We start from the raw sequence: 42,111 nt of genomic DNA, 5'->3' as shown, positions 1-42,111 counted from the left end.
ATTCTGAGGCACCAACTCGTCAAGCGTGACCATCTCGAGTTCAAACTGTTGGGGAGAGGGATCTTTTAGCATGTGCCCATAAAAGCAAAGCGCTGGCAAAAGCGCCAGCGCTTTGTCAGCAACCTGAAACGGGGGGCTTATGCCTCCCGTTTTTATTTTAAGCAGAGACTAATTCTGCTAGTCTTGCCGCTGTTTTTATACTGTTAATCAATGCACCTCCTAAGCCCATTGATAGCGAAATGTGATCCTTGGTATGGATCACCACTGCGCTCAAGGAATATCTGAATGCCGATTGTCACACTACCCGACGGTAGCCAAAGAACATTTGAAGCGCCCCTATCCATCATGCAACTTGCTGAGTCCATTGGCCCTGGTTTGGCTAAGGCGTGTGTTGCTGGAAAGATAGATGGCGTTTTAGTCGATGCTGCAGACGTCATCGAGCACGATGCCAGCGTGGCAATTATTACTGCGCGAGATCCTGAAGGGGTGGAGATTATTCGCCACTCCTGTGCGCATTTGATCGGGCATGCGGTGAAGCAGCTTTATCCCGATGCCAAGATGGCGATTGGGCCCGTGATCGATAACGGCTTTTATTATGACATCGATTTTGGCCGTTCCATCACACCAGAAGATCTCGAGGCAATCGAAAAACGCATGCAAGCGCTCATTGAGCGTGAGTATGATGTGGTTCGTGAATATGTTGATCGCGACAAGGCGATGCTGACCTTCTTGCACCGTGATGAAACCTACAAGCAGGAAATTATTCGCGAGATACCGGAAGGGGCTGATATCCGCCTTTACCACCATGAAGAGTACACGGACATGTGCCGTGGCCCTCATGTGCCTAATACACGCCATCTCAAGGCATTCAAGCTAACCAAGCTAGCCGGTGCGTACTGGCGAGCCGATGCTTCGAACGCTATGTTGACCCGTATTTACGGTACAGCATGGGGCGACAAGAAGCAGCTCAAGGCTTACCTCAAGCGGCTAGAAGAGGCTGAAAAGCGCGATCACCGTAAGCTTGCCCGTCGCCTTGATCTCTTTCATATGCAGGAAGAAGCGCCTGGAATGGTCTTTTGGCACCCCAATGGATGGGCGCTATGGCAACAGGTTGAGCAGTACATGCGAGGCGTTTATAAAGAGGGCGGCTATCAGGAGATTCGTTGCCCGCAGATAATGGATGTATCGCTTTGGAAGAAGTCAGGGCACTGGGATAACTACGCCGACGGGATGTTCTTTACTGAATCTGAAAAGCGTGAATATGCCCTTAAGCCTATGAATTGCCCTGGCCATGTTCAGGTATTTAATTCCGGTTTACGCAGCTACCGCGAGCTGCCTGTTCGTTTTGGTGAGTTTGGTGGATGCCATCGTAACGAGCCATCAGGCGCTTTACACGGTATTATGCGTGTGCGTGCCTTTACCCAGGATGATGGCCACGTTTTCTGTACGGAAGCGCAGGTTGAACCCGAAGTCACCAGCTTTCATCGCCAGGCCTTGAAGGTATACAACGACTTCGGTTTTGAAGACATTGCTATTAAAATTGCCTTACGACCTGAAAAGCGGATTGGTAGCGATGATGTATGGGATCGCGCTGAGGATGCTCTGCGAGGTGCGCTGAAAGCGTGCGACGTTGAGTGGCAGGAACTTCCTGGCGAAGGTGCGTTCTATGGACCCAAGATTGAATATCATATGAAAGACTGCCTGGGCCGCGAGTGGCAGGTGGGTACCATGCAGGTCGATTTCATGATGCCTGAGCGTCTTGGCGCCCAATATGTGACCGAAGAGGGTGAACGTAAGCCACCCGTTATGCTACATCGTGCTATTGTAGGTTCCATGGAGCGCTTCATCGGCATCCTGATTGAACATTATGCGGGCGCTATGCCATTATGGCTTGCCCCACAGCAGGCGGTAGTCATGACAATTACCGATTCACAGCGTGAATATGCAGTTGAATTGGAGAAACGCCTGCAAAAAAGTGGCTTGCGTGTTAAAGCAGACTTGAGGAACGAGAAGATCGGCTTTAAAATCCGTGAGCATACGTTACAGAAAGTTCCCTATCTCCTTGTGGTGGGAGATAAGGAAGTCGAAGCTGACTCAGTGGCCGTGCGAACTCGCAGCGGCGAAAACCTCGGTACAATGACGATCGATGAATTTATTGAGCGCCATACTGCCGAGAGAGCAGCCCTGGCGACATCGTCAATTGCCTAAGGAGACGGAACGATCAAGAGAAGCAGCCAGCGAGGGCGTCCAGCAGACAAACGCCCACCAATGAACGAGCGAATTGTCGAAGAAGAAGTACGTCTTATTGGTAGCGACGGTGAACAATTGGGTGTTGTACCTACTACCGAAGCGCTAGAGCGTGCTGAATCTGAAAGCTTGGACCTCGTACAAATTTCGAATGCCGATCCCATCGTCTGTAAGATTATGGATTACGGCAAGTTCGTTTTTGAGACCAAGAAGCAGAAAGCGGCTCAAAAGAAGAAGCAGAAGCAAATCCAGGTTAAGGAAGTTAAATTCCGTCCTGGCACCGATGAAGGCGATTATCAGGTCAAACTTAAGAACCTGACGCGCTTTCTGGAAGGTGGTGACAAGGGCAAAGTCACACTGCGCTTCCGTGGTCGTGAAATGGCGCACCAGGACATTGGTCGTAAACTAATGGAAAGGATCGCGGCAGACCTGGAAGAGATCGGAGCAGTAGAGTCTTTCCCGAAAATGGAAGGGCGCCAGATGATCATGATTATTGCCCCGAAAAAGAAGTGATCCAACGGCGATGTCAACGGGCCACTGCGAGAGTGGTGGTCGGCCCTGGGTTTTCTAAAAAATATCGAGCGGAGTTTTCCTCATGCCGAAAATCAAAAGCAACAGTGGCGCTGCCAAGCGCTTCAAGAAGACTGCTAATGGCTTTAAGCACAAACAGTCTTTCCGTAGCCACATCTTGACTAAGAAATCGACCAAGCGTAAGCGTCAACTGCGTGGAATGAAGCAAATCCATGCGTCTGATAAAGCGCTCATCCAGCGTATGCTGCCGAATCTATAAGTCGGGTTTTCGTTTTTCTGAGCGCACAAATTTTTTGCCTCAGCCTTAAAGTCAGGAGTGTGTTATGACTCGAGTTAAACGTGGCGTAGTAGCGCGTCGTCGCCATAAAAAAGTATTGAAACTTGCTAAAGGTTACTACGGTGCCCGTTCGCGTGTTTTCCGCGTTGCCAAGCAAGCTGTTATCAAAGCAGGTCAGTATGCGTACCGTGACCGCCGCAACCGTAAGCGCCAGTTCCGCGCGCTGTGGATCCAGCGTATCAACGCCGGTGCACGCGTCAATGGTATGTCTTACAGCCGCTTTGTGGGCGGCCTCAAGAAAGCCGGTATCGAAATCGACCGTAAAGTATTGGCCGATTTGGCAGTACACGAGAAGGCTGCATTTGCTGCCATCGTGGAAAAAGCCAAGGCTGCCCAATAAGGTAGTTTGTGCTGGGCTTTGGCCTGTGCAACGTGCCTGAGGTCATCTAAGAGTGACCCATACAGGGGAAGAGCAGCCGCTCTTCCCCTGTTTTTTTGTCACCTTCAACGTGCTACGCCATCTTTAGGGATGGACACCGCTTAATTCGGAGTGAAACGGATGGATCACCTTCCTACTCTGGTATCTGAGGCTCGCGACGCCATTCAGGCTGCGCAGAGCGTCGCTGCACTAGACGAGTTACGAGTACGCTACTTAGGTAAGAAAGGTGAGGTCACCGCCTTGCTGAAAGGCCTGGGAAAACTGTCAGCAGAAGAGCGCCCCACAGCGGGAGAGCGTATTAATCAGGCCAAGCAAACCCTAGCCGATGAAATTGATGTCAAACGCCAGCAGCTTGAAAGTGCTGCGCTGAATGCCCGTTTGGCCGCTGAGAGTATCGATGTCACGTTGCCGGGGCGTGGCCAGGCCGAAGGCGGTCTTCATCCTGTGACGCGTACGCTTGAACGCATAGAGGGGCTATTTACGCGTATCGGTTACGATGTGGCAGTAGGGCCTGAAATTGAAGACGATTATCACAATTTTGAAGCGCTCAATATTCCTGCCCACCACCCCGCCCGTGGTATGGCAGATACCTTCTATTTTGATGCCACGCGCCTACTGCGGACGCACACTTCTCCGGTGCAAGTGCGCACCATGAAAAGCAGTGAGCCGCCTATCCGTATTGTTTGCCCAGGGCGCGTGTATCGCAGCGACTCAGACCTGACCCACACACCCATGTTTCATCAAGTGGAAGGGCTGCTGGTCGATGAGGGTGTCAGCTTTGCTGACCTTAAAGGCACCATCGAAGACTTTTTGCAGGCATTTTTCGAGCGCGACGATCTGTCGGTGCGTTTCCGTCCTTCCTACTTTCCATTCACTGAACCTTCCGCGGAAGTGGATATTCAGTGCGTGATGTGTAGTGGGGCAGGCTGTCGTGTCTGTTCCCATAGCGGTTGGCTGGAAGTGATGGGCTGCGGCATGGTGCACCCTGAAGTGTTCAGGCATTCAGGTATCGATACTGAGCGCTATACGGGGTTTGCCTTCGGAATGGGGGCAGAGCGTTTGGCAATGCTGCGCTACGGCGTAAATGATTTACGCCTGTTCTTTGAAAACGATCTGCGTTTTTTACGTCAATTCGCTTAAGACCGCCGCCGAATACAGGATCAACAATGAAATTTTCAGAACAGTGGTTGCGCGAGTGGGTATCGCCGCAGCTTGAAACGCAGGCAATGGCCGATCAAATCACTATGGCGGGCTTGGAAGTCGATGCCGTTGAAGCTGTAGCCGCCGAATTTAGCGGTGTCGTAGTGGCTGAGGTGCTGAGTAAAGAGAAGCATCCAGACGCAGATAAGCTCAATGTTTGCACCGTTAATGACGGTACTGGTGAGCCTGTTCAGGTCGTTTGCGGTGCGCCCAATGTCGATATCGGTCAGAAAGTGCCTTTTGCCCAGGTGGGTGGTGACCTGCCGGGCGATTTTAAAATCAAAAAGGCCAAGCTGCGTGGTGTCGAATCGCGCGGCATGATTTGTTCTGCATCCGAGCTGGGGCTTGAAGAAGAGACCTCGCCCGGCATTCTGGTGCTATCGTCAGCGGCGCCAGTGGGTATTGATTTCAGAGAGTTCATGCATCTTAACGACATGACGATCGAAGTCGATCTGACGCCCAACCGCGGTGACTGTCTTAGCATTAAGGGGTTGTCCCGTGAAGTGGGTGTGCTTAACCGAGTGCCTGTTAATGGGCCAATGATAGAACCGGTGGCTGCTGAGATTGAGGATAGCTTCACGGTTAGCATTGAAGCACCTGAGCAATGTCCTCGCTATATTGGTCGTGTTATCAAGGGCGTGAATGTTAAGGCTGAAACACCGCTCTGGATGGTAGAGCGGTTGCGTCGCAGTGGCGTACGTTCTATTGATCCAGTGGTGGATGTTACCAACTATGTCATGCTGGAACTTGGCCAACCGCTACATGCTTTTGATCGTGATAACCTGCAAGGCGGCATGGTTGTGCGCATGGCCAAGCCAGGCGAGAAGCTAACGCTGCTGGATGGTAACGATGTAGCGCTGCGCCCTGAAACACTGGTTATCGCCGATCACGCTGGGCCACTTGCCATGGCAGGGGTGATGGGGGGCGAAAACTCCGGCGTTAATGTAAATACCCAGACTATTTTTCTTGAATCAGCGTTCTTTACGCCGCTTGCCATTGCTGGGCAAGCGCGCTCTTACGGGTTGCATACCGATGCATCGCACCGTTTTGAACGCGGCGTCGATCCGCAGTTAACGCCCATTGCCGTCGAGCGGGCTACACAGCTTTTGATTGAGATTTGCGGCGGCCAAGCCGGGCCTGTTGTTGAGGCACAAAGTGCTGAGCATATGCCTGCTGAGCGTTCGATTCTGTTGCGTAGTGCGCGGTTAGAGACGGCGCTTTCCAAGGCGCTCGATAGCGATGATGTGACTGATATTTTGCAGCGCTTAGGGCTTGAGGTCAGCGTGCAGGATGCCGGTTGGGCGGTTATTGCGCCAAGCTGGCGTTTTGACCTAGCCATTGAAGAAGACCTCATTGAAGAGATCGCACGTATTCACGGCTACAATAATTTGCCGGTTCGCCGCCCGGCGGCACGTTTGGCGCTTCGTTCGGCGGACGAGGCAGCGCTTACCCAGGCACGACTACGGCGGCAGATGGTTGCCCGTGGCTTCCAGGAGGCGATCACCTACAGCTTTGTTGCGCCTGAGTTGCAAGCGGCGCTGTTGCCCGATGCCGTGACGCCTGTGCTTGCCAATCCTATCTCGGCTGATTTATCGGTAATGCGCGCAAGCTTATTTCCCGGCCTGATTCGCGCGATGGAGCATAACCTCAATCGGCAGCAAACCCGCGTGCGATTATTTGAAACCGGGCTAGTATTTAATGGCGAGTTGGATGCGTTATCGCAGGTACCGATGCTGGGTGCTTTAGTATGTGGCCCGCGTGAAGCAGAAGGATGGAGTGGCGCAAAAGACCGCGTCGACTTTTATGACCTTAAAGGTGATCTAGAAAGCGTGATCGCCTTGGGCGGCGAAGGCGATGCTTGGCGGTTCGAACCCGCAGAGCACCCCGCGCTTCATCCTGGGCAAAGTGCGCAGCTATTGCATAACGGTGAACCTGCCGGCTGGATTGGCACGCTGCACCCGCAAGTGCGAGCAACGCTGGGTTTGAAAATGGATGCTGTGTTGTTTGAAGTGCGCTTGGATATGTTAAGCCAAGGCAGTGTACCGGCCTTTGAACCGCTATCTCGCTTTCCCGAGGTGCGTCGTGATTTGGCGTTTATACTCAAGGAAGCCACCCCTGTTCAATCATTGCTGGATTGTGCCAGAGAGCAAGCGGGGGATTACCTGCAGGATATTAAGCTATTTGACGTTTATGTGGGTAAGGGAGTCGCTGAAGGCCATAAGAGTATTGCGTTGGGCTTGACCTGGCAGCATCCATCGCGCACGCTAAACGATGAAGAAATCAATCAGTTGGTTGATTCAATTGTGACACAAGTGCGTGTCAAGCTGGATGCGGAGCTGCGCGGCTAGTCAGTATCTAAATAAGTACTTAGGCCCCGCCACGATGCTTATCACGCTCTTGGCAATGCGTTTGCTACTGTACATTTGATGCAGTGCGTTTGCTGCTGTATTTGCTTCAAGGATAAGGAGAAGCCTTATGGGTGCATTGACCAAAGCAGAGCTTGCTGAGCATTTACATGCTGAGCTAGCGCTGTCTAAGCGGGAAGCAAAAGCCATGGTCGAAGCTTTTTTTGAAGAGATTCGAGCCTGTCTTCGCGAGAACGAACAGGTAAAGCTTTCGGGCTTTGGTAACTTTGATCTGCGTGATAAGCGCGAACGTCCAGGACGTAATCCTAAAACCGGTGAAGAAATCCCCATCTCAGCTCGCAGAGTGGTGACTTTTCGCCCTGGGCAGAAGCTCAAGCAGCAGGTTGAGCACTATGTAGGTGATGAGTAGATCCTGGCTTATTAATCTCGGTCTGCTTCATGGTAGCTCTCTACCCTCATTTATCTACAAGGAGTGCCTTCGGGCGCTCCTTTTCTCATGATAATGCGGGCGAATGGTCGGTAGGGCGGTTATGGGTGAGCTTCCACAAGCCGCTACATACCGCCTCCTTCTATCAGCCAGGTAATAACTACCTTTAAGACGTAACCCAGCATGCCGGCCCCTAGTACAACGAACAGCATAATGGTGCCAAATTTCCCAGCATTCGATTTTTTGGCTAAATCCCAGATAATAAAACACATAAATATAATTAAGCCGCCAATCATTAGCGGTGTGATCCAAGTCTCGAAGGTTTGCTGCATAATCTCTCCCGATTGCTGTGTCTGCATCGTCTGTTGGCGTAATGTGTTTCAATTTGCCGAGCCATGTTAATATTTGAGCAAATTAATCGGGTATTTGTCGACTTGACGGTTGGCACTGTGACACTTTGACAGGGGGAGTGACGATGCCAAAACTAAATATCTTAGTGGGCACAATGTATGGTGGCGCCCTAGATGTGGCGGAGCAGGTGAAACCCTTATTTGAACAAGCCGGTTACGCCGTTGCTATCCTTGAACAGCCTTCTGTAGATGATATTACTAGTGACGCCGCTGATCTTACGTTGTTCAGTGTATCGACCACGGGTAGCGGTGATTTCCCCGGTGGCTTTGTGCCCTTCGTACGTAATCTGCGCGATCAAAGCCCTTCTCTCACGTCGCTCCGCTACGGAATCATTGCATTGGGAGATAGCTCTTACGGCGATACCTTTTGTGGTGCCGGCAGGACACTCGATTCTCTGCTGGAAGAGCATGGCGCGACCCGTTTAGGTGAGCGTTTAGAAATTGATGCCATGGAGACGTTTATGGCCGATGATGCGGCCATACCATGGGTGGAAGAGTGGATCGTTGCTCAGCAGCTGGAGGTGGCTTAATCAATGCAACAAGCTGCTTCGTCGCCTGAGCGCGTTAGCGTTGCTTTAGGTTTATGTGTCGTTATGCTGGCAGCGCTGCCTCGCTATATAGCGGGTGGGTATGAAGCCCGCCAGACGCTCATTGTTATCGCCTTGGCGCTGGTTGCGTTTGTGGCTGCTGTGCAGTGGCGCTTGCTGACAGTGGACGCGCGGCAAAGGTTGCCCAAGTTGTTTAAACGGCTATTGGGAATGCTGTTGCTTGGTACGGTGTTAATGGGTCTCTGGCACGTACTGTTCACTGACTGGATCAGTTGGCAGGTTTTTATTTCTCATGGCGCAACCCTCGGTGTGCTCCTCCATGCGCTAAGCCTAGGGTGGACAGGTAAATGCCAGGGGTAATCACTTAGTTTGTAGCGTGCGTATACCTAGCTAGCGACCAAGCGACTCATCTGGCGCTAAGGTGCTCAGCAAACTGTCCTTGTGGTTGCGGTTTGGCGACAAGATATCCTTGGATAAAATCGATGGCGTAGTTACCGAGTAAATGCCATTGCTGCTCTGTCTCAACACCTTCTGCCACCACTTTCAGGCCTAGTTCACGGGCAAGGCTTGAAATGGCTGCCACAATGGCCCGGCTATTATTTTCTTCATGGTCTAATGCCTCGATAAAGCTACGGTCTATTTTAAGGCTATGGGCAGGTATGCTGTGTAAGTAGCTGAGCGATGAGTAACCGGTTCCAAAGTCGTCCAAGGCAATTCCGCAGCCTAGCTCGCGTAGTTGTTGTAGTAGGGCGGTGCCATCTGCTTGTCGGTTTAGTAAGATACTTTCGGTCAACTCAAATGTGATCAGCGATGCCGGGATATCGTTATCATGTAATTTCTGCTTGATGGTAGCCACAAAATCAGGCTGCCAGAACTGCGCTGCGGATAAATTGATAGCGATAGGCACCAGCTTCTTGCCAGCGTCGCGCCACCGGGCCATATCTTCAAGTACCAGGTCAATGACCCTTTTACCCAGCGGTAAGATCAAGCCTGAGCTTTCAGCCAAGGTAATAAACTTACCAGGTAGGATGGGGCCATGTTCCGGATAATCCCAGCGCGCGAGCGCTTCAGCCGATACTAGTTGCTTGTTGTCACGTCTGACTAACGGCTGGTAAGCCATATATAGTCCTTCCCCCGTCTCAACAGCATTGCGCAAAGCTGTCTCCATGCTCAGCTGGTCACGGGCTTTTCGATCGATATCCGCTTGGTACAGACGGTAAGTGTTTCGTCCTTCGTGTTTAGCGCGATACATCGCGGCATCTGCGTGCTGGATTAGCACTTCAGGCGTATTTCCATCGTCAGGGTAGAGGCTGATGCCCATGCTACAGCCAATGCGAAAGCTATGTCCCTGCAACGAATAGGGGGCGCTGACGGCCTCTATCAGTCGTCGCGCAACATTTGTGGCTTCAGAGAAGCCGTTAATGTTAGGGAGTAAGGCAATAAACTCATCGCCCCCAGACGGGCTAGCGTATCGTCTTCACGTAGCTTGGCCGTCATTCGCGCGGCCACGTTAAGTAATAGCTCATCACCCAGCGCATGGCCCAGCGTATCGTTAACTTGCTTGAAATGGTCCAAGTCGATAAACATGATGGCCAGCTGTTGCGTCTCGCGGTGGGCGTGGCGAATGGCCAGCTTAATACGATCTTCCAGCAAGCGTCGGTTGGGCAGGCGGGTTAATACATCGTAATAGGCTAAATGACGAATCTTATCCTCATTCTCGCGCATATGGGTGATGTCGGAGAAGAGGCCGGCGTAATGTTGGTTAACGCCTTCATCATTGGTTATCGCTGTAATCGTCAACAGTTCAAGATACAGCTCGCCCGATTTGCGACGGTTCCAAACTTCTCCGCGCCAGTAGCCGCTGGTTTTGAGAGACTGCCACATTTGGTCATAAAAGGCTGAATCCTGACGACCTGAAGACAGCACGCTGGGCTTTTTGCCAGCAATATCCTCTAGCGTAAAGCCAGTTAAAGACGTAAAAGCAGGATTTACAAACTCGATGCGTGTATCGGCATCAGTAATAATAATACCTTCTAGCGAGGAGTTTATTACGCGCTCTGCTAGCTGCAGGTTCTGTCTTGAGCGCTCGAGTGCCATATCTCGCTGAGCCAGGGCGTCGCTTAAGTCAGATAGATATAGATACTCTGCGCCGACTAGAATATCGCTAAAGCTCAGCAGGCCGGAGATTATACCCTGGTTGTCACGAACGACGAGATGGCGGATATGGTGGTTAATGAGAAGGTCGCGTGCGTTGATCAGAGGGGTCGATTCATCGACACTTAATACTGGTTGACTTGCTATTTCCATCACAGGCATGTCTTCAAGCTGCCGGGCAATGAATGACACGATATCTCGCTCGGTAATGATGCCCATCTGATGGTTGTCTATAATGATGGCTGCATCCTGCTTCAGGATGCGCATTTGATGCGCTGCCTCAGTCACCTTGAGCGAGCCTTGAATGACCAGCGGGTCAGGCCGCATGACGGATTGCACTTCTCGAAGCCGAAGGTAGGGTTCCAGGCCCTGATTCATGACGATGTCGGTTTGCGACAGGATCCCAACTGGATGCCCTGCCTCATTGACAACCACCAGATGTCGCAGCTTATGAGTATTTAGAAATAGCGCGGCTTCGCTTAACAGCATTTGCTGTGGCGCGGTGTGTACCGGTGATGACATAAATTCTGTGATAGGTCGGGCAAGTGCCGTCAGTTCGCTAAAATTAATCGTTAGCGCGTCGTGTTCGGTCCAAAGGCCTACCGCCTGCTGGTTCTCCATAATGACAATCGAACTGCACTGGCGATCTGCCATGTGCTTAGCTGCCTCATACAGAGGCGTGTCTGTTGTGCAGTGCAGGATGCTGGTTTGCATCACGCGAGAAATGGGTAAATCTTGATGATTAGACATGGGTGTCGGTACGATAGGTGGCAAAAAGAAGTCTGAAGGAAAGGAGAATACCTTATCGAGCAAGCTTTGCTTTGATCCAGCGCCTGAAAGTAATAAATAAGTCACTTGTCGCCTTGTATTTAATGGCTACGCCCCCATCATGCGATCATGGCGCTTGCTACTATGCGTTGGGGTTCTTAAAATTGCCCCTTTGATCTTTTTAGATCCAATCAGCACAATTACATGCAATCAACACAACGCCCAGCCGTTAGAGGACAATTCATGCAAGTTTCTGTCGAGACGACCTCCCAGATCGAACGTCGCATTACCATTCAAGTGCCAGCTGCCGAGATTGACGGGGCCGTTAGTGCTCGCTTGAAAGACACCGCGAAGAACGTTCGCTTGAATGGTTTTCGCCAGGGCCGGGTGCCAATGTCAGTCGTTCAACAGCGCTACGGTCAAGATGTACGTAACGAGGTAGTCAGCGAGGTAATGCGTGAGCGTTATGTACGCGCTATTACTGATGAAGGTCTGAATCCGGCTGGTTTTCCGCAAATTGAACCGTCTGTCAATGAGTCAGGTAAAGACTTAGAATTTGTAGCGGTGATGGAAATTTATCCTCAGGTTGAGCTTGCCTCTATCGAAGGAACAGAGATTGAGCGTCCGGTAGTGACCGTTAGCGACGCTGATGTCGATGAAATGATCGAAACGCTGCGTAAGCAGAACGCGGCCTGGGAAGAGGTGGACGCTGCTGCCGCTGACGGTGACCAAGTCACTATCGATTTCCAAGGTTATATAGGTGATGAGCCGTTTGAAGGTGGCAGCGCCGAAGGCCACACGCTGGTCATTGGCTCTAACAGCTTCATTCCTGGTTTTGAAGAGCAGTTAATTGGAGCCAAAGCGGGCGAAGAGAAGACCCTTAACGTCACTTTCCCTGAGGATTACCAAGCCGAGCATTTAGCCGGTAAAGAAGCCACCTTCAAGGTAACCGTCCATAAAGTCAGCAGCCAGAAACTGCCAGAAGTAGATGCTGAGTTTATCGAGCGTTTTGGCGTTGAAGGTGGCGATCAGGAAAAATTTCGCGCTGAAATCAAGAAGAACATGACCCGGGAAGCGTCACAAGCTGTAGATAACCGGGTTAAGCAGCAAGTGCTTGATGCACTGAAACAGGTTAACGAAATTCCTGTGCCGAGTGCATTGGTTCAGCAGGAAACTGATGGCATGAAGCGTCAAGCGGCTCAGCAGTTTGGCTTAGGTGAAGATTTTGACGTCAGCCAACTGCCCAATGAGCTTTTTGAAGAACAAGCCAAAGGCCGCGTCCAAGTGGGCTTGTTGTTGGCGGAAGTCATCAAGGCAAACGAACTGGATGCTGACGATGATGCCATTAAGGCGAAAGTGGCCGAGCTGGCTGAGCAGTACCAAGACCCTGATGAAGTCGTTAGTTATTACATGGGCAACGAGCAGCTGAAAACCCAGGTAAAATCTGCCATCCTTGAAGAGAAGGCGGTTGCTAAACTGCTTGAGCAAACGAACATTAAAGACGTTGAAATGTCTTATCAGCAAGCCCTTGCCGCTGCTCAGCAGCAGGCAGAGCAAGACGAGGGTGCTGAAGAGGGCGAGCAAGCTAACGCCTAACACCCTGGAACGTGGCGCACCTATATGTCGGTGCGCCTTTCCCTTCCCGGACGCAAGGAATCACCTGAATGAGTGAGTTTGATATTCAAAACGCCGGCGGTTTAGTGCCCATGGTGGTTGAGCAGAGCGCCAAAGGGGAAAGAGCCTACGACATTTACTCACGCCTTTTGAAAGAGCGCGTGATCTTTTTGGTAGGCCCTGTAGAAGACTACATGGCTAATCTGGTTGTCGCTCAGTTACTGTTTCTGGAGTCAGAAAATCCAGATAAAGATATTCACCTGTATATCAACTCGCCTGGTGGTTCGGTCACCGCGGGGATGTCGATTTACGACACGATGCAGTTTGTGAAGCCAGATGTATCGACCGTTTGTATTGGCCAGGCGGCTAGCATGGGCGCACTGTTATTAACAGCTGGCGCGGCTGGCAAACGCTACTGTCTGCCCAACTCACGTGTAATGATCCATCAGCCGCTGGGTGGTTACCAAGGCCAAGCGTCTGATATCGAAATTCATACCCGTGAAATTCTGGGTATTCGCGAGAAGCTGAATCAAATTCTTGCCCATCATACTGGCCAAGATATTGAAACCGTCTCGCGTGATACTGATCGGGATAATTTCATGAGCGCCAATAAAGCCAAAGAGTATGGTTTGATTGATGCAGTGCTGGATAAGCGGCCTACATCCTGATAGCGTGATAGGATTCTGCTTTTCTAACGAGCTTTTCCGGCGGCGTAAGCCGCCGCAGTGACAGAGGTATGCGAATGGCCGACGGCAAAGGCAAGGACGAAGGTGGCAAACTGCTTTACTGCTCGTTTTGTGGTAAAAATCAAAACGAAGTACGTAAGCTAATTGCGGGCCCGTCCGTCTATATCTGCGATGAGTGTGTCGACTTATGTAATGACATCATTCGCGAGGAAGTTCTCGAAGCCGATGCCGAGAGCGATGAGGAGCGTTTACCTACGCCTCGCGAAATACGTCATACATTGGATGACTACGTCATCGGACAAGATCGCGCCAAAATGGTGCTGTCTGTAGCGGTGTATAACCACTACAAACGTCTGAAAACTGATGTGCGCGACGGCGATGTTGAATTAGGTAAATCAAACATCCTGCTGATTGGTCCTACCGGTAGCGGTAAAACGCTGTTGGCTGAAACCATGGCACGGTTACTGAATGTACCTTTTACCATTGCGGATGCAACCACGCTGACGGAAGCCGGCTATGTCGGTGAAGATGTAGAAAACATCATCCAGAAGCTGCTGCAGAAATGCGATTACGATGTCGAAAAAGCCGAGCGTGGCATTGTCTATATCGATGAAATTGACAAGATTTCTCGAAAATCAGATAACCCTTCAATCACTCGTGATGTCTCGGGTGAGGGCGTACAGCAAGCATTGCTGAAGCTTATTGAAGGTACGACTGCTTCAGTGCCGCCACAAGGCGGACGAAAGCACCCACAGCAGGAGTTTGTCCAGGTTAATACGGGCAATATACTGTTTATCGTCGGCGGTGCGTTTGCAGGTCTGGATAAAGTAATCCGTGATCGCGCTGAGAAAGGTGGCATTGGTTTTAATGCGGCTGTGAAGAGCAAGGAGTCCTCCCGTGGGGTGGGTGAATTGCTGGCCGATGTTGAACCAGAGGATCTGGTTAAGTTTGGCCTAATTCCCGAGTTTGTTGGTCGTCTGCCGATCATTGCAACCTTGATGGAGCTCACCGAAGATGCGCTGGTGCAAATCCTGACGGAGCCGAAGAATTCGTTGATTAAACAGTATGTCAAGCTGTTTGAGATGGAAGATGTGACGCTTGAATTCAGAGATGAAGCGCTGCGTGCGGTGGCTGAAAAAGCCATGGAGCGTAAAACCGGTGCACGTGGACTGCGCTCTATTCTAGAGTCAGTGCTGCTTGATACCATGTATGAAATTCCGTCGCTTGAAGGTGTAAGCAAAGTCGTTATTGACGGCTCCGTGATTGCTGGCGAGAGTGAGCCTCTGTTGATTTACTCCCAGCAGGAAGAAGCGCGCGTCGATGGCACCGATGGTTAGGCGCTAGTCGAGTATTGAGGCCCAGCTTTAACCGCTTGCGCTAAAACCAGGGGGTCGCTTAGGCGACCCCCTGTTGTTTAAGCGCGTTGATGTGAAGTGTTACTGCCTAGTCCGCTCAACGCTGATGCGTTTATAGCCAGCTTATTGATGACTGTGCAGTACTTTTCCAAGTACTCCTATTTAAGTACTCATCCGATTTGCCGAGGAACGTCTGCGATGCAGCAGAACGCCGAACAGACACAATGTCTACCCCTTTTGCCATTGCGCGATGTGGTTGTTTATCCGCAAATGGTCATCCCCCTTTTTGTAGGGCGTGAAAAGTCTATCCAGGCGCTTGAAGCGGCGATGGAGGCTGATAAGCGTGTGTTGCTGGTGGCTCAGCGTGAAGCGTCTCAGGATGAGCCCGATAACGCTGACCTTTATTCGATGGGCACCGTGGCCGACATCATGCAACTGCTTAAGCTGCCCGATGGTACGGTGAAAGTGCTAATCGAAGGCAACTTCCGCGCGGATGTCCTGGATGTCGAAGAGAATGCTGCGGGCTATACCCAGGCGTATTTAACGCCGCGGGAGAGCGAACCGCTCACCAGTCGCGAACAAGAGGCGCTTGTGCGCGTACTGCTTAATCAGTTTGAGCAGTACGTAAAGCTCTCTAAAAAAGTCCCCAACGAAGTGCTTAATTCGCTGTCCGGGATTGAGGACCCAAGCCGCCTGGTGGATACCATTTGTGCTCATCTATCGCTCAAAATTGGCGATAAGCAAGAACTGCTTGAGATGGATAAGGTGCGGGATCGCATTGAGCACTTGATGGCGTTAATTGAATCTGAAATTGACTTGCTTCAAGTGGAAAAGCGCATCCGTTCACGGGTCAAGGAGCAGATGGAGAAGACCCAGCGCGAGTATTATCTCAATGAGCAGATGAAGGCCATCCAGAAAGAGATGGGTGAGCTGGATAATGTGCCCAACGAAGCAGAAAAGTACGAGCAGGCGATAAAAGAATCGGGAATGCCAAAAGAGGCGTTTGAGAAAGCCACTCAAGAGCTTAATAAGCTTAAGATGATGGCTTCAAACTCTGCAGAAGCGACTGTGGTGCGCTCTTATCTCGATTGGCTTGTGGCCGTGCCATGGAAAAAGCGCACGCGGGTTAAGCATGATCTGGTTAAAGCACAGCAGGTGCTGGATGAGGACCATTACGGTCTCGATGAGGTCAAAGCACGCATTCTTGAATATCTTGCTGTGCAGAAGCGTGTGCGCAAGATGAAGGGGCCTGTGTTGTGTCTGGTAGGGCCACCTGGGGTGGGTAAAACCTCGCTTGGCCAATCCATTGCCCGCGCTACCAATCGTAAATATGTGCGTTTGGCGCTAGGTGGGGTGCGCGACGAGTCTGAAATTCGTGGCCATCGGCGCACTTATATCGGTTCGTTACCAGGTAAATTGATGCAGCGTATGAGTCGCGCTGGCGTCAAAAATCCGCTATTCCTGCTGGATGAAGTCGATAAGCTCGGTATGGACCATCGCGGTGATCCTGCATCTGCGCTACTCGAAGTGCTTGACCCTGAACAGAATAATAGCTTTAGCGATCATTACCTGGAGCTCGATTACGATCTCTCAGAAACACTGTTCATTTGTACGGCTAACTCAATGAATATTCCCAGCGCTCTGCTTGATCGCATGGAGATTATTCGTCTGCCGGGTTACACCGAAGATGAGAAATTGGCAATCGCTAAACGCTACTTATTACCTAAACAACTAGAGGCTAACGGTTTAAAAGGTGATGAGTTAACGCTGGAAGACAGCGCACTTTTAGAGCTTATTCGCTATTACACTCGCGAAGCGGGTGTGCGTGAACTAGAGCGGCAGATTGCCAAAGTGTCGCGCAAAGTACTGCGTGAGCGCCTTGAAAAAGAACGTGATCCTAAATCTGCACAAGATGGACAGAGCTTAACGGCTGAGCAGATTGAGCACTATGCCGGTGTCCGTCGCTATAGCTACGGCTTAGCGGAACAGGATGACCAGATTGGCCGTGTGACTGGGTTAGCCTGGACCTCTGTGGGCGGAGAGCTACTCAACATTGAGTCAGTGGTGACGCCGGGTAAAGGGCGAATTAATAAGACGGGTTCGCTTGGCGATGTGATGAAAGAGTCGGTAAGCGCCGCCCAAACGGTGGTTCGTGCGAGGGCGGAAGCGTATGGAATTGATCCCGAGAGGTTTGAAAAAGAGGATCTGCATATCCACGTTCCTGAAGGCGCTACGCCGAAGGATGGCCCCAGTGCTGGTATTGCCATGGTCACGGCTATCGTTTCCGCTTACACCCAGCGTGCGGTACGCTGCGACGTGGCGATGACCGGTGAGGTCAATCTACGCGGCGAAGTACTGCCGATAGGTGGACTGAAGGAGAAATTGCTGGCAGCCCGCCGCGGTGGTATAAAGATAGTGCTGATTCCTGAAGAAAACCGCCGTGATCTCAAGGAAGTACCTGACAATATCAAAGGTGCACTTGATATTCGTCCGGTCCGTTGGATAGATGATGTCTTAGCCACGGCGCTCGCAAATGCTGAAGACGGTACGCCGTTGAAAAACACTGATGCATCGTTTAGTAGTACCGTAGTTGCTAGTACTCATTAAGCTGTTAAAGTCCTCTGGGTCTTTAATTCTACTTAATTTTGCCCGCTGCTTTGTGTGGCGGGTACCTCGCGGCATGGTTGCTTGACATATGTTTCAAGGCATTGCTATAAAACGCAGCTATGTTTTGTTCGTAGTATTATCGGTGACCATGCCGTTCAGAGCCATTTTATGAAACAGTCAAGGGGTGAATAGTGAATAAGTCCGAGCTGATTGAAGCCATTGCCGCGTCTGCAGATATTCCAAAAGCAGCGGCAACTCGCGCATTGGATGCCATGGTGGAGTCTGTCACCGATAGCCTTAAGAAGGGCGAAAGTGTATCACTAGTAGGCTTTGGTACCTTCGCGATTAAAGAGCGTGCCGCGCGCACAGGTCGCAATCCACAAACGGGTCAGCCAATTCAAATCAGTGCTGCAAAAGTACCCAGCTTCAAAGCCGGTAAAGCGCTGAAAGACGCCGTTAACTAATTTGACAGTGTTGCTGTAACCTATTGGGCGCATCGCATTGGCGGTGCGCCCATGTTATTTTCTGGCCCCCTATTTGTTAGGATTTAGCGGGTCGATGTGTTTGGCTGTGACTATCTGAGGCTAGCATGCTGCAAAGTATTCGAGATGGCTCCAGGAGCTGGGGTGCCAAGATTATTATCGGTGTTATGGTCGCGGCCATGGCGCTTTTCGGGATTGAGTCTCTGTTTGGGCTATTTGGCAACGATCCGGATGAAGTGGCGAGCGTCAATGGACAGCCGATTATGCGTCAGCAGGTTGAGCTTGAGGTTCAGCGTGCTTTACGTTCAGGTCAAGTCCCGCCAGAGCAAGAGCGAGCATTGCGCAGCGATATGCTTGATCAGCTCATTACCCAGCAACTGTTATCCCAGTACGCCGAGGAGGGTGGATTCGCCGTTTCTGAAGAGCAGCTGGACCAGTTAATTGTTAGCCTCTCTGAATTTCATGATCAGGATGGTCGTTTCTCTGCCGAGGTGTTTCGCAATCGCTTAGCGAGCGCAGGCTATACGCCATTGTCATTTCGCGAAGAGCTGCGGGTCGATATCCAGCGGCAACATTTACAGCAAGGGTTAGCCTTCAGCGATTTTAGTCTTCCCCAAGAGCAAGAGCGTTTGGCAGAGCTGCAGCGCCAGCAGCGTAGTTTCCGCTACATAATCCTGGATGAGGACGATGTCGAGGCTGAGATCGCTGTCAGCGAGGACGACCTTCAGGCTTATTATGATGCTCATCAGGAGCGCTATGAGCGTCCCGAACAAGTGCGCCTTGAATATGTACTGGTTGACCGTCAAACCATGGCAGAGGGGCGCGACGTAGACGAAGAGGCATTGCGCGATGCGTGGCGCGAACAAAACCGTAACGCTGACCGACGCGTATCGCACATCATGATTACGTTTGGTGATGAGCGCACCCGCGAAGAAGCGCAGGAATTGGCCGAGACCGCCCGTGAAGCATTGAATAGTGGTGAGTCGTTTGCAGAGACTGCCCTACGCTACTCTGACGACACGGCTAGCGCAGAAGAGGGTGGCGATCTTGGGGTGATTAGTCGTGGCTTCTTTGGCGAGAACTTTGATGAAGCTGCTTTTGGTCTTGAAGAGGGTGACGTTTCCCAGCCCGTTGAGTTGGATAGTGCTTTCCATATCATTCAAGTGACTGATATTCAAGGTCCTACGTTTGAAGAGCAGCGAGATGAGCTGGCGCAGGAAGTGGCACTTGGTGAGGTTGAAGATGAATTTAATCAGCGGGTTCAGCGGCTGATTGATGAGAGCTTTGCAGCCGATGATTTACAGAGCGTTGCCGATGAACTCAATTTGACGCTTCAAGAAAGCGATTGGCTTGCCCGTGATGACACGGCTGAAGGCGTGCTATCCGAACCCGGCGTCATGTCGGCGGCTTTCAGCAACGATGTGCTTGAAGAGGGTTATAACAGCGAAGTGATCGAGCTGGATCAAGATCGTCGCTTGGTACTACGGGTCGCTGAACATCGCGAGGCGACGTTACTGCCTCTGGATGAAGTGCGCGGAGAAGTCGAGGCTTCAGTGGTTGCCGAGCAGCAGCAGCAAGAGGTGCTTGAAGAAGCGCAGGCGTTAGTCGCCGAATTACGAGAAGATCAGCAGGTTGATGTCGATTGGCAAGAAGCCAATAACGTCAGTCGCCAAGCCGATACCGTCGTGCCTCAGCTAATTGTTCAGGCAGCTTTTCGAATGACACGCCCTGAAGAGGGTGAGAGCGTCTATCGTACGGTTGAACTACCGCAAGGTGTTGCCGTTGTGGCATTAGATAGCGTCAGTGATGGTGAAGTTGACGAGCAAATGGAGACGTTTGTGTCGCAAATGGCCGAGCAATTGCGCGCTCAATCGGTTCTGCAGGGGTTAATTGATGACCTGCGTAGCGATGCAGACATAGAGCGATAGAATCGCTTAACTCTGAGTTATAAAAAGCAAGAGCAAAAAAGCCGATCTTTTGATCGGCTTTTTTTTGCACAGTAGTAAGGTCAAGGGCTTGGTGGTTTCGATAATGCAAACTGACGTAACTGCGGTGCCGTGCGGTCTGAGCGCTCAATGACGATATCCCAGCCGTGCTGCGCATCCCAATCACCGAGTACGTAGCGTTTGGCTGGCACGTCTTCAACTGTCAAGTCATGCACGTGTGGGCGGTGTGTGTGGCCATGGATCATTATCGAGACTCCGTGCTCCTCCATGAGCGAGATTACTTCTTGCTGAGTCACATCCATAATTGCCTCAGCTTTATTGGCATTGGCTTCACCTGACTGCGTGCGCAGGTTTTGCGCTAGTGCTACACGCTGTTCGAGAGGCAAGGCAAGCATCTGTGCTTGCCACTCTGGATTGCGCGACTGCTGACGAAAAGCCATGTAGGCTTCGTCCTGAGTACACATGCTGTCGCCGTGAAGAAGTACTACGGGGACGCCATGAATCTCTACTTCCTCAACATCAGGTAGCAGCAGTGCGTTGCAGGCGGTAATAAAGCGTTCACCCAGCAGGAAATCACGATTGCCATGCATCAAATAGACAGCGGTGCCGTCGCTGCTAAGCTTATGCAAGCGCTTAATGACCTGATGGGCAACGCTGCTGAGTGGGTGGTGGGTGGCGTCGAGCAAGTCGTCACCAATCCAGGCATCAAATAGGTCGCCCAGAATATACAGAGTATCGGCTCCTGGGGCAGTGTGCTCAAGGTAGCGGTAAAACCCCTGATTTAGCTCAGGGGTATCGCCACTTAGATGCAGGTCGGCAACAAGCAGTGTGCGCATAAGACTCCCAGCGTTATTCTGCTTCTTTGACGTAAGCACGCTCGATAATGACATCGTCAGCGGGAACATCGGCATGCATACCGCGACGCGTAGTGGCCACATTTTTAATTTCGTTGACCACGTCCATACCATCAACGACTTCACCAAAGACGGCATAGCCCCAGCCCTGAAGACTTTTAGCGCTATGATCAAGGAAGCTATTGTCGCCCACATTAATGAAAAACTGTGCAGTAGCCGAGTGCGGGTCCTGGGTCCGGGCCATCGCCAGTGTCCCCACGGTGTTTTTCAAACCGTTGTCGGCTTCGTTATCGATCGGGTCGCGTGTCGGCTTTTGCTCAAAATCTTTATCGAAACCGCCGCCTTGGACCATAAACCCGTCGATTACCCGGTGAAATAAGGTACCGTCATAGAATCCGTCGCGAACGTACTGTTCAAAATTCGCCGCGCTAATCGGCGCTTTTTCGTGGTTAAGAGCGATGGTGATGTCACCATGGTTCGTCTGTAATACGATCATTGATAAATTCCTGTTCAATAAAGGCGATCGCCTTGGCGCTGTGCATCGGCGTCACGTTATAATAGCTGTTTTGCCCTGCACCGCGAAGGGCTATAGGGTTATCCTATGTCCACACGGCTCAGTACGCCATCCACCACGAGGTTATCAACACCACCATGACCAACGAGACCACCCCAGCGCCGAACTTCATTCGCAACCAAGTACGCGACGAAATCGAGGGCGGCCAGGTCACTAAGATCGTGACGCGCTTCCCCCCGGAGCCCAATGGCTTTTTACATATCGGCCATGCGAAGTCGATCTGTCTAAATTTCGGGTTGGCGGAGCAATTGGGTGGCGAATGTCATCTACGGTTTGATGATACCAACCCGGCTAAAGAAGAGCAGGCCTATATTGATGCCATCAAAGAAGATGTCACTTGGTTAGGCTTTAAATGGGCAGGCCCTGTGCGTTTTGCCTCTGACTACTTCGACCAGCTTTATACCTGGGCGCAGCACTTGATGCAGGAAGGTAAAGCCTACGTCGATGACCTTTCGCCGGATGAGATTCGTGAGTATCGCGGCACTCTTACCGCACCGGGTACACCCAGCCCCTATCGGGATCGCAGCGCCGAAGAGAACCTGGATCTACTAGCTCGTATGCGAAATGGTGAATTCGGCGAAAGTGAAAAAGTCGTGCGCGCTAAAATTGATATGGCCTCACCCAACATCAACTTGCGCGATCCAATCCTTTATCGCATTCGCCACGCAAGCCATCACCAAACGGGCGATAAGTGGAAAATCTACCCTTCGTACGATTTCACCCACGGTCAATCGGATGCCATTGAAGGTGTTACGCATTCGATCTGCACCCTGGAGTTTGAAGATCACCGGCCGCTCTATGAGTGGTTTTTAAATAACCTTCCTGTGCCTGCGAAACCGCGACAAATCGAGTTTGCACGGCTCAATCTCGACTACACCCTAACTTCCAAGCGTAAACTGAAGCTGTTGGTGGATGAGCAAATTGTCGATGGCTGGGACGACCCGCGGATGCCGACGATTTCCGGCATGCGTCGCCGCGGCTACACGCCGGCGTCTATTCGTAAATTCTGCGAAATGATTGGTGTCACCCGGGCTGACGGTGGTTTGGTCGATATCGCCATGTTGACCCACGCGATTCGTTCGGATCTAGAAGACAATGCCCCGCGTGCCATGTGTGTGCTAAAGCCGCTCAAAGTCGTACTTACCAACGTGCCGGAAGGCCACGAAGAGACTTATGACGTGCCCGGCCATCCAGCACGTGAAGATATGACGGTGCGCAAGGTGCCTTTCACCCGCGAGCTTTATATCGATCAAGACGACTTTATGGAAGATGCGCCTAAGAAGTTCTTCCGCCTGGCGCCGGGCAAAGAAGTACGCCTGCGTAATAGTTATGTGATTCGCTGTGACGAGGTCATTAAAGACGCCGCTGGAGAGATCAGCGAACTGCATTGCTCGGTCGATTTCGATACGCTGGGTAAAAACCCCGTAGGGCGTAAAGTCAAAGGTGTCATTCATTGGGTCAGTGCGGCCCATGGCGTACCGATGGAAGTACGTCTTTACGATAATCTGTTTACCGTTGAGCAGCCCGATCGTGACAAAGATGTCGATTTCCTGGAGCACTTGAACCCAGAATCGTTGGTGGTTTGCCAGGCAATTGGTGAGCCGAGCCTTGCCTCAGCGGCGCCCGAGTCACGCTTCCAATTCGAGCGCGTCGGCTACTTCTGCGCTGATCGTCACGATTCTACGCCGGAGCACTTGGTGTTTAACCGTACCGTGGGATTGAAAGATAGCTGGGCAAAAATCAAGCAGAAGGGCTAGGAAAAATATGAGTAGCCAAGTGCATATTTACAATACGCTGACGCGTCGCAAAGAGCCTTTCACCCCGCTTGAAGCGGGAAAAGTGAGCATGTATGTCTGCGGCATGACGGTGTATGACTATTGCCACCTGGGACACGCCCGCGTAATGGTCGCTTTTGACGTTATTACACGCTATTTGCGAGAACGTGGTTACGACGTGAACTACGTACGCAATATCACCGATATTGACGACAAGATTCTCAAGCGCGCCGACGAAAATGGCGAAAGCATCACCGCACTGACCGAACGCATGATTGACGCCATGCACGAAGACGAGCGGCGTCTGTTTGTTTTGCCACCCAGTCACGAGCCCCGCGCTACGGGCCATATCGACGATATTGTGGCGATGATTGAAACGCTGATTGCAAAAGACTTTGCCTACGCAGCAGATAACGGCGATGTCTACTATCGCGTACGTAAATTTGCCGATTACGGGAAGCTCAATAATCGGCAACTAGACGATATGCGCTCGGGCGCACGAGTTGATGTGGATATTCATAAAGAAGACCCACTCGATTTTGTACTTTGGAAAGCTGCTAAGCCGGGTGAGGCGCATTGGGCGTCACCTTGGGGAAACGGCAGGCCTGGCTGGCACATTGAGTGCTCGGCGATGTCGACCTGCTGCCTGGGTGACACCTTCGATATTCATGGGGGCGGACCTGATTTAACCTTTCCGCACCATGAAAATGAAATCGCACAAAGCGAGGCGGCTACGGGCAAGACCTACGTCAACACCTGGATGCATGCCGGGGCAGTGCGGGTGAACAAGGAGAAGATGTCCAAATCGCTGGGCAATTTTTTCACCATTCGCGATGTGCTGGCCGAACACGACCCTGAAGTCGTGCGTTTTCTGTTGGTGGCAAGCCATTACCGTAGCCCGATCAACTATTCGCTCGATTCACTGACCGAAGCGCGTAAATCACTAGTGCGCTTGTATACGGCTTTAGAAGGGGTTGAGCTGGATACCCCAACCACCGATAGTGGTGTTTCGGCCTACCTTGAGCGCTTTACTCAGGTCATGGACGATGATTTCAACACGCCTGAAGCGTTGGCGTTGATGTTTGAGTTGGCCCGTGAGCTCAACCGCGCCAAACAAGAGCAGCCAGGCGAAGCCGCTAGGCTTGGGGGGGAACTCAAGCAGCTAGGGGCAATTTTAGGGCTGCTGCAGCAAGCACCGCAAGCGTTCCTAAAAGGCACGCAGCAACAGGGAGCGCCGCTTAGCGAAAGCGAAATAGAAGCTAAAATCGCACAGCGCCAGCAAGCCAAAGCAAATAAACAGTTTGCCCAAGCGGATGCCATTCGCGATGAGCTTGCGGCGCTAGGGATTATTCTTAAAGACTCACGAGAAGGCACTTCCTGGATATTGGAAACACCTTAAACGCTGCAGGTTCTGACTTAAACGCTCATGGCTCTTATACTGCTTAAGAGCCTCTGTTAAAAAGCCCACTTCAAAAGGAATTCAAAGATGCGCTTTTCAGCTAATTCTAACATTGCTAAGTCGTTAATTGCTGCCTGTGCCGTTTCCGCTATTTCCCTTTCCCAGGCCAGTGCCAATGAGCCGGTCGTGGTGTCCTCTAAGATCGACACGGAAGGTTCGGTATTAGGTGAACTAATCATTCAAACCCTGGAACGCCACGACATTCCAACCGAAAATCGTTTACAGCTGGGTGGCACCAGCGTCGTTCGCTCAGCCTTGGAAGCTGGCGAGATTGATGTGTACCCGGAATATACGGGCAATGGTGCGTTCTTTTTTGATATGACCGATAGCCCGGTTTGGAACGATGCAGAGAAAGCCTATGCCACCGTACGTGAACGTGATGCAGAACAAGGCTTAATCTGGCTGGAACCCGCTAGCGCCAATAACACCTGGGCAATGAGTATTCGAGAAGATGTTGCTGAAGAGCATGAGTTAGTCAGTTTGGAAGATCTCGCTGCCTATTTGGCTGATGGCGGAGAGTTCAAATTCGCAGCGAGTGCTGAGTTTGTCGAATCAGCGCAGGCACTACCTGCTTTCCAGGAAGCCTACGGCTTTGAACTGAGCGATGATCAGCTACTGGTGCTCTCCGGCGGCAATACCGCCGCCACTATGCGGGCTGCTGCCCAGCAAACGAGCGGTGTAAACGCCGCCATGACCTACGGCACTGATGGTGGGTTAAGCGCATTGGGGCTGGTTGTCTTGGAAGATTCTAAAGGTGTTCAGCCTGTTTACCAGCCAGCTCCTGTGGTGCGTGAAAGCGTATTGGAAGCCTATCCTGATATCGAAACACTGCTCAACGACGTCTTTGCCACCCTCGACGAGGTCACCCTGCAAACGCTTAATGCAGATGTTGCCGTGAATGGACTGTCCCCGACGCAAGTGGTTAGCGACTACCTCGATTCACTTAATAATTAATGGTTGTTGCTCTTAATAGCCAATGCTGCCTGGGATAATTAATTAATGTCGTTAATGGATGCACTGCCCACCCCACGGCTTCGTTGGGAGGGACGGCACCCTAATATTGTGCTACTAAGCCTTAGCCTTATCATGCTAATCACGTTCTGGGCCTTTGACGTGGTTAGTATGGCGCCTAACCGGATTGTATTAGGGACAGGCTATGGTGCGCTAGAAGCCTTTGGCTGGCCCGGCGCGTTGTTAGCCACCTTATTACTCTCCTCTATTGCTATTCTCGCGTGGCAGCCGAGCATACGTCACTACCGTGCGTTATTAGCGGCGGTACTGCTGTTAATGGCACTCATGCCTGTCGGCTTGATAGCGAGTAGTTATTTACTGATTGATCCTGAGCTTCCCCAGGCACGTTTAGGCTTGGGTGCAGCGTATTGGGTGGTGCTATTTGTACTTCTGTTGTGCTTAATAGAAATACGCTTGCGGTTACACCTTTCACGCCTCTGGCCCACACTGCTGTTATGTGGCGTGGCGCTGGTGTGGTGGCTTTGTGCAGCGTTTTGGCTCGATAGTCTTGCCCTGGTTCAAGAGTTCATAGCGCGCGATCAACAGTTTCTTCGCGCTATCGGCCAACACATGGCGCTGGTAGGAATCGCCGTCAGTAGCAGTGTGTTATTAGGTTTGGTACTGGCGATGTTAATGCGACGCTATGCACGGCTGCAGAAGGCCGCATTCTCGGTGCTCAATTTTCTTCAGACCATACCCAGCCTAGCGCTCTTTGGTCTGCTGCTGGCGCCGCTAGCTTGGCTTGCTGAGAATGTGCCTTTCTTAGATCAGCTTGGGGTTAGCGGGATCGGCACAACGCCTGCCTTGATCGCCCTAATCGCCTATAGCCTGCTACCCATGGTGCGCAATACCTATATCGCGCTTGAAGAAGTCAGCCCTGACACTTTAGAAGCCGCCAAAGGCATGGGGATGCGCGCCGGTCAGCGTTTTTGGCAGGTGCGACTACCGCTGGCACTGCCGGTGCTGTTGGAAGGGGTGCGAATTACAACTGTTCAGGCCATTGGGCTCACCGCGGTTGCCGCTTTGATTGGCGCGGGCGGGTTGGGAACCTTTATTTTTCAAGGCTTAGGCCAGGCGGCTATGGATATGGTCTTGCTCGGTGCGTTGCCTATTTTAATGCTGGCTCTGGTGGTTGATGCGGGCTTAGGTGCCCTAGCTGAAGCGCTGCGACCCGAAGGAACAAGATGATTGAGCTTTCACATGTATCTAAGCGATTTGGTGATGATAACGCGGTGAATGATATTTCGCTGCGAGTGCCGAAAGGAAAATTCTGTGCGCTAGTGGGTACCTCTGGCTGCGGGAAATCGACCACGCTGCGCATGATCAACCGCTTAATTGAGCACAGCGAAGGTGACATCATTCTTGATGGGCAGGCGATTGACGCGTATGACCCAGTGAAGCTACGCCGTCGGATTGGCTATGTGATTCAACACACTGGGCTGTTTCCTCACTGGAACGTGGCGCGCAATATCGGCTTAGTGCCACGGTTATTGAAATGGTCAGCGGCGGATGTTCAAGCGCGGGTAGAAGAGTTGATGGCTTTACTCGGTTTGCCCGTAGGTGAATTCGCGCACAAATATCCTCACCAGCTTTCCGGTGGCCAGGCACAACGGGTAGGCGTAGCGCGTGCACTCGCGGCAGACCCCGACATTATGTTGATGGACGAGCCCTTTGGCGCTCTCGATCCTATTACCCGTGAAAAGCTTCAAGATGAGTTGGCCAAACTTCAGGCGCGGCTGCACAAGACCGTGGTATTTGTCACTCACGATATGGACGAAGCCCTAAAGTTGGCGGACCACCTCGTGGTCATGCGGGAAGGGCGAATCGTGCAACAAGGTTCTCCGCTGGCGTTATTGCAACAGCCTGCCGACGCGTTTGTTGAGTCAATGTTGGGAGGGCTCGAGCGGGGTCTCAAGCAGGCGGCATTAACGCGCGTTAAAGATCATATGACCTCATTGGGTCCTACCTTGCCCGCCCATTCACGTATACCGGCGGTTTTTACGTTACGCCAAGCGTTGTCCATGATGCTGCGTGATCACAGCGATAGGCTTACTGTAGTAGACCAGCATGACGTGCCTATTGGTGAGCTTTCGCTGCGTAGGCTTATCAAGGAGGCTCAACTGGACAAAGGAAGCGCGCATGAATAATTCATTCAGTATTGCGCCGCTACAACAAAAAGCTGCTTTTTGGCTCTGGCCGCTAATATGGGGAGGATTGTTGCTGGTCAGTGTCGTAGGAATGTCCGTAGCCGAGCCGTTATTTCGGTGGATAGAGCCCGATTCCCGTCAAGTGGTTTATGACCGAGCTGATTTTTATGTGCTGCTCGGGCGACATCTGCTGGTGGTAGGAATAGCAGCGGTCGTGACTATTAGCGTTGGCGTATTAGCAGGCATCGCCGTTACACGCGAGCGTGGCAGTGATTTTTTACCCTTGGTCGGCCAGTTGGCCTCACTTGGGCAAACTTTTCCACCAGTGGCCGTACTGGCGTTGGCGGTACCCGTATTGGGATTTGGCACCTTGCCAATTATTGTCGCCCTGATACTTTATGGGTTACTGCCGATCGTGCGCAACACGCTTACCGGTCTGCAGGAAGTGGAGAACGACATTAAAACAGCAGCACATGCCATGGGTATGACCTCGGCGCAAGTGTTGCGTCAGGTCGAACTCCCGCTGGCGGCTCCGGTAATATTGGCGGGTATACGCACCTCAGTGACCATTAATATTGCTACCGCGGCCCTTGGGGCTACCGTGGGGGCTAGTAATCTGGGCGATCCCATTATTTCCGGCATTGTGAACGGAAACATGGCCTATGTGGTACAGGGCGCATTGACCATTGCATTGTTGGCCTTGACGGTCGACAGCCTGTTTGAATTGTTGCAGCGCCAATTACGTGCCCGTCTTTCTGCGGCATAACTCACTTTGCCTTAACCTCTTTCCCTTAACCTCTTTCCCTTAACCTCTGCGCCTTAAGTTGTATCCCTAAAGTTCTTGTGTTGCGTTATTGTCCTAAGCGTTGTGGTAGCTAGGTGTTGTGTTGGCTTATGACAGATAAATCCACTGGCATAAACGGTCAATACCAACAACACTGCCCTCAAAAGGGGTAAAACAAGGACAATAATGATGACACAGTATGTATATCAGCCGGACTTCATGACCGGCGACGAATTTTCAATTCCTACCTTTAGCCTGCTCAACCCGGAAGGCGAGCTACATAGCGGCGCCACCGAACCAGCACTTGAGCGTGATCATGCCCGGCGTATCTACCAAGCCATGTTGGCTACGCGCATCCTGGATGAACGAATGATGGCTGCCCAGCGTCAGGGGCGGCTTAGTTTCTATATGCAGTGTACGGGTGAGGAAGCAGCTGTGGTAGGCGCTACCGCCGCGCTTGATGATGCCGATATGATCATGGCCCAGTACCGTGAGCAGGGTGCCTTGATGTATCGCGGTTTCTCAATTGATGAGTTCATGAACCAGCTATTTGGGAATGAGTTGGACTACGGAAAAGGTCGGCAAATGCCGATCCACTATGGTTCGCGCAAACTTCACTATATGACCATCTCGTCCCCTCTGGCCACTCAGATTCCCCAGGCGACGGGCTACGCCTATGGGCAGAAACTGGCTGGTAACGGTCACTGCACGCTGACCTTTTTTGGTGAAGGCGCCGCTTCCGAAGGCGACTTTCACGCCGCGCTCAACATGGCCTCGGTACATCAAGTGCCGGTGATTTTCTTCTGCCGTAATAATGGCTATGCCATTTCCACGCCTGCCGTCGAGCAGTTCGCCGCCGATGGTATCGCCCCCCGGGCGTTTGGTTATCACATGCACGTGATACGCGTGGACGGCAACGATGTGCTGGCGGTTTATGAAGCGACCCGTCAAGCCCGCAAAATCGCCGTTGAGCGCAACCAGCCCGTATTGATTGAAGCCATGAGCTATCGCCTTGCCGCACACTCATCCTCTGATGACCCCTCAGGCTACCGTTCAAAAGATGAAGAAGAGATATGGCGCGCCAAAGATCCCTTGCTGCGGCTACAAAAATGGCTATTGAAGAAACAGTGGTGGAGTGAAGAGGAAGAAACCACTCAGCAAGAAAATCTGCGTCGTGAAGTGCTTGAAACCTTGAAGCGCGCCGAAAAGCGTTCATCACCTCCGCTTGAGAGCTTGATCAGCGACGTGTATGCCGATATCACACCAGCGCTTCAGCGTCAGTTTGACCAGTTAAAACGCCATATCCGTCGCTACCCAGAGGCTTATCCCCGAGGGGCAAAGTCGTTGGATTTAGACGTAGGCACAGACACTGATTCGCAGGGAGAGGCATAACATGGCCACAATGAATATGCTCCAGGCGATCAATAACGCGCTGGATATCGCTATGGCAGAAGACGAAAAAGTCATTTGCTTTGGTGAGGATGTGGGGATTTTCGGCGGTGTTTTCCGCGCAACTAGCCATTTGCAGGAGAAGTACGGCAAGGCTCGCTGCTTCAACACGCCGCTGGTCGAACAGGGCATCATCGGCTTTGCCAACGGTCTGGCGGCCCAAGGCTCGGTACCCGTCGCGGAAATTCAGTTTGCCGACTACATCTTTCCCGCGTTTGACCAAATCGTCAACGAAACGGCCAAGTTCCGCTACCGCTCGGGCGATCTGTTCAATGTGGGCGGGCTGACCATTCGCACCCCTTATGGTGGCGGTATCGCTGGCGGCCTCTATCACTCACAGTCCCCGGAAGCCTATTTCACCCATACCCCCGGTTTGAAAGTGGTGGTGCCGCGCAATCCCTATCAGGCTAAAGGGCTGCTACTTGCCGCTATTCGCGACCCTGATCCCGTGCTTTTCCTCGAACCTAAACGTCTCTATCGCGCGGCGGTAGGCGAGGTCCCCGAAGACGATTATCAGCTACCCATTGGCGAGGCCGAAGTCACCAAGGAAGGCACCGACATTACCGTGGTGGGCTGGGGTGCGCAGATGGAAGTCATCGGCAAAGCAGTTGAGTTAGCAGAAGAACAAGGCATCGCTTGTGAAGTGATCGACCTGCGTTCACTGCTTCCCTGGGATGCCGATACAATCGTTGAGTCAGTGCTGAAGACAGGACGCCTCGTAGTGAGCCATGAAGCACCGTTAACCGGTGGGTTTGCAGGTGAAATTGCCGCGACCATTCAAGAGCGTTGTTTTCTCTACCTGGAATCGCCCATTGCTCGGGTGACAGGGCTGGATACGCCTTTTCCTCTGGTGCTGGAAAAAGAGTATCTACCTGATCACCTGAAGATTTTTGAAGCGATTCGCGAAAGCGTTAATTTTTAATGGCTTAAATAGCCTAAGAATGCGTGGGGAGAATAACAATGAGCGATTTTTTACTGCCTGATATCGGCGAAGGTATTGTTGAGTGCGAAGTCGTCGAATGGCGCGTCGCAGAAGGCGATCAAATTGAAGAAGACCAGCCTATCGTCGAAGTCATGACCGACAAGGCGCTGGTAGAGATAACCGCACCCGAAGCGGGGGTGGTGACCAAACTCTACGTTGCACAGGGGCAGATTGCTAAAGTACATGCGCCTTTGTATGCCTATCAAGTTGATGGAGAGGGCCAGGCGAGTGCGAATGAAAGCCAGACAAAAGCAGGCGAACCAACACCTGCTGAACTGCCGGTAGAGCTACCCGCAGATTTATCGAAAACAGACTCATCCGAGGCAGAGGCATCAATTCAGGCATCAACCCAGGCACCGGAAGCTGCTACGAGTGGCTTACTTGGCAAAATCCCGGCAAGCCCTGCCGTGAGGCGTTTAGTCCGTGAACATTCTCTTCAGCTCAAGGATATTGCTGGCAGTGGCAAAGACGGCCGAGTACTGAAAGAAGACGTGCTGGCGCATCTGGACCAAACATCGCAACCAGCGGCCCCAGCCAGTCAATCATTGCCTGATACGCAGGCTCCCCGGGTAGAACCACTCCGCGGCATCCGCGCGGTGATGGCCAAGCGAATGGTCGAAGCGGCTAGCACGATTCCTCATTTTCACTATGGAGAAGAGGTCGACGTAACCGCGCTGCTGGCTTTGCGCGAACGCTTAAAACCGTTGGCAGAAGCCCAGGGAGAGCGGATAACGCTAATGCCGTTTTTTATGAAAGCCATGGCATTAGCGGTCGCCGAAGAACCCATTGTAAACGCACAGCTAAATGCGGCGGGTGATGAACTGCACTATTACCCTCAGTGCAACATTGGTATGGCAGTCGATAGTAAAGCGGGTCTAATGGTACCCAATGTTAAAAGCGTTGAGCGGCTGACGCTGTTGGAGATTGCCCGCGAAGTTGGACGATTAACCACGGCTGCACGGGAAGGGCGTGTTGATCAAGCGGATCTCAAAGGCGGAACCATCAGTATTTCCAATATTGGTGCGCTCGGCGGCACCTACGCCGCCCCCATCATCAACGCACCGGAAGCTGCGATCGTAGCGATTGGTAAAACCCAGTGGCTACCGAGGTTTGATGAGCAGGGTGCGGTACAGCGTCGTGCGATCATGACGATCACTTGGGCAGGTGATCACCGCTTTATTGACGGTGGTACTATTGCGCGTTTTTGTAATGCCTGGAAAGGATTTTTGGAAGCCCCTGAGACCATGTTGCTTCACCTAGGTTAATCCAAGGCGATTTATGTCACAGGCACCGCTTCAGCAGTTTTATATACCCGAAGAGCAGTCGGTATATCTGCTGAGCCATCACGATGCCCGTAAACTCAAAGACTGGGTGGCGCTGTGCCAGGCACAGCTCACCCAGTTGGGTTATCAGAGCATCGAGTTAATTGGTAAGGGCGCCTATGGTTTTGTATTTGCCGGTAGCACCGTCCACCAAGGCATTACAGCCCATTATGTCTTTAAGTTCTCGCGCATTACACTCCCCACGCACTTGCAAGAGCGCCTCGAAGAAGAGGCGTTTATGCTCGATCAGGTATCTCATCCACGCATTCCAGGCCTCATTGCCTACCAGCGCTCCCGGGGACAATCCATTCTGGTGATGGAGCGTGCACCCGGCTGGAATTTAGAGCAGATATCGCTTAAGCAGGGGCGACTCCCACCACGCTTGATTGTGCGTATTGCCGCGCAGTTGGCCGATATCCTCCTCGCATTGCGCCGGGAGTCCGGCCCTCAGGCGCGCCCCGTCGTGCATGGCGATATTAAGCCCTCTAACTTGGTGTATGACATCGAGCAAGAGTCTATTGCGCTAATCGACTGGGGCTCATCGGTGTTTGCCCAGTTGGATGCCCAGTTGCAGTTTGTGGGCGCTAATGTGATGGAGCTAATGTCGGATAATCTGCAGCAAACCAATGCTCGCCTGGGCGATGTTTATTTTATTGGTGAAGAGCAGTTGAACGGTGCGCTGTCATCGCCGCGCTTTGATGAGCAGGGCACTGCGGGCACCTTGTACGCACTGGCCTCGGCACAATCCTGTCGTTTTGGGCATCGCGCCATTCCAGCCAGCTCGCTGGGTTTGCCTATGGAATTTGCCCGCACGCTGGATGGTATGCTCGACCCCGACTCTCAGGTTCGGCGTACAGCAGGCGACTATTTTTTAGCCAACATGGCGCGAATGGCCAGGGTCGTGATGATTGATCTCCCCGAATCTGTAAAGGTGCCGCTAGTGCCGGTTTGGGCACGTCCTGCCCGGCAGGAGATCGATACCGTGGTGTATAGCTCGCGCAAAGCCTTTCTGCGTGAAGCGACAGCGCAGGAAACGCTTAACGACGTCAACGATGTGCAGCTCGACCGTTATTACAAACAGTTCATGCAGGGAATGGGGGAAACCGAGAAAGCTTTCCTGGCGTCGGTCAGCCGGTTAGGTAAGTACCCAGTGGTAGGCGGGTTGGCGGTACGCTGGGAGCGAGAAGGGGTATACATTGACTCGTCGCTCAACCTTCATGACCCGGCGCTGAAGCCCGCCTTTATTGAAGCGGTGAATAATATGGTGCACCTGGCGCGCGCCATTCACCGCCAGGGGGTGTTCAAGAGCTGCCTGTTCAATGCCCGCCAAACCCTTCATCTGGAGCGCGCTTCCGCCGAGGAGACGTTTGTCAGCGAGCCAAGCATGGCGATTAGCTACGAGCTGAGTGCAGTGCCGGAACTGGAAGATCGCACCCGTCAGCATAGTTACTTTGAAGATGGTCCCGATCCCGAAGAGCTGTTAGCACTGCCGGAGGCGATCATGCAGGTACTGCAGCAGCTGAATGATATCCACCATACCGGCATGATCATTTTTGAAGCATTACCCCAGCACCTCAAAATACATAGCTATTACCGCCTGCTCGACCCCGCCAGGGAAAGGGAGTTTCGGACACTGCTGGCCCGCATCCTTGCGTCGGTCAACCAAATTGAGGGGTTGGGTGTGTCGGGCTACATGAAGATGCCGTATAAAGACACCCGCTATTTCACCCATCTAGAAAGCCAGCCTGAACGCTACTATCCAAAAAATCCTAGAATATAAGTGGGTATATTTATAATTTTTTATATATTTTTTGTTGCTATGTGTATTTAGTGTCGTTATGCATCTCATTAAAATTAGGGTATAAGTTGGGTTATAATAAACCTACTTGGAGTATGAAATGAGGTAGAAAAAGCACATATCTCGGATATAGAAAATGTCACAGCTAACAAAAATTAGGCTTGCGATGATCTGTTTTTAGGGTAGCTCCATGTCATCTAAATGGATGCAGTCGTCGCCACGCAGCTCTTTGCCGACGCTTGTTTATGTCCATTCTACTTGCTAGCAGGGTCGGACTCTCAAGCTTAGCGTTACTCAATCAATGGGAGGCGCCGATAGAAATTAGCGAAGAAATTTCTTCGCATATGGTAATTTTGCGTCACTTAATGTAAATATAATAATGCTTGTTGTATTGCCCTTGTGTCGGGTACTGTCTCTCAGCGTCTTGGATAGACACCTAGTGCAGACCAAGCAATAAAAAAACTAAAAAGGAGCGCAGAATGAAAATAACCGAAATGAGTAAGGTATATGAACCACCTGCTTTAGTAGAGATTGGTTCAATGGCAGAAATTACTGAGTATGGGCCAGGAAATCGCCATGACAACCACGGACGCGGCTTTGGCCGAGGCCACGACAGCCATGGCCGTGGTCGTGGTCTAGGGCATCATAAGGACTCACATTATCTGGATTCTTAAGCGGTTTTGTGAAGACCAGAATATGGGGGCTCGGTTAGTTATCCTATATCCAAAATATTTAGTAGTTCAGCTTAAGGCCTGCAGTGTTAATAAAGCTGCAGGCTTTTTTGTATTTGCTCTTATTTCAACTCATTGATAAATAACAGTTTTAAAGCAGAAAAAGCCATTATTCTTATATGCAGTACGCAGCGATCCACAAAAGTGCGCCCCTTTATTCAAGTACAGGGCTTAGCTGCCGATAAGGTTAACGAAGTCTCATGGCCGACAAGAAGGATTGCCCCGGTGACTGTTAACTGAACCGTTGCCCTGTGAGGTTCCGTTGGCATCAAGCCGTATTGCAGTCGCTCACTCAACTATTCGTTTTCGGGTAAATCAATCGTGTGTACGCAACAACTACCATCCTCAAAATCAGCAGCACCTCCCTGGGAGAGCTCCTTGGATGGGCTACAAACATCGTTGATAGACGCCATGGCCGAACACATCAGCCTAGGGCTGATTGTATTAGACCAAAATATATGCGTGCAGTACTGGAACGATTTTATCAATCGATGCAGTGACAAATCGCTGGAACAGGCCATGGGTCGTCCTTTGACCCACTCTTTTCCTGAAGCGAATACCGAATGTCTCCATCAACTGATCGAGCAGACCCGCAGTCAGGGCAGACATGTCAATGTGGGAAAGGATGGTAGCCCAGAATCGACCCAGATACCTTTCAGCTTATCTTCTAATGCACAGACCACGCTAGGGCAGAGCTGGCTGCTGTTTCCTTTCTTTGACGCTGAAAATACACCGTATTTCGCGCTCATGCTTTTTAGTGAAGCTGACCGAATCGCTGACCATCAGCGGTATGAAACAGAGACCGTTTCTTTAGCAGAGCGAGAGAGCGAACGAAAAAAGCTCGCCGAGAAATTGGAGCAAGCCAATAATCAGCTGCTCCAATCTGAAAAGCTGGCTGGGATAGGACAGCTTGCCGCCGGAGTCGCCCATGAGATCAATAATCCGATCGGCTATGTTTCCTCTAACCTCAAGGCGCTGGCTGGCTACGTGAAAGACATGTTGCTGATCATCGATGCCATAGATGAAGCAGAAAACACAGCAGAACTGAAGCAGCTCAAGCAGGGCCTCGAATATGAGTATATCCGCAGCGATGTGGAGAGTTTAATAGCTGAATCAGAGGATGGTCTCGGACGGGTCATAAAAATCATCACCGCGCTCAAAGACTTTTCGCACATCGAAGAAGAAGAATATCGCTTGGCGGATATACACCATGGCTTTGATACCACGCTTAACCTAGTGAAGAGCGAGCTCAAATACAAAGCCGAAGTGATCAAGGAGTATGGGCAACTTCCCCCAGTGGAATGTATTGCCTCACAGCTCAATCAAATAATTATGAATTTGCTGGTCAATGCCGCGCATGCCATTGAGGACTTCGGCTGTATCACCTTGCGTACGGGTTGCGAAAATGAGTGGGTCTGGTTCGAAGTGGAAGACACGGGTAAAGGCATAGCGCCCGAAGTCCTTAATCGTATTTACGAGCCTTTCTTCACTACTAAGCCAGTAGGCAAAGGCACAGGGTTGGGGTTAGCGCTCTCCTTCAGTATCGTTCAGAAGCATCATGGACGGATCGAGGTATTTAGCGAAGTCAGTAACGGGACGCGCTTTCGGGTTTGGTTGCCGGTTCGGCAACCGGACGCACTAGATGCCAGCTAAGAGATAAGCGGATGATTAATCAAGACCCGGCTGAAGCCAGCATGACATTGCTACTAGTGGATGATGAGGAAAATATTCTGAGAAGCCTGCGGCGGGTGCTCAGGAGCGAGCCATATACACTGCTAACGGCAAACAGCGGTGAACAGGCTCTAAGTTTGATGGAAGCACAGCACGTTTCCCTCGTGATTAGCGATGCTCGTATGCCAGGCATGGATGGCGCGACGCTACTCGCCGAGATACAGCAGCGCTGGCCGGATTGTTTGCGCATTCTGCTCACCGGTTATGCCGATGTAAGCACAACGATTCGGGCGATCAACGAAGGACAAATATACCGCTACATCAGTAAGCCTTGGGATGATGATGAACTTCGACTGATTATTCGCCAGGCGCTTGCTTACCAGTTTGCAGAGCAGGAGCGCCAACGGCTGGAGCGGCTTACGCTGTCCCAGAATCAGCAGTTGCAGGAGCTGAATGCAGAGCTTGAGAATCGAGTTAAGGCGAGAACGGCGGAATTACAGCAGGTTGCCGATATGCTTGATCTTGCCTATGACGAACTCAAGCGCAGTTATGTTACGGCTACTGAAGTATTCTCGTCATTGATTAATCAGCGGCTACCTCGCGATTTTCAGACCAATGGCCGAGTCGTGGCATTGGTCAAAGCATTTGCGCAGCATTACGAGCTGGATGACGCTACGAGCCGAAATCTGGCCATGGCTGCCGCGCTTTACAATCTCGGTAAGATGACCTGGAAAGACAGCCTGTTCACGATCCCTTCGGACCTGCTTTATAAGGAAGACCTTGAGCAGTATCGCCGCTATCCAGAGCTTGGCGAGAACTTGCTGATGACACTAGAGCCCCTACACGAAGCGGCCACGTTGATACGCCACCACCAGGAACGCTGGAATGGCAGTGGCTTCCCGGAACATTTACGTGAGACTGATATACCGTTTGGCGCTCGTCTGTTGAGATTAGCGGTAGATTTGGTTGAACTCCAGCAGGGCATGGTATTGACGCGAAAGCTGGAGCGTGAAGAGGCGCTGCAACTGCTCAAGAAATTCGCTGGCCGATTCTACGATCCGGCTCTTTGTGAGCAATTCGTCAATCTGTGTATCGAGCAGAATCTAGATGCTACGCTCGCCGATGATACGGTAATGATGGTAGGTACGCTTGGCCTAGTGCCAGGTATGATCATGGCGCAGCCCCTCTATGCAGAAAATGGCACGTTAATGTTAAACGAGGGCAAAGAGCTGGATGCATGGCTTATCGGTAAATTGATCAAGTTCGAAGCGACTGAGGGAGCAAGCTACAACCTTTACGTACGTACCCCTCAAACCTAAACGCTTCAACAGAGATGATTTTGATGACCCAGGTGACCATGCAAATGAACCCCCCTCATTGTAGTTGGAGACAAGCGCAGAATAGATTTTCTGTGTTCGCCTACCTAGTGGACCGGGGGTGACAGGTATGGCGACATATTCCGAAAGCACAAATAAGCTAACTCTAAAAATCGTCTATTACGGCCCTGCGTTAAGTGGAAAAACGACGAATCTATTGCAGCTTCACGCACTGCTCAAACCGCAACGCAAGGGTGAAGTGATGGTGCTGGATACTCGGGATGATCGCACTCTGTTCTTCGATATGCTGCCCATTGGCCTGCGCAGTACAGCTGGGCTGGATTTACGTCTGAAGATTTATACCGTTCCTGGTCAAGTGCAGCACGACAGCACGCGCAAGGCAGTATTATCGCGCGCCGATGGTGCTATCTTTGTTGCCGACTCGCAGCTTAGTCAACAAGACAATAACGCCTTTGCCTTTGATAATCTGGCGAGCAATCTTCAAAAATTAGGGATGGATATTGAGCAATTACCCCTAACAGTGCAGTTCAACAAACGCGACCGGCTGGATGCAATAGAAGAGCATAAAATACGGGGACGGTGGTCATCGACTCCATGGGCGCCACTAAGCCTGGCAAGTGCTCTCAATGGGGAAGGTGTTATAGAGAGTTTTCGCCAATTACTGGGCCGCCTGTACCCGGCTGTAGACGCCCAGTTCGCTCTGGCACGTGACCATGCCATCGATTCCCAGGTATTCATTCAGAATCTGAGCGCTGCTGGCGGTCCCTCCAATGCGTAACTATGAAGATGACTTTACGTTGGATGACTTACTGTCGCCCGCGCATCAGGCACGCTTGTTGAAATTGCTTGGCAAATTGAGCGGCGCTTCCTTTGTACTGAACGCGCATGATGCCGGAGCATCACAGCCACTGGAGCTCAACCTCGATACCCTTGGCTGGTTGCAGTCAGAACTTCCGACGGAGCAGCACCAGGCAGCCGTGCGGCTTTACGAGTTGGTGCTTTTCTATGCGGGCAAGTACCGTTTGGCGGCAAATCTGCATCACGATGCCACTGAAGCCAGCTATCTTGAGCTACAACAGAAACATGCCGCAGTGCAGGCTTCAGAGGAAAGGTACAGGCAGCTAGCTCAGCGGTTGACACAGCAAGTTGAAGAGCAGGTTCGGGTTATAGAGAAGGCCCAGCAAGAGCTCTACGAAAGTGCCCGCTTACGCGCGGTCGGGCAATTGGCGGCTGGCATCGCCCATGAGATCAATACACCCATCGGCTTTATCGGCAGCAATCTGCGTGTAGCCAATGATTATCTCGTCGAGCTTGAAGCGAGCCTGCCGGATAGTCAGGAATCAGCCATGCTGCTTGAAGACTTTCATGCTCTCCTCGACGAATCGTCGAGCGGTACAAAGCGTATCGCCCGAATCGTGTCGGATCTCAAGACTTTCTCCAACATCGACCAGGCCGACTTTGCGGTCTGCGATGTCAACGCGCTAATAACAACCGCCTGTCGCCTTGTCCAGGCAGAGCATCATCAGGTATTGCCCATCAACCTGGAGTTGGGGGAGTTGCCAGAGATCCCCGGCTACCCAGCCAAACTGTCCCAGGTATTTTTTAACGTGCTCGATAACGCTACCAAATCTCTTGATGGGGGAGGGCATATCCGTGTGGTGAGCCGGGTACGGGAAAATACCCTGGAAGTGCTCGTAGAGGATGATGGGTGTGGTATGTGTGATGACATACTCACGCGTGCCTTCGAGCCGTTTTTTACTACGCGAGACGTAGGTGCAGGCAGCGGACTGGGGCTGAGTGTGGCGAGAGACGTTCTCGTGGCGCATCGAGGCGATGTCCATATAGCCAGCCAGCTGGGTGACGGCACTTGCGTGACCCTGCGTATACCAGTGAACTAAGGAACAGCCGTGGATAAGCGTTACACCGCCTTGTTTGTCGATGCTGCTGTAGAGGAAAAAAGCTCATTGCATGCCTCGAAGATAAGGCCATATCGGCTGCTGCTAGTGGACGATGACCCGGGCATTCTGGCGGCGTTGCGACGCGTTTTCCAACGCGAGAATTACGAGCTATTGTTTGCCAAAAGCGCCAAGGAAGCATTGTTGTTGCTGGAAAGCGCTCCGGTCGAGTTAGTCGTTAGCGACTTTAAAATGCCCGGTATGAATGGCAGCGAGTTGCTACGCTATGTACGCAAGCAATGGCCTGAAACGCTGCGCATCATGCTGACTGGTTATGCCAATACTGAAGCGGTGATGGGCTCGATGAAGGAAGGGGCAGTCTACCGTTTCAACCTCAAGCCCTGGGATGACGATGATCTCCGCCTGACCGTTGCCCTGGCTCTGGAACAGTACGAGCTGCGGCGCCGTACTCGCATACTGGCGCAGGAGAGTCCTCAGCCCACCATCAACCTGGCACCGCTAAATAACCTGGATGTCGGCAAGCGTAACCGGCTGGCGATGGTGCTACATAGGAAAGGCCTCCTGAACGTCCGGCAGATACAGCATCTCCATAAGGCAATGCAGGCTGACAGCGCGCCAGTCATGAGCCACTTACTTCAGCATGACTGGGTTGATCTTCAGGCAGTGCATGCCTTCCTGCGAGATGAATGCCTATGCGAAGATATCGATCTGCGCGAATGCCAAATCGACCCGTCACTGTGGGCTCTTATCCCTCATGCGATATGCGTTCAGCAGTGGATTCTGCCGCTTCGAGTAGTGGGGAAGCGCCTTGACTTGGCCATGGCCGACCCTATGGATACAGGGCTGATCGAAGCCCTGGGGACAATGACCGGTTACGATATTCGCCCTCTACTGTGCGGCACTGGGCAGGTTCAAGACAAGCTTGCTGAAACACTTGACGAAGCAGGGCTACAAACTGCCGGCCAGACCGACTTCGGCGGTAGCGAAGAAGATCCTTACGAGGGGATTGAGCTCTTTTTTGACGAAAAGGAAAGTCCTGAAAGCCTCGAGCAACTATTAGGCAGCTCGACGGACCCCCCTGCTATTCGCCTGGTCAATGCCATTATTCTTGAAGCCTTGCGCCTCGGGGCCAGTGCAATCCATATTCACCCGCGTACCCATCATGTCGCGGTGAGTTATCGAATTGATGGGGTGTTGCAGGACAAGATTCAAATTCCACTGGCGCTGATGATGTCCGTCGTTTCGCGGATCAAAATGATGGCCGAACTTGATATCACCCAGCGTCGGCACCCCCAAGAAGGGCGTATTACGGTCAAAATGCCGATGCGCATCGTCGACCTCGACATTACCCTGCTGCCTACTGTCCATGGCGAGAAAGTTGCTATTCAGATCCTTGAGCGTCAGGCTACCGCGCGCTCGCTCGATGAACTGGGCCTGTCGTCGCGCAATATCAAGCGTATGCTACACGCGAGCAATCAACCTCAAGGGGTTATTGTGGTAGCAGGGCCGAACGACAGTGGCAAGTTATCTATGCTTTATGCCCTGTTGCATCATGCATCCTCCGCGAGGAAGCACATCATCACCTTAGATAACCCCGTGAAATACCACGCCGACTTAGCGGGGCAGGCCACAGTGGACAAGCGATCTGGGCCCGATTTTGCCAGTCTTTTCCAAACCACACTGCAGCAAAACCCCGATATTATTTTACTTGGAGAACTCCGTACCGAAGAAACCGCGGCAGCTGCTATTGAGGCGGCGTTCTCCGGTCACTTGGTGCTCTCAACGCTACGGGCGCACTCCATCGCCGCTGTCATGGCTCGCCTGGCTGAGATGGGAGGGAGTCCTTATGTACTGGCTTCTAATTTGCAGGCCATTGTCGTCCTACGTTTGGCTAGGCAAGTCTGCCCGCACTGTCGGGAAGAGGTCTCGCTTTCTCCTGATCAGGCAGAGCGCTTTGAAGAAATGTTTATCGATTCGCAATTGCGTTTTTTTCGTGGGCGTGGCTGTCGCCACTGTCATCAGGGTTACAAAGGTCGAGTTGGCCTTCATGAAGTGCTGCTCATGAATGATGTCTTGCGAGAGGCTATTGGTCAGGGTCTAAGCCCCTGGCGGTTCGAGGCGCTGGCAAGGGAGCAAGGTATGACCTCGCTGTCCGATGATGCGCGTGAAAAATTGCATCAAGGGCTGGTTTCTCCAGACGAGATTCTACGCTTGCTCAGCCCTCAGGACATTAAAGGTTAGTCA

The 42,111-nt window shown here is 51.9% G+C and carries 34 protein-coding genes and 2 pseudogenes; 31 read left to right on the top strand and 5 right to left on the bottom strand.

Going from position 1 to position 42,111, the window contains the following annotated elements:
• Positions 1-285 precede the first annotated feature (285 nt).
• From thrS to ACUVOF_RS10755, 7 genes are all read left to right on the top strand, one after another.
• Positions 286-2,208 (top strand): threonine--tRNA ligase, encoded by a 1,923-nt coding sequence (gene thrS / locus ACUVOF_RS10785; RefSeq protein WP_447044346.1) that lies wholly within the window; start codon positions 286-288, stop codon positions 2,206-2,208.
• Between the two features lie 60 nt (positions 2,209-2,268).
• On the top strand, positions 2,269-2,760 hold the full coding sequence (gene infC, locus ACUVOF_RS10780; RefSeq protein ID WP_008957470.1) for a translation initiation factor IF-3: 492 nt from the start codon (positions 2,269-2,271) through the stop codon (positions 2,758-2,760).
• A gap of 82 nt (positions 2,761-2,842) precedes the next feature.
• A complete protein-coding gene (rpmI, locus tag ACUVOF_RS10775; protein WP_009724291.1) occupies positions 2,843-3,037 on the top strand; it encodes a 50S ribosomal protein L35 in 195 nt (64 codons plus the stop codon).
• Positions 3,038-3,101: 64 nt separating this feature from the next.
• The gene (gene rplT / locus ACUVOF_RS10770; protein ID WP_007114344.1) at positions 3,102-3,455 is read left to right on the top strand and encodes a 50S ribosomal protein L20; all 354 of its coding nucleotides are present in this window, start codon (positions 3,102-3,104) and stop codon (positions 3,453-3,455) included.
• A 159-nt stretch (positions 3,456-3,614) separates the two neighbouring features.
• Entirely contained in the window at positions 3,615-4,634 is a 1,020-nt protein-coding gene (pheS, locus tag ACUVOF_RS10765; RefSeq protein ID WP_447044345.1) for a phenylalanine--tRNA ligase subunit alpha, read from the top strand.
• Positions 4,635-4,660: 26 nt separating this feature from the next.
• Positions 4,661-7,042, top strand: coding sequence for a phenylalanine--tRNA ligase subunit beta (gene pheT / locus ACUVOF_RS10760; RefSeq protein ID WP_447044344.1), 2,382 nt, complete (start codon positions 4,661-4,663; stop codon positions 7,040-7,042).
• A gap of 127 nt (positions 7,043-7,169) precedes the next feature.
• Positions 7,170-7,469 carry an integration host factor subunit alpha gene (locus ACUVOF_RS10755; protein ID WP_007114341.1) on the top strand — a complete coding sequence of 100 codons (300 nt, stop codon included), beginning with the start codon at positions 7,170-7,172 and terminating at the stop codon, positions 7,467-7,469.
• A 143-nt stretch (positions 7,470-7,612) separates the two neighbouring features.
• On the opposite strand, the gene ACUVOF_RS10750 is transcribed toward ACUVOF_RS10755, so the two are convergent.
• Positions 7,613-7,819, bottom strand: a complete 207-nt coding sequence (locus tag ACUVOF_RS10750; RefSeq protein ID WP_447044343.1) for a DUF2788 domain-containing protein — start codon at positions 7,817-7,819, stop codon at positions 7,613-7,615.
• A 143-nt stretch (positions 7,820-7,962) separates the two neighbouring features.
• On the opposite strand from ACUVOF_RS10750, the gene ACUVOF_RS10745 reads away from it, so the two are divergent.
• Positions 7,963-8,427, top strand: a complete 465-nt coding sequence (locus ACUVOF_RS10745) for a flavodoxin (RefSeq protein ID WP_447044342.1) — start codon at positions 7,963-7,965, stop codon at positions 8,425-8,427.
• Positions 8,428-8,430: 3 nt separating this feature from the next.
• Positions 8,431-8,805 carry a hypothetical protein gene (locus ACUVOF_RS10740; protein ID WP_447044341.1) on the top strand — a complete coding sequence of 125 codons (375 nt, stop codon included), beginning with the start codon at positions 8,431-8,433 and terminating at the stop codon, positions 8,803-8,805.
• A 46-nt stretch (positions 8,806-8,851) separates the two neighbouring features.
• On the opposite strand, the pseudogene ACUVOF_RS10735 reads toward ACUVOF_RS10740, so the two are convergent.
• Positions 8,852-11,239: pseudogene (locus ACUVOF_RS10735) on the bottom strand (putative bifunctional diguanylate cyclase/phosphodiesterase).
• A pseudogene (locus ACUVOF_RS10730) lies at positions 11,233-11,313 on the bottom strand (hypothetical protein); the annotation flags it as partial. The pseudogenes ACUVOF_RS10730 and ACUVOF_RS10735, both read right to left, overlap by 7 nt.
• A 297-nt stretch (positions 11,314-11,610) precedes the next feature.
• Between ACUVOF_RS10730 and tig the strand changes: the two are divergent.
• From tig to ACUVOF_RS10700, 6 genes are all read left to right on the top strand, one after another.
• Positions 11,611-12,963: a trigger factor gene (gene tig, locus ACUVOF_RS10725; protein ID WP_447044340.1), complete on the top strand. Its 1,353-nt coding sequence runs from the start codon at positions 11,611-11,613 to the stop codon at positions 12,961-12,963.
• Between the two features lie 68 nt (positions 12,964-13,031).
• Positions 13,032-13,649 carry an ATP-dependent Clp endopeptidase proteolytic subunit ClpP gene (gene clpP, locus ACUVOF_RS10720; protein ID WP_113270706.1) on the top strand — a complete coding sequence of 206 codons (618 nt, stop codon included), beginning with the start codon at positions 13,032-13,034 and terminating at the stop codon, positions 13,647-13,649.
• 74 nt (positions 13,650-13,723) lie between these two features.
• Positions 13,724-15,004, top strand: coding sequence for an ATP-dependent Clp protease ATP-binding subunit ClpX (gene clpX / locus ACUVOF_RS10715; protein ID WP_113270705.1), 1,281 nt, complete (start codon positions 13,724-13,726; stop codon positions 15,002-15,004).
• A gap of 216 nt (positions 15,005-15,220) precedes the next feature.
• Positions 15,221-17,629: an endopeptidase La gene (gene lon / locus ACUVOF_RS10710; RefSeq protein WP_447044339.1), complete on the top strand. Its 2,409-nt coding sequence runs from the start codon at positions 15,221-15,223 to the stop codon at positions 17,627-17,629.
• Between the two features lie 191 nt (positions 17,630-17,820).
• Positions 17,821-18,093: an HU family DNA-binding protein gene (locus ACUVOF_RS10705; RefSeq protein ID WP_007114333.1), complete on the top strand. Its 273-nt coding sequence runs from the start codon at positions 17,821-17,823 to the stop codon at positions 18,091-18,093.
• A gap of 125 nt (positions 18,094-18,218) precedes the next feature.
• Positions 18,219-20,039: a SurA N-terminal domain-containing protein gene (locus tag ACUVOF_RS10700; RefSeq protein ID WP_447044338.1), complete on the top strand. Its 1,821-nt coding sequence runs from the start codon at positions 18,219-18,221 to the stop codon at positions 20,037-20,039.
• 80 nt (positions 20,040-20,119) lie between these two features.
• Here ACUVOF_RS10700 and ACUVOF_RS10695 read toward each other — a convergent pair whose 3' ends face one another.
• Both ACUVOF_RS10695 and ACUVOF_RS10690 read right to left on the bottom strand, forming a co-directional pair.
• A complete protein-coding gene (locus ACUVOF_RS10695; RefSeq protein WP_447044337.1) occupies positions 20,120-20,893 on the bottom strand; it encodes a UDP-2,3-diacylglucosamine diphosphatase in 774 nt (257 codons plus the stop codon).
• A 13-nt stretch (positions 20,894-20,906) separates the two neighbouring features.
• Complete coding sequence (locus ACUVOF_RS10690) at positions 20,907-21,407, bottom strand: peptidylprolyl isomerase (protein ID WP_447044336.1); 501 nt, start codon at positions 21,405-21,407, stop codon at positions 20,907-20,909.
• Between the two features lie 155 nt (positions 21,408-21,562).
• Between ACUVOF_RS10690 and ACUVOF_RS10685 the strand changes: the two genes are divergently transcribed.
• The 16 genes from ACUVOF_RS10685 to ACUVOF_RS10610 all read left to right on the top strand — a co-directional run bounded on the left by ACUVOF_RS10685 (position 21,563) and on the right by ACUVOF_RS10610 (position 42,108).
• Positions 21,563-23,242, top strand: a complete 1,680-nt coding sequence (locus ACUVOF_RS10685) for a glutamine--tRNA ligase/YqeY domain fusion protein (protein ID WP_447044335.1) — start codon at positions 21,563-21,565, stop codon at positions 23,240-23,242.
• Positions 23,243-23,249: 7 nt separating this feature from the next.
• Positions 23,250-24,659, top strand: a complete 1,410-nt coding sequence (gene cysS, locus ACUVOF_RS10680; protein WP_447044334.1) for a cysteine--tRNA ligase — start codon at positions 23,250-23,252, stop codon at positions 24,657-24,659.
• Between the two features lie 87 nt (positions 24,660-24,746).
• Positions 24,747-25,673, top strand: coding sequence for a glycine betaine ABC transporter substrate-binding protein OsmF (gene osmF / locus ACUVOF_RS10675; protein ID WP_447044333.1), 927 nt, complete (start codon positions 24,747-24,749; stop codon positions 25,671-25,673).
• A gap of 45 nt (positions 25,674-25,718) precedes the next feature.
• On the top strand, positions 25,719-26,918 hold the full coding sequence (locus ACUVOF_RS10670; RefSeq protein ID WP_447044332.1) for an ABC transporter permease: 1,200 nt from the start codon (positions 25,719-25,721) through the stop codon (positions 26,916-26,918).
• Entirely contained in the window at positions 26,915-27,877 is a 963-nt protein-coding gene (locus ACUVOF_RS10665) for an ABC transporter ATP-binding protein (protein ID WP_447044331.1), read from the top strand. Before ACUVOF_RS10670 ends, ACUVOF_RS10665 begins: the two co-directional genes overlap by 4 nt.
• Positions 27,870-28,643: an ABC transporter permease gene (locus ACUVOF_RS10660; RefSeq protein ID WP_447044330.1), complete on the top strand. Its 774-nt coding sequence runs from the start codon at positions 27,870-27,872 to the stop codon at positions 28,641-28,643. Before ACUVOF_RS10665 ends, ACUVOF_RS10660 begins: the two co-directional genes overlap by 8 nt.
• Positions 28,644-28,850: 207 nt before the next feature.
• Positions 28,851-30,053 (top strand): thiamine pyrophosphate-dependent dehydrogenase E1 component subunit alpha, encoded by a 1,203-nt coding sequence (locus ACUVOF_RS10655; protein WP_447044329.1) that lies wholly within the window; start codon positions 28,851-28,853, stop codon positions 30,051-30,053.
• 1 nt (position 30,054) lies between these two features.
• Positions 30,055-31,032, top strand: coding sequence for an alpha-ketoacid dehydrogenase subunit beta (locus tag ACUVOF_RS10650; RefSeq protein ID WP_447044328.1), 978 nt, complete (start codon positions 30,055-30,057; stop codon positions 31,030-31,032).
• Between the two features lie 38 nt (positions 31,033-31,070).
• Positions 31,071-32,357 carry a 2-oxo acid dehydrogenase subunit E2 gene (locus ACUVOF_RS10645; RefSeq protein WP_447044327.1) on the top strand — a complete coding sequence of 429 codons (1,287 nt, stop codon included), beginning with the start codon at positions 31,071-31,073 and terminating at the stop codon, positions 32,355-32,357.
• A 13-nt stretch (positions 32,358-32,370) separates the two neighbouring features.
• The gene (locus ACUVOF_RS10640; protein ID WP_447044326.1) at positions 32,371-34,194 is read left to right on the top strand and encodes a protein kinase domain-containing protein; all 1,824 of its coding nucleotides are present in this window, start codon (positions 32,371-32,373) and stop codon (positions 34,192-34,194) included.
• 497 nt (positions 34,195-34,691) lie between these two features.
• Complete coding sequence (locus ACUVOF_RS10635) at positions 34,692-34,886, top strand: lasso RiPP family leader peptide-containing protein (protein ID WP_447044325.1); 195 nt, start codon at positions 34,692-34,694, stop codon at positions 34,884-34,886.
• Between the two features lie 435 nt (positions 34,887-35,321).
• Entirely contained in the window at positions 35,322-36,596 is a 1,275-nt protein-coding gene (locus ACUVOF_RS10630; protein ID WP_447044324.1) for an ATP-binding protein, read from the top strand.
• A gap of 11 nt (positions 36,597-36,607) precedes the next feature.
• Complete coding sequence (locus ACUVOF_RS10625) at positions 36,608-37,933, top strand: HD domain-containing phosphohydrolase (RefSeq protein WP_447044323.1); 1,326 nt, start codon at positions 36,608-36,610, stop codon at positions 37,931-37,933.
• A 127-nt stretch (positions 37,934-38,060) separates the two neighbouring features.
• Positions 38,061-38,729 (top strand): GTP-binding protein, encoded by a 669-nt coding sequence (locus ACUVOF_RS10620; RefSeq protein WP_447044322.1) that lies wholly within the window; start codon positions 38,061-38,063, stop codon positions 38,727-38,729.
• Positions 38,722-39,849: a sensor histidine kinase gene (locus ACUVOF_RS10615; protein ID WP_447044321.1), complete on the top strand. Its 1,128-nt coding sequence runs from the start codon at positions 38,722-38,724 to the stop codon at positions 39,847-39,849. Before ACUVOF_RS10620 ends, ACUVOF_RS10615 begins: the two co-directional genes overlap by 8 nt.
• A 9-nt stretch (positions 39,850-39,858) precedes the next feature.
• Positions 39,859-42,108, top strand: a complete 2,250-nt coding sequence (locus ACUVOF_RS10610; protein WP_447044320.1) for an ATPase, T2SS/T4P/T4SS family — start codon at positions 39,859-39,861, stop codon at positions 42,106-42,108.
• Positions 42,109-42,111: the final 3 nt, after the last annotated feature.

Source organism: Vreelandella sp. H-I2 (assembly GCF_052959335.1).
The sequence above is the reverse complement of the archived record's forward strand: the minus strand, read 5'-3'. Positions and strand labels throughout refer to the sequence as shown.

Coding starts and splice junctions, on each gene's coding strand:
- ACUVOF_RS10750 (WP_447044343.1), bottom strand. CDS start 7,819: ATGCAGCAAACCTTCGAGACTTGGATCACACCGCTAATGATTGGCGGC.
- clpP (WP_113270706.1), top strand. CDS start 13,032: ATGAGTGAGTTTGATATTCAAAACGCCGGCGGTTTAGTGCCCATGGTG.
- ACUVOF_RS10650 (WP_447044328.1), top strand. CDS start 30,055: ATGGCCACAATGAATATGCTCCAGGCGATCAATAACGCGCTGGATATC.
- ACUVOF_RS10670 (WP_447044332.1), top strand. CDS start 25,719: ATGTCGTTAATGGATGCACTGCCCACCCCACGGCTTCGTTGGGAGGGA.
- clpX (WP_113270705.1), top strand. CDS start 13,724: ATGGCCGACGGCAAAGGCAAGGACGAAGGTGGCAAACTGCTTTACTGC.
- thrS (WP_447044346.1), top strand. CDS start 286: ATGCCGATTGTCACACTACCCGACGGTAGCCAAAGAACATTTGAAGCG.
- rplT (WP_007114344.1), top strand. CDS start 3,102: ATGACTCGAGTTAAACGTGGCGTAGTAGCGCGTCGTCGCCATAAAAAA.
- ACUVOF_RS10665 (WP_447044331.1), top strand. CDS start 26,915: ATGATTGAGCTTTCACATGTATCTAAGCGATTTGGTGATGATAACGCG.
- rpmI (WP_009724291.1), top strand. CDS start 2,843: ATGCCGAAAATCAAAAGCAACAGTGGCGCTGCCAAGCGCTTCAAGAAG.
- ACUVOF_RS10635 (WP_447044325.1), top strand. CDS start 34,692: ATGAAAATAACCGAAATGAGTAAGGTATATGAACCACCTGCTTTAGTA.
- ACUVOF_RS10690 (WP_447044336.1), bottom strand. CDS start 21,407: ATGATCGTATTACAGACGAACCATGGTGACATCACCATCGCTCTTAAC.
- ACUVOF_RS10685 (WP_447044335.1), top strand. CDS start 21,563: ATGACCAACGAGACCACCCCAGCGCCGAACTTCATTCGCAACCAAGTA.
- ACUVOF_RS10625 (WP_447044323.1), top strand. CDS start 36,608: ATGATTAATCAAGACCCGGCTGAAGCCAGCATGACATTGCTACTAGTG.
- ACUVOF_RS10655 (WP_447044329.1), top strand. CDS start 28,851: ATGACACAGTATGTATATCAGCCGGACTTCATGACCGGCGACGAATTT.
- ACUVOF_RS10645 (WP_447044327.1), top strand. CDS start 31,071: ATGAGCGATTTTTTACTGCCTGATATCGGCGAAGGTATTGTTGAGTGC.
- ACUVOF_RS10660 (WP_447044330.1), top strand. CDS start 27,870: ATGAATAATTCATTCAGTATTGCGCCGCTACAACAAAAAGCTGCTTTT.
- cysS (WP_447044334.1), top strand. CDS start 23,250: ATGAGTAGCCAAGTGCATATTTACAATACGCTGACGCGTCGCAAAGAG.
- ACUVOF_RS10700 (WP_447044338.1), top strand. CDS start 18,219: ATGCTGCAAAGTATTCGAGATGGCTCCAGGAGCTGGGGTGCCAAGATT.
- lon (WP_447044339.1), top strand. CDS start 15,221: ATGCAGCAGAACGCCGAACAGACACAATGTCTACCCCTTTTGCCATTG.
- tig (WP_447044340.1), top strand. CDS start 11,611: ATGCAAGTTTCTGTCGAGACGACCTCCCAGATCGAACGTCGCATTACC.
- infC (WP_008957470.1), top strand. CDS start 2,269: ATGAACGAGCGAATTGTCGAAGAAGAAGTACGTCTTATTGGTAGCGAC.
- pheT (WP_447044344.1), top strand. CDS start 4,661: ATGAAATTTTCAGAACAGTGGTTGCGCGAGTGGGTATCGCCGCAGCTT.
- pheS (WP_447044345.1), top strand. CDS start 3,615: ATGGATCACCTTCCTACTCTGGTATCTGAGGCTCGCGACGCCATTCAG.
- ACUVOF_RS10620 (WP_447044322.1), top strand. CDS start 38,061: ATGGCGACATATTCCGAAAGCACAAATAAGCTAACTCTAAAAATCGTC.
- ACUVOF_RS10615 (WP_447044321.1), top strand. CDS start 38,722: ATGCGTAACTATGAAGATGACTTTACGTTGGATGACTTACTGTCGCCC.
- osmF (WP_447044333.1), top strand. CDS start 24,747: ATGCGCTTTTCAGCTAATTCTAACATTGCTAAGTCGTTAATTGCTGCC.
- ACUVOF_RS10745 (WP_447044342.1), top strand. CDS start 7,963: ATGCCAAAACTAAATATCTTAGTGGGCACAATGTATGGTGGCGCCCTA.
- ACUVOF_RS10695 (WP_447044337.1), bottom strand. CDS start 20,893: ATGCGCACACTGCTTGTTGCCGACCTGCATCTAAGTGGCGATACCCCT.
- ACUVOF_RS10740 (WP_447044341.1), top strand. CDS start 8,431: ATGCAACAAGCTGCTTCGTCGCCTGAGCGCGTTAGCGTTGCTTTAGGT.
- ACUVOF_RS10755 (WP_007114341.1), top strand. CDS start 7,170: ATGGGTGCATTGACCAAAGCAGAGCTTGCTGAGCATTTACATGCTGAG.
- ACUVOF_RS10640 (WP_447044326.1), top strand. CDS start 32,371: ATGTCACAGGCACCGCTTCAGCAGTTTTATATACCCGAAGAGCAGTCG.